Below are 57,457 nucleotides of genomic sequence, written 5' to 3'. Positions count from 1 at the left end.
GAGATCTTTGATGAAGCTGGACGATCTTGTAAAAGGCATTGCTGAGGGAAGCGATCTGAGTGCCGCGAAGGCTCGAGCGCTGATTGGCCGCGTGTTCGGCGATATCGGTGCTGCGGTCGCGCGGGGCGAGGACGTGTCGCTGCCCGGGTTCGGCAAGTTCTCCAGCAAGGCCAGAGCCGCCCGGGCTGGTCGCAATCCGCGGACCGGCGAGGCGATGGAGATCGCTGCGTCGACCAAGGTGGTGTTCACACCGGCCAAAATGCTTAAGGACAAGATTTCCTCGTGACGACAGAAACAGAGGCCAGCCCCAATGCGATCGAACTCGCAGCAGCGCTGACGATCGCGTGGCTAAGCAATCCCAACACGCGCGCCGCGGCTGGGGACGTGCCGGTATTTCTCAGCCGGATGCGCGACAGCGTCGCGGGATTGATCGACCAACCAAACACGTCGGCTGCGGAGGCTGCGCCCAAGCAGTTCACGCCTGCGGTGACAGTGCGTAAATCGCTGGCGTCGAAGGATCACATCATCTCCTTGATCGATGGCAAGCCTTATAAGATGCTGCGGCGCCATCTGAGCGGACATGAGCTCACACCCGAGCAATATCGGGACCGCTACAACCTCAAGGCCGATTACCCGATGGTGGCCGAGAGTTATTCAGAAACGCGGCGCGCCATGGCGAAAAGAATTGGGCTGGGCCGGAAGCCCGGGCCACGAGCGACGGCGCAGGAGCCGGGCCCGCCGCAGCGGCGCAAATTGAAGTTGCCGTCGATCACCGAATAAGCTGACATTGCCGTTACTCGTTCCGCGCGACTGACCCGGACAGAGCAATCTGGGCGGCGCGCAGGGCGAGCAGCTTTTCGGTATCGGTGGGTGCAAGACGACCCCAGCGGAACGCCGAACGGTCGGCAGCGCCATCCGACCAGATGCGCTGCGCGACACGAAACAGTTCCTGGACGCTCGGCTGCCGATCGGTCGCTACGCAATCGATCACCATTCTCGAACAAGGGATTTATCGAGCGCATCGGCTGATCCTCCTGACCCGTGTCTACGCCGTTTTCATGACGTGACAATGGCGGTTTTTATGGCCGGCCACTGGCACTGGTCACAGCCATGGGCATGATCTCCAATGTTCGATCTGCGTTGGGATGATTGAGCAGCCGGAGGAAGATTTGCGACACGAGGGGAGAGGACACCCCTTTATCCAGCATCATGGCCCCTGTACATTATGGGGACACAGATTCCGGTAGGCTTTCGTAAATCAGACACTTGCGTCTAAGCGTAAATCCATGTCCCCATAATGTACGGGAGCCTTGTTGCGTGTTGGCTATCGCCGTCACAAGGTGGCCTAGCCGCCCCTAGCTATCGAGAAAGAAAGTGAAGGTCAGTTGTCCATCAAGGCAGGCGTCGACCCCATCCAGCGATAGCGACGAACAACGCAGCGCCCCAGCGAGCGACAAAGGCAACGGGCCGTATCAGGAACTCCACGGCCATGAACCCCATCAGCCGGCCGAGGATCAGGCCGACGACGATCGCGACCAGAACGATCCAGATCATGCCCGTGGACCAACGTGATAGGGATTGGGGTCGAAGTGTCCGCGATATTCGGCGTCGGTGCGATAATCGATCCGGTCGAGCAGCCAAGCCGGTTCGCTGGCCACGAACACGATCGCGCGCTGCTCGCGCATGACCTCATCCGGCGTCAGCAGCTCGCGCCCGGCAAATTGCTGGCTGGCCCCGGTGGACTTACCCCGGTTCATGCTGTGGCTGCCGGTGCCGAGATTGGTGCCGCCACTCTTGCCACGGTTGGCCGTCTCGTACTCGATCGTCGCTTTGCCCAGCATGTCGGAAACGTACTTCGCCGTTTCCAGATCATTGGTGTTGAAAAACTGACCGGTGGCGTTTGCGAGGAAGCTGCCCTTTTTCGGGTAGATTTTGAGCTGGTCCATGTCCTGGAGGAACAGCCACAGCGCCACCCCGAACCCGCGTACCAAGCTGATCGCATCCTCAATCGCGGTCATGCGTCCGAGCTGGGCAAACTCGTCGAGCAGGAAGGCGACCTTGTGGAACGGCGTCACCGTGTCCGCCATAACCCCGGCGAGCGCGTCGTTGACCAGCCCGCGCACGAACCGGGCATTGCCGCCCCGTAGCTTGTCGGCCGGCAGCACGACGTAGACCGTCATCGGTGTGTGCTTGAGATCGCGCAGGGCAAAGTCCGAGCGCGCCAGCGTGCGGGCGATGCGAGGATCATCAAGGAAGGCGGTGTGGCGTCTGGCGCTCGACAGCACCGAACCGCGCTCGCGATCGGCCATGCCGGAGAAGGTGTTGGCGGCGCGCGCAACGATCCCGAACGCGGCATCGCTGACCATCATCGCGGCAAGCGTATCGTCCAACTCCTCGGCACCGGAGGCTAGCAGCCGGCGAACCTCGCCCATGTTCCGCTTATCTGCGTCCATGCCGGCGACGTGCAGCACGACGCCCCGGATCAGGTCACGGGCGGTATCGTCCCAATGATCGTCGCCGCCCTTGTCGGCCGGGATCACGCAAGCGTCCGCAATCGTCATCGCCTGCGCCAGGCAATCCTCGCTTTCGAGATCAATGCGATCGAGCCAGTTGAAGCCATGGGCACGATCGCCCGTTACCCCGTAGGGATCGAGCAGCCAGACCGCCTGACCCATGGCGCGGCGCGCGCGAGCAGTGACGGCGTAGTTTTCGCCTTTCACGTCCAGCACCAGCGCAGAGCCGGGGTATTCGAGCAGGGTGGGGATCACGAGCCCTGTGCCCTTGCCAGAGCCGGTGGGTGCGAACGTGATGACATGGCCGTTCTGGCGGAAACGGTTGTCGCCGGGCAGCCGATCTGTCGCCCGACCGAGCGCAAAGCCAGCAGGGGAGGGGGTATTGGCGGCGGGAAGGTGCCGCAGCGCTCGCATCTGGGCCGTGGAGCCCCAATAAGCGCTACCATGGGTGTCTTGACCATCGGAGGGACCTGTCAGCCCCACAGGGGCTCCCACGGCCGTCGGAGCAGTCTCCTGCGACCCAAACGGGGCCCTGCCGGTGTAGAGCACGCGAAAGCGTTCGGTGTAGCCCCACAGCGCCGCCAGCACGACAAGCGCGCCGACATCGAGTGCCCACCACGGTATGATGGGCAGGAAGCCGTGGATCAGGAGCATGGGCAGGAAGATTGCCGGTGTGAGGGCGACCAGCTTCCAGGCGATGCGACGGCGTTTCATCCGCAGGGCGATGATCGAGCCAACGATCGCGGCGATCAGCATCCATGAGAACAACGCCGGCCAGTGACCGAGACGCTGGCCGATACCGGTCCAATAGCCGGTCGCAGTGGTCGGGTTCTCGCGTTCGGCGTAGACGTCACTCAGCTTCGTATTGAGCTCTTCCTGCCGATGCCGTTCCTGCCGCGCCGCCTCATCCGAGAAGACCCCGGCGAGATCGTCAGCGTTGCCGGCCAGGTCCATGACGAGCACATAGGCCGTGGTCGCGAGCTGTCCGCTGCCGCGTGTCCGCAGTGCCCGTGACAGATCGGCAAGTCCGGCGTGGAGCGATGCTGGCGGGGGTAGGCCAGCCTGGACCAGCCGCGTGCGGTAGCCATCTGTTGCGAGGCGCAGAAAGCCTTCGAGGCGGGTTTCAACCGGCTCCTGGACGTTATGCGGTTGCGCAGTATCGGCCTTGGCCTGCGTCACCATCTGGTCGAGTAGGGGAGTGGCGCGATCGAGGCCATCAGCGACCCCGGTCCAATTCTTTGCATTGGCGGCAGCGATCATGCCCGTGGCGTTGAGATGGAGATCAGAAACGACGCGGCTCCAGCGATCCGTACTGGCATCCTGCGCGGCGCAAATGGCGCGGGCGTATTCGTCGTAGCGAGCCTTTACGTCCGGCTCGCTACCCTGAAACAGATGCGCTCGTGTCAGGGCAAGGTCGCAGCGAGGAACGTCGGCGTGAGCGGCCGACAGGGACGAGAGGGCGATCCCTCCCGCCAGCAGGAGAAATCGCGCCCGGATCATTGTTCGTCCGATCCAATATCGGCCGCGCACCACGCGGCGGCTTGGTCAGGCCATCAGGGCGGGGTGGCAGATCGAACAGTGACCGGTCGCGGGAGGCGAAAAGTTCGCGGTTGAGGATCGTCATGAGCTGCTCTTCGGAAAACTTACCCCGCTTGATCGAGGCATTGACCGCACCGCCGATAAGAATCTTGCGACGGGTATCTGTTTTACGTTCCGTCGATTTCTCGCGAGCGTTGAGGGCAGCGATCTTGGCAGCAAGCTGGCGTTGCTGTTCGAGAAGCTTTTCGCGCTGTGACGGTTTGGGATCGGCCATGACGTAGCTCCCGCAGACAGAAGAAAAAGAATAGGCAGAAGGCATAACAAGAAGCAAGGCAACAGCAAGAAAACAGGATATAAGGAAGTAGAAGAGAACCCATACCGCAATCAGTGCCCACATCCGGACCGAACCCCAAGCACCAGCCGGTATCGAAAGATAACGGCGCACTTATGCAAACTTGCAGTTTGCGTACGGCAGGGTCATACCCTGCACCCATGTCGCTGACGCGACAGCGGGGTGGACCACCACCCCACACCCCCGGCCTGCATCGTGCCGCTGGACCTCGTGTGAAGAAGGCAGTAAGCAGAAGGGACGGAAGAAGAAGTGCCGCTTGCCCCGTATCACATGAGCGTGAAAACGATCGGGCGCTCGCAGGGCCGCAGCGCAACAGCAGCGTGTGCGTACCGGTCGGGTGAACGCATCGAGGACCAGCGCACGGGACAGGTATTCGACTATTCGCGGCGTGGTGGCGTGGAACGGCCACAGTGCGCGATCTTCGCGCCGGCCGATGCACCGGCATGGGTGCAGGACCGTCCTGCCTTGTGGAATGCGGTGGAAGCCGCCGAGACGCGCAAGAACAGTACCGTCGCGCGAGAGTTCGAGATCGCGTTGCCGGCGGACCTCGACAGTGAAGCGCGGCAAGCACTGGTGGCGCAGTTCGCGACGGCGCTGGTTGAACGCCACGGAATGGTGGTGGATGCCTCGATTCACGGTCCCGACCCGGACGCTGCCCACGGACAGGGCAACCGCAATCATCACGCGCATGTGTTGTGTTCGACGCGGCGGATTGAGCCGGACGGCTTCGGGGCCAAGGTGCGCGAATTGGACGATCAGCGATCGGGCGAGGTCGAGCATTGGCGGACGGAGTTTGCAGCCATGTGCGGCGATGCATTGGAGCGAGCGGGATACCCTGAGCAGGCGGCGCGCTGGCGGGCAGGGCACATGCACAAGGCCGGCCAGATCGAGGCGGCCCGTGAGCGTGGCGACGTAGCGTTTGTCGCCGAGAACGAGAACCGGGTGCCGGGATGGCATTACGGTCCCAACGTTATCCAGATCGAGCGCAAGGGCCGTAGTACCGATCAGGGTGACAAGGTCCGGGCGCGCGAGGGTTTGAACGCCGAGGTGATCGATCTCGCGCAAGCCCGCGAGCGACTGGCGGCCGAGCGTGTAATGCCGGCACCGGCTGAGCCGGAGCGGCGATACGGGCTGCTCGAAGCGGCGCGGGAGATGCGCCGTGCCGACGTACAGCAGGGCCGCGACCGGTGGTTGCTGGACGTGCCGGTAGCGGCGCCCGTGGTACGTCCCCCCGAAATCGTTTTGCGCGAGTGGAAAGCGGAAACCGATCGTCAGTTTCAGGGCTTCCAGGACAAGGCTAGCCAAGTCGATGGCTATGCCCGCAAGCTACTCAGCGTGCATGAGCGGCGGCAGGAAGCCCACCGCCGGCAGCGCCCCCAGGCACCGGCCGGTTTGTTCGCGGCGGTGAAGCGTACCACCTACGAAGCGGCGGCTAAGGCATGGGAGCAGACCCGCGCCGCGATCCAGAAGCGGATCGAACGGCTGTCCGGCCAGATCGACAAACTGGCGGGATATATGCGGCGTGCGTTCTCGTGGGAGGCCGAGCCGTCAGCCGGCGAGAGGCTGGCGGAGCGCAAGGCGGGGCTGGCGCAACCTGCGTTGGCAGCCGAATATGAACGGGTAAAACAGGAGGCTGGTCCTATGGTCGATATCGCCAATCCGGGCGAGAGCGCGGCCCGGCGTCGTGCTGGCGCGCTGGTCGGGCATGAGCGTGCGGAGCGTGACGGCAAGCTCGCCGCGAAACTGGACGCCGGTATTGAGGCACTATCCGCGTCACCGGCGCTGGACGGCCGGGCGATGGCGGATCGCATGGCGGGCAAGGCCGGTGTCGATGGCAAGCCACCCCAGACCGAACAGGAGAAGCGCGTCGCCGAGGCGCGCGAGAAGATCAGGGCCAGCCGTGACAAGGAGCGTCAGGAGCGCGAGCAGGGCAAGGATCGTGGCCGAGGACGGTAGACGGGATCAACCGGCAGAGGGGATGGGACGATGGCCAACAGGCTTTGGAAGGTGACCGTGAGCAGCCTCTTTCCTAACGATAACAGGGTTGAGAGCATCTATGAGGGGCATCACGCCGACGATGCGTCGGCGCGCGATGCGGCGCTACACAAGGAGGCGATCAACAACGGCGGGTCTACGATCGCCCGTGTCGTGGCTGTCGAAGAGGTCGGATAACGTGCCGTTCGCGGTGCAGCGAACCGTGCGGGATCGTCGTCAGGTCAGTGTCGGGCGTCCGCTATGGCGTTCCGTTCCGTCTGCACTTCCAGCATGCGTTGGCTGACCACGGGCTTGAACCGGGTGTCGCAATGATCGCGCAGTGCCTTTTGCGCGCTATCCCGTTCCTCGACCGACGTGGCGGCATCGATGAGGACGCTTAGGCAGCCATATTCGATCGCCCATGGGTTCTTCTGGCGGCCGGCGAAATGATCGATCATGTTCCAGCTCCCTGGTATCTCCCTTTGGATCGTCAGGTTGGGCCTGTCAGATCAGCGTAACGCGACCCGTTTCTGTGCATTTCCCAATGATCGGGGGCGGGCATTGGCATCCGGCTGGCCGACCTGGAAGTAGACCCGGTCGGCATGGCTCAGATAGGCAGGAGCATCCGACCAGCATCGGTCGCAGCGAGATAAGGTAAAAGGTCTACCTTTCGGCGTGGCAGATCAAGCTGAGGCTCATCGATGTTAGCCGGTTCGGTTGGTGGTTGCGGCGGTCCTGTTAGAACCGCCGCAATCGTCTTAGTAGCGCGTTGCTGCGGTCGTGTAGGTCGACCGCTCGCGGGTCACCTCGTCAGGTGTATAGTCGGCCGCATCGGGGTCGAATGTGTTCCAGCCACTCTGGCGATAGGCAGCGCCACGGGTAGATGCATCGACCGACCGATTGGCATCAAGGATGGACTCGGCCTGAGCCGCTTCCATGTCGTCGGTGCGCACGCTGACCAGCGTTCCGCCACGACGGACGCCCTCGGAATAGACGTTTGCCTCTTCCTCAGTGTGACCGGACTCCTTTAGTGCCCCCACAATACCGCCGGTAGCAGCGCCACCTGCCGCACCAATACCGGCGCCAACGGCAGTCGCCGCCAGCCAGCCTGCTGCAACGATAGGGCCAAGACCCGGGATAGCGAGCAGGCCTAGACCGGCGAGCAGGCCGCCAGCGCCGCCCAGCACTGCGCCGGTCGAAGTGCCTCGGCTCACATCGCCATGGTCGTCCACGCCTTGATGATCGCCGACAGCATGTTCACCGTGAGTGTTGTTGGAGACGATACTGATGTCGGCATGCGGGATGCCATGTGCTTCTAAGGCGTCAACAGCGGCCTTGGCGTCGGCATAATCGTCGAACAGACGGGTAATGGTTTTGGTCATGTCATTCTCCAAAAAATGTCGGTGCGACGTAGCGATCAATGAACGGTGACGTTGCCTTTGTAGTCGAGCGCAACATTGACCTTGGAGCCGCCCTTCATGGCCGTGCCCTGCCAGACGCCATTCCCGTTCTTCGCCAGACCGCTCACGTTAGTGAAGCCGGCTTTGCCGATGCGGACCTGCGCCTGATGTTCGGTGAAGGAGTTGCGGCCCTTGGCCGCTGCTGCGGTCGTGCGCGGCGTGTTGTTTTTGATGGCCGGGTTGTGCGATCCGGTGGTGTCCGACTGGGCATTCGCAGCACCGGCGAAAGCAACACCCGCGAGCGCGGCAAACAACATCATCTTCATTCCTGAACCCTCTTCCTGGTTATCGGTAAAAAAGGCTGTCCACGGGCACGCCGCGGTCAGCCTTCAATCTCGTTGCTGGCTTAAATGTCGTCGCCGAGAGCGCCCTTGACGCTGCCCTTGACGTCTTGCCCGGTGCCCTTGAGCTGCTGAGCTTTGCCTTCGGCTTCCAGCTTGTCGTTTCCGGCCGCCTTACCAGCGGCTTCCTTGACGTTGCCGGCAATCTTGTTGCCTGCGGCGTCGAGCTTGTCGGTAAACTCACCCATGCGAAATCCTCGGCGATGAGGCTCCCAATCAAGCCACTGATATCGCAAACGATGCAACCGACGTTATAATTGAATGGTTCCTTCGACCCAATGGGCCGTAACGCAACGGAGGTTGCGCACCGCGCGTATCGTGGAGGGCGGATTGCCGAAGCGTTGCGTCAGGGATCGGCGCGATCACCGAGTGGAAGCGCTTAACCAATAGCCCCGCGTCGTCCGCTCGCACTGCCTTGGAGATTGGTGTCACAAACGCTTGAGACTGTTGAAAAACGGCGGCTTGCGATGGTGACGAGGGCGTGATTCACTCCTGCAAGGCGGTAGGGGGATCACGGACATGATGGGTCGGCAGGTGGCACAGGGCGCGCTGTTCTATGGTTTCCGGCTCGATGAGCATGTGCCGGTCCGAACGGCACTCCAACATCGACGTCAGCGCAACGCTTTTAGGGGAGCTCGTCGACGCCGATCGGGGGTTCCTGTTCAACGCCCATTTACAGTTGGGAAAACGCCATTCAGGTGGATACCAATGGGTAGGGAGCTTTGCTTATCGTTGCGATGAGGCTTGCAAAACTAGCGCGATTGAGGGGGCGGCTGATAAGATAGCCCTGGATCGTGTCGCAGCCAGCCGCGATCGAGAAGTTTAACTGTTCTGACGTCTCGACGCCTTCGACCGTCGTTGACATACCAAGGCACTTGGCCATCGTGATGATAGCCCGAACGATCGCCGCGCTCTCTGCGTCATGAGGCAATTGCCGCACAAAAGACTGGTCGATCTTGATCTTGTCGAAAGGGAATTTACGCAAGTAGCTCAGTGACGAATAACCAGTTCCAAAGTCGTCCATGGAGACGTGCACGCCTAGTGCTCTGAGCTCGTTCAACGTCTCGAGCGTCCCACCTTCGTCTGACAGCAAAACGCCTTCGGTAATCTCTAGCTCAAGGCGTCCAGGAGACAGCCCGGTAGAATGAAGGGTTGTCACGATTAAGGAAACTAGCGACCGATCGCGGAACTGAGCGGGTGACAAGTTAACCGCGACTCGCATTCCTTCCGGCCATGTCGCAGCCTCTGCACATGCCGTGTTCAAGACCCAAGCCCCAAGCGGCACGATGAGACCTGTCTCTTCGGCAATGCCAATGAAGTCCAACGGTGGCACCAAACCGCGGTCAGGGTGGTTCCAGCGCACGAGAGCCTCGACAGATGTAATGCGTCCGCTCATGGCGTCCGCCAACGGCTGATAATGCAGCTCCATCTGCCCTTCAGCAAGCGCAAGCCGCAACCCTGCTTCAATCGCGCGACGCTCACGCATCTTCTCGTCGAGCGAGACATCGTAGCGGCGGAATGTCCCTCTGCCATCTGCCTTGGCGGCATAAAGGGCGAGGTCTGCGTTGTGCATCAACTCCGCCGGATCCTCGCCGTCGTCCGGAGCAATTGCGATACCAATGCTGGCGCCAAGATGGATCGGTTGGCCATCAAGCAGGAAGGGGCTCCCAGCGATGATCTTGACGATGCGTGCTGCCAACGCTGCTGCTGCATCTGCTTCTTCGGCAGATGTCTGCAGAACCGCAAACTCGTCGCCACCCAGACGAGCGAGGACATCGTCCACGCGCAAGGTAGATCGCAAGCGATCAGCGACCATCCGAAGCACAATGTCCCCCGCGGCGTGGCCGAGCATATCGTTGACCGCTTTGAAGCGATCAAGATCGAGTATCAGTATCGCACTTGCCTGGTCACGCTCGCGGCGCGACGCTGTGTGAACGGCGAGAAGATCGAAAAACCGTGTTCTGTTGGCGAGGCCGGTTAAGGGATCGCTAAACGCGAGCAGCCGCATCTTCGCTTCCGTCTTTATACGCTCGCGTTGATCCCTAACCGCGATCACAGTCTGGATTTTGTGCCCAAGGGCTACCTCACGTCGCAGGACGCGAACCGGAACTTCAAGCCCGTCGGCGCCAATGAGATTCATCTCCCGCTCTTCGCGTTCTGGCAGGCTTGAGACATCGAGCCCGGGTAGGAGGGAACTAATAAAGTAGCCCGATAACGAGCCTGGCGCGTGGCCGGACAGAAGCTCGACACTGTCGTTGGCCGTCACAACGACATCGTCCTGGCAAATTAGCAGCCCTTCGAGTGCGACGTCGGCAAGCTCGCGAAGGCGCTGTCTGTCCTGTCGCAGGTTGGCCTTTGCCGCAAGATCGAACCTCCAACCGATTACGGCAAGTAGGATAAGGGCGAGTGACACCCCGGCAACAACCGGTGTAATCGCGTGCGGAGATATGGCGTTGTCCGGAAAGCGCTTCGCTGCATCAAAATGGAGGGTCATTGCGGCCATGCCGCAGAAGTGTAGCAATGCGATCGAGACGAACAGCCAAGGCGCTGCAGTTGCTCGGACTCGCCGGTTGCGGCTTGCTACAGCCACCATCGCTATCCCCGAAAGAGGCAGGCTGGCAATGATGGATGGCAGGACAAGCCTTAGGTTCCACGCGACGGTACCCTGTACGAGGTACGCCGCCTGACCGATATAGTGGAGACCGGTCACTCCCACACCGACAATCAGCCCTGCCACGAAGCGCTGCCAGCGCTGACGCGCCCAAATAGAGATTAAAACGCCGACGCCGATTCCTACGATAGCGCATGTCAGCGATATGGCGGTCAGTACCGGTTCGAAAGCGGCTGGCATGCCTGGCTTGAACGCGAGCAGGACGATGAAGTGGGTAGCCCAAGCCGTACTGGCGCTCGCGACGATGCTAACGATACCCCAGCGGGTCCGGGCGGATCCCTTAGCTCGAGCCGCGTGATTACCGATCGCGAAGGCGGCGTAGATCCCAATCGCGCAGACTACGCCGGCGAGGATCATCAGCCGGGCATCGTGCATGGCACGGATGCACTCGATTACAGATGAGAGTGAGGCGATCATCTATAACTTATAGGTTGCACTTGGAACCTAAGCTGACGGACTGCGATAAATAGTGATGAACATCCGGCAAATTTGGCGAGCGGCTAGGACTAGCTGTCGTCCACACGGCTTGACTCTTTTGGGTCCAATAAATTGTCTGATCCCACGATTTGATGGTGCGAATCCTTCCATTCTAACGAACTGATCGCACCATCAAATCGTGGGATCAAACACTAGTGCGTGGACCAATCCGCGGTTGAAAGCTTGATCAATCGTTGTCGATCAGGAGTCCGCGCCACACCTGCCAAGGCTCAAGCTGTCGCTGGCGTCGGCGCCAGCGGAGCGGTAAATTCGGCCAGCGTCTCAGATGGCAGTCATCAGACCGTACGTTCTCGAACATCCTCTTACCGATCCCTGACCGGCAAAAATTACCTACCGGCAAATTATTCCCTGCCCCTCGTCCTATAATGAAAGGAAGGGGCAGAACCCCGATTGCAATAGCGGGGCCGATCTTGAACGGATTGCGGAACTTTATCGTACAACTCGGCACGCGCCGGTTGATGATCATGGCCGGAGTGGCCCTGGCGCTGCTGGGTGTGCTTGCCGCCGTGGCGCTCCGCGGCACATCTAGCGAAATGGGGTTTCTCTACACCGATCTCGAGCCGTCGGTCGCGCAGTCGATCAGCGCCAAGCTTACTGCGCAGAACGTGCCGTTCCAGCTTTCCGCCGACGGCACGTCGATCATGGCGCCGCAGGAAAAATTGGCGCAACTGCGAATGGCTATGGCCGGAGACAAATTGAGCGGCAAGGTCGGCTATGACGTGCTCGATGCAGAGGAACCGTTTGGCGTCTCGTCGTCGCGCGCCCGGATGAACGAGACACGCGCGATTGAGGGCGAACTTGAAAAGTCGATCCAGAGCCTCGATTCCGTCGCCCGCGCCCGCGTCCATATCGTCATGCCAGAGCGCGCGATGTTCTCAGCAGAATCGCGCAAAGCGACTGCTGGCGTTACGATCAAGACCAAGGGTCGCCTCCCGGCGAGCGCGGTGCAGGCTATCCGCTATCTGGTCGCGTCATCGGTACCGGAATTGTCCCCCGAACAGGTATCGATCGTCGACCAGACCGGCGCGCTGCTCGCGCGCGCGGGCGAAGCGGATGACGCCAGCGCCGGGCAGGCGGACGACCGCGAAACCGGCATCGAAGGGCGACTGCGATCGCAGATCGAGGCAATGCTCGAGCCGATCGTGGGTGCTGGCAGGGTCCGCGCCGAAGTTTCGGCACAGGTTGGCCGCGACCAGACGCGCGAGGAAACCAGCGTGTTCGACCCCGACAAGCAGGTGATCGGCCATCAGACTACCGTAGAAAGCGGCGACCAGAGCAACGAGAATGCGGCGGCGGCCGTGGGCGCATCGGTCGGCGCGCAGCTGCCGGAAGCACAAGGGCTCGGCGCAAACGGCGCACCAAGTGGTGACACTCGCAAATCGGCGCGTAACGAAACGTCGGAGGACACGACGTACGAGAACAGTCAGACCCACACCGTCACGGTGCGAGCGCCCGGTAAGCTTGCGCGGTTGACCGTCGCTGTGATGGTCGATGGCGGGAAGAAGGGCGTGCCCGCGCCCGAAATCGCGCGGCTGACACGGCTGGTGCAGAATGCGGTCGGTTTCGACGCCTCGCGAGGCGATAGCGTAATCGTGGAAAGCATGGCATTCGCCACCGCCGACCCACTCGCCGACAACAAGCCGGGCTGGTTCGCCTGGGCGTCGGGCGATCAGTTGTTCGGCCTGCTCAAACTGATAGTGATCGCAGGCGTCGGACTGATAGCGTTGAAGTTGTTGCGCCCCAAGGTCACCTTTGCGCAACAGGCCGAAGAAGCGCGCTCGCTGATCGCGCAGACGAGCGAAGCTCAGACGCTGGCCGCGCGAGCCGCGAGCGGCGACCCCGAGGCGCTGCTGCAGATCGACGCGATGCGCGAAGCTGGCGACGATACGGCCTTGCTCGACCAGGAGATCGCACTCGCGCAGGTCGACGGTCGGATCAAGATGTCGTCGCTCAAAAAGATCGGTGAAGCGATTTCGGAAAGCCCGGCCGAATCCGCTTCGGTGATCCGGCAATGGATGAACTCATGATGGAAGACTCGCCCATGGATATCGTAGCGCGTGACCTAATTCAGGCAAGCGAAGCCCCGGTAACGGAACATTTTCCCGAACTCGAGGACTTCGACAGCATCGCTGAGCCGGTTACGACAGCCGAGGCGGTCTCGAGCCTGCAGGCGGTCCATGACGTTCCCGTCACGGTGCAGGCTGTGCTGGGTCGCGCGCGGATCGCGATCGGCGCGTTAATGCAGCTCAAAGCCAATGCCGTGATCGAGTTGGATCGCCGGGTGGGTGAGCCAGTCGACATTTTCGTCAACAACCGCCTGATCGCGCGCGGCGAGGTTGTCCTGATCGAGAATGCGCTCGGCGTGACCTTGACCGAAATCGTCCGGCAGGAGCGCTGACGCGATGTACCCGACCGGAACTGTTCATCTTCTGCTGGTCGGCGCGCCAAACGGTGCGTTCCAGCTTGCTGCCGCAATGGCGCGCGACCTGGGCGCGCATGTCGTGCTCGCCGACAGCGCTGGCGATGCGCTTGCGGTGCTGCGCAATATCGGTTGCGATATCGTGATGATCGATGTCAATCAGGACGTCGCCGGGTTCATCACGCGATTGCGCTCGGAACGGATCGCGTTGCCGGTGCTGGCATGCGGGATCGACGCCTCGGCCGACCGCGCGGTAGCGGCGATTCGCGCTGGCGCACGCGACTATGTGCCCCTGCCGCCGCAAGCCGAGCTGATTGCGGCGGCGATCTTATCGGTTGTCCATTATGGTACGCGCATGGTCGGCAGCGATCCGGCCTTCGCGCGCGCCACCGCGCTCGGGCTCGCGATGGCGCCGTCGAGTGCGCCGTTTCTGATCGTCGGGCCCCCCGGCTCTGGCAAGGAGATGTTGGCGCGCACCGTGCACGGCGCATCGGGCCGGCCGGGGCGCTGTCTCGTCGTCAATTGTGCCAGTGGTACCGACGACATGCTCGAATCTGAACTGTTCGGCCATGCGCCAGGCGCGTTTGTCGGCGCAATCGCGCGACGGCGCGGCCGTATCGAGGAGGCAAGCGCCGGCACAATCGTGTTGCGCGACGTCGAGGCACTGTCCACCGCGCTACAGGTGCGCTTGCTGAGCTTGTTGCAGCATACGAGTAACGCGAGCGGCACTTCGGACTGCGCGCCCCTTGGCGCGCGCATAGTTGCTGCAACGCATACCGATCTTGACCTTGCGGTCGCTACGGGACGCTTCAACCCGCATCTTCTCGCGCGAATTGGGCTGGTGCGCGTCGTTGTGCCGCCTCTGCATGCGCGGACCGGCGACATCGTGCCGCTCGCGCACTATTTCGGCGAGCGCTTCGCGCTGGCCAACGCCCTGCCAGTGCGCGCGTTCGATGCCGCTGCCAACGCCATGCTGCAGCGGCACGCCTGGCCCGGCAACGTGCGCGAGTTGGAGGATACGATCCACCGAGCCGTCCTGCTCAATCGCCAAGAGTCGATCGGCGCGGAGGCGATCGTCACGGCGGACGGGAGTAGCCTTGCGGGCGATGCAGCGGCCGGCGCGAGTGAGGGGGAGGGGGATGGCGGACCGTTCGTCGCGCGCACGGTTGAGGATGTCGAGCGCGACCTGATTCTCAATACGCTCCGGCATTGTCGCGGCAACCGCACCTCCGCCTCGACCATCCTCGGCATTTCGGTGCGGACGATGCGCAACAAACTGCGCATCTTCATCGAGGCGGGCATCCCCGTCTCGCCGGCCGCGTGATCGGGCAGCGGCGATGACATTCAGCCTCGATGATCTCATGAAGCGCTTCGGCTTCGGCCGTGATCTCGCGCTGGCAGGAAGTGTCATCGCGATCATCGCGATGCTGATCCTGCCCCTGCCGGCATGGATGCTTGACATGGGGCTTGCCCTGTCGATCACCTTGTCGGTGATGATCCTGATGACCTCGCTGTTCATCGAGAAGCCGCTCGAGCTCTCCGCCTTTCCGACCATTCTGTTGATTGCGACGATGCTGCGGCTAGGTCTCAACCTTGCCTCGACCCGGCTGATCCTGTCGCATGGCCATGAGGGCGCGCAGGCAGCGGGCGGCGTAATCGGCGCGTTCGGTGAATTCCTGATGGGCGGCGAGCCGGTGATCGGCCTGACGATCTTCGCGATCCTGGTAGTGATCAATTTCGTTGTGATCACCAAGGGCGCGGGCCGCATCGCCGAGGTAGCCGCGCGCTTCAGCCTCGACGCGATGCCCGGCAAGCAGATGGCGATCGACGCCGATCTGTCGGCGGGCATGATCACCGAAATACAGGCGCGCGAACGCCGCAGCGAAATCGAAGCGGAGAGCGGCTTTTACGGCGCGATGGACGGCGCTTCGAAATTCGTGAAGGGCGACGCGGTCGCCGGCTTGCTGATCACCGGCATCAACATCGTCGTCGGGCTGATCATCGGCGTGGTGATCCACGGCGTGCCGATCGGCCAGGCATTCCATACCTATACGATCCTGACGGTCGGCGATGGGCTGGTCAGCCAAATCCCGGCGCTGATCGTCTCTACCGCGGCCGGCCTGCTCGTTTCGAAGGGCGGCATTGCGGGCAAGACCGGCAATGCGCTGGGTGTACAGCTCGGACGCTATCCTAAGGCGTTCGGCATGGTCGCGATCCTGATGGGGGGGCTCGCCATCATGCCGGGCCTGCCGTTCGTCCCGTTCGCCGCTTTTTCGGGCCTGAGCGGGTGGCTCGCCTGGAAGATGAGCAAGCAGGCCGACACCGCCGCCATCGCCGAGCGGATCGCTGACGCCGCCGCCGAGCGCCTTGCGCAACCGACCGACGAGCCGGTGTCGCGCACGCTGGCGATCGACGCGGTGCGGCTCGAGATCGGTTACGCGTTGCTGCCGCTGATCAACGATTCCAACGCCGAGCCGCGACTTGACGACCAGGTCCGCGCTCTGCGCCGGCAGATGGCGCTCGACTTCGGTTTTGTGCTGCCGTCGGTGCGCATCATCGACAATATGGCGCTTAAGGCCAACGAATATATCGTCTATATAAAGGAGACAGAGGCTGCGCGCGGCGAGATCCGGCTCGACAAATTGCTGGTGGTCAATGCCGGGGGCGGCAATCTCGGCATCGTTGGCGAGGAAACGCGGGAGCCCGTTTTCAATCTGCCAGCTTTGTGGATCGATCGCGCGCTGCGCGACGAGGCTGGGGTGCGCGGGCTGACAGTGGTCGATTGCGGCACGATCATCACGACCCACCTGACTGAGCTAGTGAAGGACAATATCGCGGACCTGCTGTCGTTCACCGAAACGCACAAATTGATCACCGAAATCCACAAGGATTCGGAGAAGCTGGTGGCGGAGATCGTGCCGTCGAAGATCTCAATCTCCGGGGTGCAGCGCATCCTGCAGAATTTGTTGTCGGAGGGCATTTCGATCCGCGACATCCCGACCATCATGGAGGGAATCGCCGAGGCGGCGCCGCTGAGCAGCAACATCGTCCAAATGACCGAGCATGTCCGCAGCCGGCTGGCACGGCAGATCTCAGCTCAGCAGACTAATGCCGGCGCGATCCCGATTCTGACGCTGTCTCCGCATTGGGACGCCGAATTCGCGCAGAGCATCATCGGTGTAGGCGACGACCGTCACCTAGCGATGGCGCCGTCGAGCCTGCAGGCGTTCATTGCTGCGGTGCGCGAAACCTATGATCGCCTCGCGGCGGGCGGGGAGATTCCGTGCATGCTAACTAATCCGGCGATTCGCCCGTTCGTCCGCTCGATCATCGAGCGCGTGCGTCCCGCGACGGTCGTGCTGTCGCAGAACGAAATCCACGCGCGCGCGCGAATTCGTGCGCTGGGAACGATCGGATGACCACGGGCTGTCCGCAACTCTACTATAATGCAGGGGTCGGGCCACGTGTCCGACGGAAAGGCTCTGCATGAACTGCGCCGTTGCCACGGGATCGCAATTAATATCCTACCCGCAAAGCGTCTTTGACGCGCCGGGAGCTTCCGGGTCGGGCAACTTCGCTTTGGCTGTCGATGCGGAGATGTCGACGTTCGTCGCTGCGGTGCCAGCTAGGGCTGTTAGCGCTGGCGCCTCCGAGCGCCTCGCGACGGTTGCGACGACTGCATTAGCTGGAATTACGCTTGCGCTAGACGACGTTGCGGTGCGATTGCCTGGAGCGGCCCCGGTCGCAACCGTGCTGGCTAATGCTGCTCCGCAAGGCACGGGTCGGATCCGGACATTTCGCGATGCGTCGGGTGCAAGCCCGACGCCTGTTGCCGTCCGTCCAGCCTTTGTTGCGGAGGCGACAGACACAGCGCTTTCCAATGTGAATCAGGCAGTTTCAAACCCCGCTTCTGCCGCAGAGAGCGGCCTCAAACGCGACTCTGTGGATGCGCCCGCAACATCGCGGTGGGATGGCACCACACCGCGCGGCGACGCAGCGCAGGTAGATCGAGACATGACCATGGCGCGGCCAATGGCACATCCGACGAAGAACAAGGCTCCGTCGCCCGGCTCGCAAACGCTGGTCCTTAATCCGGATGCCGCACTTGCCGAGTCAAGTGTGCTACCTGGGGTCCTTGCCGTGCAAATGGTTGCAACACCGCAAACGCGCGGGCGCGGTGCTATCGACGCGCCGTCGCGCACACCGCCATCGCCGATGCCCCAGGACGAACCCTCGCGCATGGCCGATGCCGTCGCGGCCCCGCTGGCCAAAGCTGCCGCTCCAGCGCTTTTGCATCCATTGATGTTGCAGCTTACGCAATTGCCGTCGCAGCAGCCCGCAGCGATGCCGGTGCAAACTACTTTGGCTACGGAATCGACCCATCCGGCGCACGTAGCGACCAAAGCCGCCGATGATGGCGCGATCAACGAGCAGGACGGCGCGCCCGATCCGGTCTCGCGCGATGCCGAGGCCGAGACGGGGGCGCTCGAACTGCCCCTAGCGCCGGCGCTCGCCGCTGCGTCGACAGCGGCAATAAGCGCCGCCGACGCTACTACGCCTCCGCTCGAACGGGCACTCATTGCTACGCCGCAACAGGCCGAGCGCCCCGACGGCCGACGCGAAGTCGTTGGTGCCAAAACCCCGTCGCGCGCAAGTACTGCCTCACAGGATCGCAAGCCGAGGGCCGCCATCGATCGCGTGGCAGCCGACACGGTGACGGACGCCAAAACGTTTAAAGCTCTCCCGGCTGATAGTGCCGACATCGATCCCGCGCCTGCGTTGTCGATCTCGACTACCGCCCCTGCGCCCTCTGACACGTCATTGCCAAAGGCGATCATGCACGACGCGACGCCCGGTGCGAAACAGCTCGCGACCGGACCGGCGGCGGAGCCGCTGGTCGTGGCCCGTCCGGGACTGATCGGCCACCAGGTCGGCGTGGAGATCGCGCGGTGCGTTTCAGCCGGTGGCGACGAACTCGTCGTTCGTCTGATCCCCGCCGAACTTGGCCGGATCGAGGTTCGCATGTCGTTCGACGAACGCGGCGGCCTGCGCGCGGTGATAGCCGCCGATAGTCCGGCGGCGCTCGAAATACTGCGCCGCGACAGCGCCGATCTTAGCCGCTCGCTGAGCGATGCGGGGGTGCGCAGCGACTCGCAGAGCCTGCATTTTCAGACCGACGGCGGCAATGGCGGCACCAACCATCAGCGCAGTCCGTGGCTCAATGCTAACCTGCGGACCGCGCGTGGAGCGAGCATCGGCACCACGGACGATATAGATCTTACGCCTTACCAACAGCTGCGCACCAGCGGCCGTTACGACCTCTTGGCATAGGAGCCCCTCAGCATGTCGATCCTTCCTATCACCACGACCGCCGCGACCCAGCCAATCCTCACCACGAAGGCGGCAACCGCGACGACGGCGACCGGCGCCGACTTCAACATGTTCCTCAAGCTGCTGACCACGCAAATGCAGAACCAAGATCCGCTGAGCCCGATGGACAGCACACAATATACCCAGCAGCTCGCGCAATATTCGCAGGTCGAGCAGACTGTCCAGCAGACTGGTACACTCAAGGATATCCTCGCACGTCTGTCGACGCAGGATATGTCGCAAGCTGCCGGCTTCATCGGTAAGGATGCGGTGTTTGCCTCCGCGATCTCTGGGCTCGGCACCACGGCAGCCAGTTGGAGTTTCGTAACCGACCGCGCGATGACTTCGGGCACTGCTACGGTCGCCGACGCATCAGGCGCGACAGTGCTCACGCGCGCGCTCGATGCGTCGGGCGGGACGGGAAGTTTTAACTGGAACGGCACGCTGGCCGATGGCAGCAAGGCGGCGGCTGGGGCCTATACGCTGTCGATCAAAGGCGTCGACGCGGCCGGTGCGCCTATGGCCGCGACGATCAACAGCACCGGTACCGTCAGTGACGTCACTGCCAAGAACGGCGTCCTGTCGCTCGGCGTCAACGGCGTACCGATGTCTATCGACACGCTGGTCCGGCTCGCTGCCGGGGCTTGATGCGGCGCGAACGGGCTGAAACAACTTTTGTATCTGCACCGCTCGACGAAGAAACTTTCTATAATGAAATAGGCACGAAGCGCTCCCCTCGCTTCGTGCCGACCAGCCAATGGTTGTGTAGTGTCCGGACAGGAAGAGCAGGCGATGATCGTTTTCTCTTCCTGTTTCGTTTTCTGCCCCTGCGCCTCAGCTTAGCAGGCTGATGCAAAAGGCCACGGTTTGGCTATGAAGGAGGTGTACTAGCCATTGTCGTAGGCGGTTTCGCCTTCGAGCCAGACATCGTCGCGCAGGTCGGCCGAGCCGGGAATGGTCACCATATCGCCTTCATCCGTACCATTCCAGTCGAAGTCCACCCCGTTGGGGGTGAATCGGCCGTCGATCGATACGCAGAGCGTCCCGAACGCCATTTCGCCGGTGTCATGGGCGTCGATGCGCAGGAAAGCCGGCCCGTACAGACCCAGATGGTCACCCGACCATGTTCCGCTCGCCACGATCAGCCATGTGCCGGCGAGGACGGCGCTGGCGATCATCACCCTGTCTCCAGTTTGGGACGGCTTACCAGGTTGTAGGCAGCGATCGTCAACGTGAAGGTAAAGCGCACGCGGGCCAGATCGCGGAACCGTGTCTTGCCCTATCCGGCTGCGGATTTAACCTAACACTTCTTCGATCCGTTTGCGGATACAAATACTTGGGTATATTCTGGATGCCGTCGTGCGACCGTCGATCGCGCAGCGCCGACCGCTCACATTCTGGGCAACATGCGGGGTGACGCAACGCTGCTAAGTTTTGGCGATGAAGTTGCGGGTGTCGTACGTGCGGCCGGCCGCCAGCGTAATCCGGCTGGCATCCAGGCGATCGACGTCGTCGAGCATCGCCACCACGGTCAACCGCTAAGCAAAGCTGGCGCTCGCGTCGTCTTCGCATCGACTGCGAGCTTGTTAAGGTTCTCCATCAAAAGGTGCCCATGTAAGCAAAGCCTGTCGCCTGCCCCTGGGCTCTTGCGATACGCATGCGCGTCCGGATCGGTGGTCGAGGCATGGGTGTCGTTGCTGCGCCTGGTGCCGCGGAAGTCGACCTCGAAATTGTGTCCGCCTGGGTCGTCCACGCGTGGTTGATCGGCGCCAGCATATTTCTGGGGACGAAAGCTCTTCATGCTGCAGCATCCCTCGATCAGCGTGCCGTCGACCGAGAAATGCTTGGACGACAGCAGCCCTCACCTGCGGGCGTGCCAAGATCATCAATAGGAAGCAGGCTGGGATCTCGCCCTCCAGCAACCGTTCGCGGTTCTTCGATAAGGTCGACCCACCCTACACCGGTCTATCGATGCCGAACCCGACGAACCAGCGGAACGACAGGTCGAAATCCAGCCGCTCCATCATCTACCGCTTCGAGCGGATCCTGTGGAAAAGCTGCAACAGCAGCGTGCACCACAACTTATCGGGCGCGATCGATTGCCGACCAATCCGCGAATACACCGCCTTCAGATCCGACCTGACGTCGGCCAACGCTTCGTTCATCAGACCACTGATCGCGCGAAGCAGATGACTTGCTGGCATCCGTTGCTCAGATCGACGTGAGAAAACAGCTTGCCGGATCGTTCGTCCGTCCCGCAAATCCATTTGCCCCTTTGACCGCGTCCTGCAACGATAAGTTATCTCACGCTGAGATAGCCAAACCCTTTTTCTATGGCTTCCTAGCCCAGGGTTGCGCAACCGCTGGTCACTCAGACGCGCTTCACTTCGTCCGGGTAAGGTGGTCTTTGTCATCGTGCCGAGCGTCTTAAGATTTGACGCGAGTGTAAATGTTCCGCGTCGCCAGCTTCGGTAGCGGTCAAGGCGCTTTGTCACTATCGTAACCGGGGGGCATTATGCACAAAGAGAGATGCGGCGGCTTACCGCTTGTCAGTGCCGTGCGGCGCTGCCCTTTGCCTGTCTGCGCCAATCTGTAGCCTAGTACGGCCGTCGCAACCTCAATCTTAGGCGGTGGGCTACGGAGGCTGTCGATCCAGAAATCGTCCATGATGCAGCCGGGCAGCGCGATCGGCGCGGTCATCGTTGCGATGCACTCGGTAATCGACGGATCCTCGCGCGATCCGATCACGTCGAGCGCATCGTTAAGTGTCATACCGGGGGCCGACAGCAGCCTCGCTGCCGCCGCGGCCCAAAGCGCCTGTGGGTCGGCAACCGCGATTGTATGATTAACGCGGTATTCCGGCTGTGACTGGTCCGCCAAACCGAAGGCCCGGTACGCTTCAGGCTCGTTGCCTTGTTCGAAGTCCATGCCAATCTCCCTTTTTATACAGCGCCAGCAGACCGGCCGCTTGATACCGGGGGCAATGCACAGCTTTGGGGGGCGTCAACCAGTAAGGAAAACCCCTTATTCAAGGCCTTATCCGAAGGCGACATCTTATTGCAGCTGATATGTCGACCGGCGGCCAAGTTCACGGGAATGCGCGATCACGACGGATAATTCCGCGTAAAGGCGATCCCAAAACTGAGGTGGAATTTCGAAGCGGGCGCGCGCGCCGGTCTGCGTCAGGACGAGCGACACGACGTCCCTATGACTCAGGCTGAAACGCGACGCGAACGCGCCATCGACGATTTCGTCGGGAATCGGATTTGGTAATGCTAGGCGTGCCGCCATGATATATCCGCACAGCACTTCCGCGCCATATCCGTCTAGCGCCGCTTGCGGATAGCGCGCCCGATCGGGGCGGTCGAACAGCACAATTGCTCCCGATGGGTGCGGTTCGACGCTGATTCGCAGGCGACAGCCGCCGGCATCGATAATTTCGCGAATTCTAGGAAACACCGCGCACTCCTCGAGCGAAATCTAGCTGCGCTCCTGTCGAGAGACGGAAAAGGCCGGGATGAACCCATCCCGGCCTTCCCATTGACCGCCCCGATACGCTGGGGCTGTCGCCAGTCCTTAACGGAAGAGCGACGTGATCGTCTGCGGCGCCTGGTTGGCGATCGACAGGGCCTGCACGCCAAGCTGCTGCTTGACCTGGAGAGCCTGAAGCTTCGCCGATTCCTTGGCCAAATCGGCATCGACAAGATTGCCGATACCCGAATCGATCGCGTCCGACAGCTTGCTGACGAACGAGGTCTGACCATCGATCTGACGCGATGCCGAGCCCAACGTGCTCAGTTTGGTCGCAATCGAGTCGGAATAGGCGCCAAGGGCGGTAGCGAGCGTCGCAGCGGTAGCTGCGCCGGTCGCGCCGGACAGGTCGAGCTTGGTGTCGTCAGGGGTAGCGCCAGAGGCACCAAACGCAGTGGTAGCGCCGCTTTCCAAATCGATGTTGGCAACATCGAGGGTCTGCGTCGTGTCAGTCGACAGCAGCGCCGATACCTTGCCGGTCGAAGCAGCATCGGTCTTAAGCAGGTTCGTACCGTTGAAATCCGAAGATTGAACGATCGAATTGATCTGCTTCTTCAGCGCTACAAGGTCGCTTCCGATTGCCGTCCGGCTCTTTACATCGATACCGGTGTCAGAAGCTTCGGTGGCCTTCGCCTTCATTTGGTTGACGAGGTCAGAAACCTGCTCCGCGCCGGTAACTGCAACGTCCACCGTGCTCTTTGCGCGGCCCAGCGACGACGTAACCGCTGACAGGCTACCCAGATCGCCACGCAGCTTTTGAGCCGTCGTGTATTTTGCCGAATCGTCCTTGGTCGATGACACGTTCAAGCCGGTAGTGATCCGGTTCGAAGTTGTGCTGAGTGCCTTGGCCGTTGCGTTCAGGCTCTGGAGTGCAGCCATTGCGCCATTGTTGGTGTTTACCGAAAGGCTCATGATAATTTCCTTCTTGGATATGAGACCGCTTCTGCGACCTGAGCCAGAAGCGCTGGCCCGCGGCGTCCCGGACTTCGTTCCGGCCCACACTCCATTGTGGAAAGAAATATTGGAGTAGCAAAACGGTCAAAGCACTTTATTGATGGTTCACGCGCGTTAACTATTGAAAAGCATGATGATCCTCAGAACGGGAAGAGGGCATCGTAGATTTGCTGCCCCCAGCGCGCCTGCTGCGCATCGGTCAGCTGCCCGCGGCCGCCATAGCTGATCCGTGCCTCGGCGATCTGGCTGTGCCGGATGCTGTTGTCGCGCGCGATGTCCTCGGGGCGCACCATGCCCGACACGACTAGTTCCCGCAGTTCAAAATTGACGCGGACTTCCTGCTTGCCGCGGATCAGGAGATTGCCGTTGGGCATGACCCCGACCACGGTGGCCGCGATCGTCATGTTGATCGTCTCGCTGCGGCTGGTGTTACCGGCACCGTTCGCGGTGGATGTCGAGCTGGTGTCGACCAGTTTAGCGGGATCGACCGCGCCGGGCAGCAACTTAGCAAGCGGCGCTTGCAGTCCCAGCAATGCCGCGACTCCCGATTTTTCGGTCCCGGCGCGGCTTCGCGTGGTGGTGTTGTCGACCGCCGCCTTGTCGGCGATGTTGATCTTTACGGTCAGGATATCCCCCACGCGCCCAGCACGCTGGTCGCGAAAGAAGGCGCCGCTGCCGGTGCGGAACAGCGACGCGCTGGGCGGCGGCGGCGGGGCGACCACCCCGGCGGCTGGACCCGCGCGATAGGCGGCACCTTGCAGCCCGAGCGAGGACTCGACCGACGGCGCGGCGATCTCCTCGGCCGGGGACAGTTTCGGCGCCTTTCCGACCGCCTTTAAATGGCCGACCGCGCCGCAGCCGGACAGCGTGGCTGCGACGAGCGCGAGAGGAACGATGATCTTCATGGGAATTTCCTCGGATTGGCGCTCAATGCGGTGCGACGCGAACTGTGCCGGTGCTTTCGACCACACCGTCGAGCGTGCGGTTGGTCGACAGGCTGACGATACGGACGAAGTCGCCGGCAGCGCCGCTTCCGAGCGCGCGGCCGGCGGTGGTGATGGCAAGGCCGCCGTCGCGCAGCGCGATCGTGATGGGCTCGCCGCGACGGACTAATTGCGGGCGGATCAGGTCGGAACTGCGCACGAGCGTGCCGGCGGAAAGAGCGCGGGCGGCCTCCATGCCGACCATCTCCTTGAGGCGGGGCGCGGCACGCGCCTGCAAGAGCGGCAAGTCCTGCGTGACGAAGTCGTAGGTAGTGAGCAGGTCACCCTTAGCGACGGCGTGGTCGAGCACCGGTACAGCCAGCGAAGCGGGCGCCGGAACGACGGCTTGGGTCCAGGCCGGCGCCGGGACGAACGCCACGGCGATCAGCACATGCACGATCAGCGGGCGCACGTCAGCGCAACTGGCTGGTGGTAGCGAGCATCTCGTCTGCAGTCTTCACGACGCGGCTGTTCATCTCATACGCACGCTGCGCGGTGATCAACGCGGTGATCTCGCTGACCGGATTGACGTTCGACGTCTCGATGAACCCTTGCGTCAGTGTACCGAACCCGGGCTCGCCCGGCGAGGCGACCGTGGCCTGGCCCGACGCTGCGGTCTCAAGGAAGTTGTTGCCGCCGAGCGCCTCGAGCCCGGCTTCGTTGACGAAGGTGGCGAGCTGCAACTGACCAATCGTTTGGGGTGCCGGGGTGCCTGACAGCGTGACCTGTACCTCGCCGGTTTTGGACACCGTCACCGCGACTGCGCCTTGTGGCACGGTGATGCCGGGCTGGACCGGATAGCCATCGGCGGTGACCAGCTCTCCCTGGTCGGACAGCTGAAACGAGCCGTCGCGGGTGTAGCCGGTGACGCCGCCGGGCATGGTGATCTGAAAGAAGCCCTTGCCCTGCATCGCCAAGTCGTAGGGATTGCCGGTCTGCGATAAGGCGCCCTGCTCAGCGATGCGATAGACCCCGCCGGTCTTGACGCCCGCGCCGATCTGAATGCCGGTCGGGAGCTTGGAATCGCTGCCAGATGCGGCGCCGGCGCGCGACACCGACTGGTAGAGCAGGTCCTGGAATTCGGCGCGCTGTCGCTTGAACGCGGTGGTGCTCATATTGGCGATGTTGTTCGAGATGACGTCGACATTGGTCTGCTGGGCTAGCATGCCGGTCGAGGCGATGGAGAGAGAGCGCATGGGATACCTTTCAAAGGAATAACGACGTCGAAGGAATGACGAGGTGGAAGAAATGATGGGAGAATCAGGGATCAGGTGAAACGTCCGAGCCGATCGATTGCGTTCTTGCGCATGTCGTCCATCGCCTGCGACAAGCGCTGGCTCGATTGGTAGGAGCGCAGGATCTCGACCATTGCCGTTGTTTCGACGATCGGCTGGACGTTCGATCCCTCGACCCCGCCGGACGTCAGCTTGGTGTCGACGGCTGCGAGAATCGCGCCGCCGCTCGCGGCCATCAGGCCGTCGCCGCGCGGCGTGACACCGCCTTCATCGGCAAAGACTGTCAGCGCGAGCCGGCCGAGCACGCCCTGTGGTCCCGAAATCGAGCCGTCGCTGGCGATGCTGAGATTGGACAATTGATCGGGTGGAACGTTGATCGGCTTGCCGGTGGCATCGAGCAGGCGCTGGCCGCCTGCGGTGGCGAGATCACCCGAGGGCAACACCTTGACGAACCCGGCGCGCGTATAAGCGGTGCCCCCGCCCGGCGCCTCGACCGCGAGATAACCGGGGCCGTTGATCATCACGTCGAGCGGATTTCCGGTCGCCTGGAAGGCACCCATCCCGGTGTCGTGGATCGCGCCATAATCGAGCACGTACGACGTTGAACTGGCCGAGCGCACCGACGTGTCTCCGCTTTGCTCGACATATTCGTGGAATACCGGCTGTTCGCGCTTGAAGCCAACGGTGCTGGTATTGGCCATATTGTTGGCGGTTACGTCGAGCCTGCGCTGCAGCGCCTGCTCGTGGCTCAACAGGACATAGGAGGAGATATCCATCCGTGATCGCTTCCAAAATTAATCGTCGCTTCCTGCGCACTAGGCAGAAGTTGCCGCCTGCTTGTCCTATATTAGAGGGGAAACGCAGCGACGACGTACCGAGCGTGCAATTTGCCGCATCGTACCCGAGCGAAAGGGAAGCCAGTGTCCGAAGCCGAGTCTGCAAGCGAGATCGTCGAGGAAGGCGCGACGCCGCGGATGGTGAAGACGCCACGCTTCAGCAAACGCCTGCTGATCATCGTGGGCGGCGCGATCGTGCTGCTGCTGATCGTGGTAGGGGTAGCCTTCTTCCTGCTGCGGCCAGCCGGTGGCGCCACGGTGCCCGCCGCCGACGCCAAGGCCGAGAGCCATGACGAAGACGGCGCCACCTATATCGATGCGCCCGCGATGGTGGTCAATCTGCGCGGTGCCGATGGGACTGCGCGCTTCCTCAAAATCCGCTTCACCTTCGTGCCCGCCTCGGCTGCGAAGGGTGCTTTGATCAAGTCCAAGCTACCGCTGATCGTCGACGCGTTCGAGCCCTTCCTGCGCGAGTTGCGGCCCGAGGATCTGGCTGGTTCGGCCGCAGTGTTCCGTATCAAGGAAGAAATGCTGGTGCGGGCGACCGGGGCGATGGGGCCGGGGGTGGTCAAGGACATCCTTATCCAGGATCTGATTCAGCAATGAGCGACGATGATTTCATGGATTTCGAGGTCGCCGCGCCCAACATGACGCTCGGCGACGGGGATGCCTTCGATCAGGCGAGCATTGATGCGATGTTCGGCGGCAACGAGCCGGTCGCAAAGAAGAGCGGGCTGAAGGCGGTGATCGAATCGCGCGTCATCAGCCATGAACGGCTGCCGATGCTCGAGGTGGTATGCGAACATATGGTGCGCAGCTTCGCCACCAGCATGCGCAACCTGACCTCCGACGCGATCGACGTCAGCCTAGACGAAATCACCTCAATCCGTTTTGGCGAATTCATGGGACGGCTGGCGTTGCCCGCGATGATCGGCGTGTTCAACGTGGTCGAGTGGGACAATTACGGCGTTATCACAGTCGAGTCGAGCCTGATCTACGCGGTGGTCGATGCGCTACTCGGAGGGCGGCGCGGTGGCGGGCCGATGCGCATCGAGGGGCGCGCGTTCACCACGATCGAGACGACCCTGGTGTCGAAGATGCTCGAACTGGCGCTGGCCGATTTCGCCGCCGCATTCGAGCCGATCGACCAGATCGGTATCGCGCTCGAGCGTGTCGAGACCAACCCGCGGTTCGCCGCGATCGCCGGCCCGACCAATATCGCCGCGGTCGCGACGTTCCGCGTTGATATGGAGGGCAGGGGCGGCAAGTTCAGCATTCTGCTTCCCTATGCGACGATCGAGCCGGTGCGTGAAAAGCTGCTCCAGCGCTTCATGGGCCAGAAGGTCGGGCGCGGTAATATCTGGGAAGAGCATATGGCGACCGAATTACTCAAGACCGAGGTGTCGGTCGATGTCGTGCTCGGCGAGAAGGTGATGCGGCTCGAGGATGTTCGCGGCTTTGCCGTCGGACAGACCATCGCGCTCAACACTGCGCCCGACGATGCGCTCGCAATCCAGTCCGGCGGGGTGCCGATGGGGCGCGCCCAGATCGGGCAGCGCCGCCATAATGTCGCGGTCCGCTTGCTTTCCGACATGTTCAAGGACCTACCGCAATGACCTTCTCGACCCTTACAGATGTCGTCACCATCCTGTTTTGCAGCGCCGTACTGGTGCAGAGCGTTCGGCTGATCCGCTGTTTGCAGGCGGTGAAGGGCGCCGGGTTCGCCGATATGGTCGCCGCGCTCGACACGTCGACCATCCAGGCTAAGCGCGTGCTGGCCGACCTGCGCGATACACTTCACATCGATTGCGTGGCCAATGCCCGCGTCATCGCGAGCGGCGAGGCGATGCGCGAAGAACTCACCGTGATGGCGGGGATCGCTGACGCGGTTGCGGAACGGATCGTCGACGCGGTCGGCAAGAGCAACGCCCAATCCCACCCCGAGGTCGCGTCCGCGCCCGTTGCCCCGCCCCCGCCCCCGCCCAGGGCGGCGACCAAGCCGGCGGCAAAGCGTAAAGGCGGACCACGAGCGACCGCGCCGGAAGCTGTGGCATGAGCGGCAAGCCCTCGCTGCTGGCATTCACCGCGATCGCCGCGATGCTCTCCACGGTAGCGCACGCTATGACCGCGGCGTCACCCGACGTGCCGGCGACACGGCTGGGCACTGCGATCCAGCAGGACATGGCGACCCGCGACCAGTCGTCCGCGCGCCGCAACCGTGCGCTGGCGCTGCGCGAACAGGTCGCCAAAGCAGCCGAGGAGCGCATCAAGGCTGATCTGCGCGCGCGTCAGGAACAGGCCGATGTCGCGGCGACGGCGACGACAACGCCTGGCCGCACGGCGGAAGGCGCGCAATACGACAACCTCGCGCGGATCTATCAGGCGATGAAGCCGGCCAAGGCGGCGGTCGTGCTGGAACAGCTCGATATGGATGTGCAGATGAAGGTGGCGCAGCGCATGCGCGAGCGCTCTACCGCCATGATCCTCGCTGCGATGACGCCGAGCGGCGCGGCCGACCTTAGCATGTCGCTGGCGCGCAAGGCGCCGAAGAAGAAGGACGTGCCAGTGTTGCCGGCGCGGTCCGCCGCGGGAGCACTCGCGGCCAAGCCGACGTCGCGCTCTGCTCCTTAGTCTACCGCGGAAACCTCGACGATAAGAATTTCGGCAATTCCGGCATCCTCTGCACGCAGAGCCGTCGTCAGGGCGGCGCGCAGTCGAACGGCATCTACGGGGGTGCGCGTCGAGGCGTAGAGCCGCGAGAATTCGATCGCGCCCGCCACCGATACCGCACGCAATGCCGGAGCGCGCTTCGTCAGCCGCGCCAAAGCGGTCGCATCGGCGGCGGCGAGCACGAGCTTGAGGTGGAGCGCGCCATCGAGCCGATCCGAACCGACAATCGGCACGATGATCGGCGCCATCGCAACGAGTTGTGGCGTCCCTTGGGGCGAGAGAGTGCTATTGGCGGCGCTTGCGGTCCACGCCATCGCCGCAAGCGGCAGCAACGCGAGGCGCTTCGAGAGGATATGCGCGATGACGAAACTCCATACGTCCGCGCCGGCCAATCGCGCGGCGCTCATCCTATAATAGAGGGCAAGGCCCGATACTTCAGGAACTATGGATGAGCAGAGACCAAAAACCGCGCCGTTCCGTAATGGTCGAGTCCGCGCCCGACCTGCCCAACACGGGCGCCGGAGTCACCGGCGCCACCGGCGTTGAAGCCACCGGCGCGCTGGCGCCGCCCGACGAACCCAAGCTGCACGTGTTGCTTTTCTCTATCGTGTTCCTGCTGGCTTGCGTCGCAGGCGCGTTCGCAATCGCGCTGGTTCCGATCGGCGGGATGTTTTGACACGCGTACGCATTGTGCTGGCGGCGTTCGCGCTGCTGGCCACCGCCTCTGCGCCGAGCGCGCCGCCGGCCGGCGCCGAACCGGCGAGTGTGGACGATGCCGGCGATGCCACGGCCGACGCGGATGCGGCAGCAACCGACGTCGCCCCGCCGCGGGTGCGGGCGACGTCCGGACTGCCGCGTTTTGCCCCGCAACTTGCCAATTTGCCCACCATTACCGGCCTCAACGGATGGCGTTTTACCGGGCAGGTCGAGGGCTGGGCCGGCCTGATCGCCGCACGGCCAGTCACGCGGCAGGCGGCGCGCTGGGCCTATGCGACCCACCAGGTCGCGCTTGGCCGTGGAGCGGAGGCGGTCGGTGCGCTGGAGGTTATGCGGCAGGACGATCCTGACCTCGCTCTGGTGCCCTCCTATCAGCTTGCGCTTGGCGCCACGCTGACGCTGCTGAACCGGCCGGCGGCTGCGGTGGCAGCCCTGGCGGGCGAGGGCCTGCAATCTAACCCCGAGGCGTGCGCCTGGCGGATGCGTGCGCTGGAGCAAGCCGGTCTCGGCGGGCTGGCGCTCGCCCAGTTCCGCTGCGCGCTCCCGGCGCTGAACGGTCGTGCGGTCAAGGAACGCGCGCCGTTCCTGCTCGCCGCCGCGCGCGGCGCGATCGCTGTCGGGCACCCGGCCCTGGTCGGGCAATTGCTCGGCACCCTCCCCCAGGCCGACCCCGCCGCCACCGTGCTGCGAGGCCGCGCCTTCTTTTTGCTGGGACAACGCCCGCAAGGTCAGTTACTGCTCAAGCAAGCGCGCCAGACTGGCAATCGCGCGCAACGCCTCGACGCCGAACTCACTTTGATCGAGGACCGCGCGCAAAACGGCACCCTCGCTGCATCAGATACCGCGCGCTTGCGGCAGATCCGTTTCATTTGGCGAGGCGACGCTATCGAGATGCGCGCGCTGCAACTGAGCTATGCCGTAGCGCTACGCACCCATGATGTACTCGCGACGCTCGAAGCGGGCGCGACGATTTTCCGCTATTTCAACGGGGGCTCCGACCGCGCGGCGCTGACTGCGGCGCTGCAGCAAACGCTGACCGCCGCGCTCGCGCCGGACAATGTGATGCCGCTGGACCGCGTTGCCGGCATGTACTGGGAGTATCGCGACCTGTCGCCGGCCGGTGCTGCGGGTGACTTACTCGTGGTGCAGCTTGCCGACCGGTTACAATCCGCCGGCCTGTACGAACGCGGTGCCGAACTGCTCGACCATCAGTTGCGCGTGCGCACGCGCGACGTGGCGCAGGGGCCGTTATCGGCGCGGGTCGCGTCGTTGTTCATTCTGGCGGGCACGCCGGCGCGCGCGCTTGCGGCTATCCGCGATACTGAGGCGAACGCCTATCCCGACGACATGCTGTGGGCGCGTCATCGCGTCGAAGCGGTTGCGCTCGATCAGTTGGGTCGCACCAACGAGGCGCTCGCCGTGCTGCAGGACGTGCCCGATGGCGAGGCGATCCGCGGCGAGCTCAACTGGCGTCGGCACGACTGGAAGGCACTCGCCGCCGCCATGCCGCCCGCGCCGGGCGGCGCGCTGACCGATGTCGCGCAGGCGCGGATCCTGCGGCTCGCCGTCGCGCTTGCGATGCTGGGGCGCGAGGGCGACCTTGCACGCCTGCGCGTGCAATATGGGGCGGCCTTCGCCAAGCTACCCACTGCGCCCGCTTTTGCGGCGCTGACTGCCTCGGTCGGTTCGGTCGACCCGGCCACGGTCAGCGCGGCGATGGCGGCGATTCCGTCCGCCAGCCCGGCCGGCGGTATTGCCGACCTGATCGATACCGCGCCGCAGGTGGCGGAGACGGCAAGCAGTTCCTGAGGAATTGAGGACGTGTGGCACCGCGAACTTAAACCGGGTGATGATCGCCCGGCCCGCGCCTCAGTGCAGATAAGTTACTAGGCTCAGTCCGGAGAGCTGTGAAAACACAGAATAGCTCGCCTGTAGCATCGTCTTCTGCTGCGCCAGATCGATCGCGACCTGGCCGAGATCGGCATCCTCGTTGCCCGAGATGATGCCCTGCAACAGGACCGAACGATCGGTCGCGCGCGTGCCTAGCGTTTCAACCTCGGCTTGCTTGCGGCCGTTTTCGGCGTTGACGCTGCGCAGGCCGGTGAGGCCGGTGTCGATCTGTGCCGCGGCCTGTGACAGGATATCGAGCTGCGCCGGGGTGGGCGGATTGCCGATCGTCCCGGCGCCCGCGAGCGTTTGGAACGCGGCGTAGAGGCCGGAGCCAACGTCGCTTGCGGTCACGCCATATTGCACGTCGACATTGTCCGACAGCCGCGCCGAGGCCTTCACGTCGTCATTGGCAAAGGCTGCCGATGCGGGAACGCCGATCGTGCCGGCGAGCGTGTTCGGAAGAAACGGCGGTCCGTCGGTGCGCGATCCGCCGAACAGGGATCCATCGCCACCCGAGGCGTTGAGCGAGGCCCGAAACTGGTTGAACGCGGAGGTGATTGCCTCGTTGACGCCAACACCCGTGCCGGTTCCGATGGCGGTCAGCAGGCCTTGCTTCAGCGACATCGCGCTAGTGTCGATCGCGCCCATATTGGCATCGTTGAGCGTCAGCGTGGTGCCGATCCGCGAGGACACGTTGGCATAGGCGTCCTGGCGCGCCTGTAGCGAATGGGTCGACAGATTGCGCACCGCCTCGGTGCCGAGCGCGGCATAGTCATTAGCCTTCTTTTCGGTCGCGAGTTGCTGCTGCGTCTTCGCGAGCGCTTCCTGCGAACGCTGGATCGCGGCGGACATGGTGCGCTGAAGCGGAATGGTGGCGACGCGGGACATAGATGTTCCTTATTTGATCATCGCCAGCAGGGTGTCATACATCTGGCCGGCGGTGGTGATGACGCGTGCCGAAGCAGAATAGCTGTTCTGCAGCACGACCATGTTCGACAATTCCTCGTCGATATTGACGCCTGAAAAACTGTCGCGGCGGTTGACCGCATCGTCGCGACGCGCGGTGGCGTCGGCGAGCGCCGAGGCGGCTTGCGACGCTGCGGTGCCGGCGTTGCCTAGCAGTGAGGCGGTGCGCGCGGCGGTGGTTGTGACGCCGTCCTTGCCGAGATCGACGGTGGCGGTTAGCTGATCGACAAAGGCGGTAGCGCCGCGATTGTCGCCGACGCCTAACGCCTTTGCGCCGACCGCGACGCCTATCTGCAGCCGAGCGAGACCGAGTTTGCCGGGGCTGGCAAGGATGTCGGGGCGCACCCCGGCGGTGGAGACACCACTCGTCGCGCCGGTCAGTTGGACGATGCTAGAAAAGGACTGGCCCGTCCCCAGGCGATCGGTCGAATCTCCCGGGATTGACAACGTCGCGCCGGGCAGGTTGGCGTTGGCAGCGAACTGGATCCGTCCCTTGTCGTCCATCGCGAAACTGCCGAACTTGCCGATCGGACTGGCATTGAGCTCGGTGACCAGATCGCCGAAGGTCGGCCCGACCGAGCCGGTCATGGTGTAGCTGGTCAGAGCCCGGCCCGATGTGTCGCGCAGCACGATGTCAGTCGTCTGCCCGGCAGCAAAGCCGTGCGAATCCGACGCGATGAAGCCCGAGGGCACCAGAGGGCTGGTCGCACTGCGCACGATGTCGTTCATGCCAAAATATTGTGAGAAGCCTACCCCGCCGCGGTCGCTCGGATTGGTCGGGTCCTGCGCTATGACCAAACCGTTGCCGGTACCGTTTGCCTTTATCGAAAGCACGCCGCTGGTGAACGAAGCAGTCGCGCTGCTGCCCAGTCCCGCATTGATCGCCGCGACCGTATCGTCGACCGTGGCGGTCGCGCCTAGCGCGGAGAAATCGACCGTCGTCGAGGCTACTAGCTCGCCGGTCGATTTGGTGACCGCAAAGGTCGCCGAGCCGGTGAAGCCGGCGCGATCGCTGCTGGTCAACGCGCCTGGCCGGCCGACCAGCTGGGCCGGCGCGGGGACCGTCGTGCTCGCGTTTGACACCGCGTTGAGCGTTTGCGACAGGCCGGTGAACAGGACGCCCAGCTTCTCGGTAAAGGCGGGCAGCGCGCGATCACGCAGATCGATCAGGCCGCCGAGCTTTCCGCCGACCGACGCCGAATCGAGCTTGTCGCCCGTCGCGGTCCCAGTGCTGCCCTTGCTGTCGGCGAAGCGCATCGTAATGACCGGGTAGCTGGTCTGCGCCGTGCCCCCCGTGGATGCGGGCAGCGAGAGCTGGCGCAACCGATTGTCGAGCAACGGGATGCCCGAGGCGGTGTCGATCGACACGCGGCCATCGGGCTGTTCGCGGACGGTGACCTTCATCAAACCGCTCAGTTCCTCGATCGCGGACATGCGCTGGTCGGCGACGCCAGCCGAGCTCTTGCCACTGCCGTCGAGTCGTGCGACGCTGACATTGAGATCGTTGATCCTCACCAAGAGCGTGTTGACCCGGTCGACGCTTTCGCCGACCTCCGACTGGACGTCCGATTTCAGCGAGGAGACGTCTGCGCCCAGTTGGTTAATCGAGGAAATCGCGTCCTGCACATTGGCAGTGAAACCCGCGACGTTTTGCGGCGAGGCCTGGGTACCGGTCAGCGCCACCGCCGAGGAGTCGATCGCGTCGAGCCGCGCTGGAAGGCCATATTCCGCACCAGGGGCGCCCAGCAGCGATTGCAATCGATCAAGATAGGAAGATGTAACGTCGGCCGAGCCCATGTCGCCGGCGCGCCGGTAGACCGTCGCTTCCAGGAAACGATCGGCGATCCGCGCCGGCTCGCCGACGCTAACGCCGTTCACGAGGCCCGCCGTGACGCCGGTAGTCTGCGTGACGGCCTCGCGTGCATAACCGGGCGTGCCTACATTGGCGATATTGTTCGAGACCGAGCGTAGGCCCGCCTGCGAAGCCGCCAGGCCGGACATTGCCGATGCCATGATTTCGTTGAGCGACACGCCGGCAATCCTCATTCTTCGGAGTGTAGCCGGGCGGGACCGTTTCCCGCGCCGGCTCAAATTACGGCATCATCGCTTCAGGTTGCTGACTTCCTGCAGCATCTCGTCGACCGTCGTGATGATCTTCGACGATGCACTATAGGCGCGCTGGAAGCGGATCATGTTGGTGAATTCCGATGCGAGATCGACAGTCGAGGCCTCGAGCGAACTCGCCGCGATACTGCCGGCGCCAAGCGAACCCGGCGCGTTGATCGCGACGCTGCCCGACTGATCCGAGACGCTATAGGCATTGCCAGGCAGGCGCGTCAGGCCATCGGGATTCTGGAAGCTGGCGAGTGGCAATTGATACACTGCCCGCGACGTCCCGTCGTCGAACACAGCGCTCACGAGCCCCGCGTCGGAGATCCGCACCGACGCGACGCTGCCGAGCAGCCCACCATCGACAGTAGAGGAAATCTTCGCGGAGGCGCCGCCGAACTGCGTCAGCCCATCGAGCCCGCCATCACTGCCGAGGCCGAGAGTGATCGGCCCGGTGCCGGCGCCGTTTGTCCATGCGGGCGTGAGCGTGGCGAACATGCCCGGATCGGAGCCCGCGCGGTTGAGACTGCCATCTGCGTTGAACGCGATCTTGCCGCTGGCGAGCAGGCCGCCCGTTGCGGTCACGTCGCTTGCCGGCTGCGCGTAAATCTCCCCGACCCAGGCATTGGAGCCGGTCTTGAGGAAGGCCAGCGTCACCGCGTGACTGCCGCCCTGCGCATCAGTGAGATCGAACGAGCGCTTGAACTGTTCAGGCGTCGTGCCGGCGGCGAGGTCGCCTGCCGTGTAGGCCCCGGTAAAGGCAGCTGCGGTCGAATCGAGGTTCGCGCGCATCTGCAGCTTGGTGGTTGCGGCGGCGGTGCCGGTCAGTTGGCTGACGCGGACCGGAGCCAGGGCACCGAGGTTGCCGTTATTAACGTAGCTGCCCTGCGCGTTGAGCGGCCAGCCCTGTAAGTAATAGCCGCCCGAATTTGTCAGATAGCCAGCTTTGTCGGGGGTGAACGAGCCCGCCCGCGTATAGGCGACGTTGGCGTCGGTGCCGACGCCGTCGCGCGTCACGAAGAAGCCCGCGCCATCGATCGAGATGTCGGTCGGGCTGGCCGATGCCAGTGGCGCGCCCTGCTTGGTCACCAGCGAACGGGTCACTGCCGCGACGCCACCGGCCGAATAGGACGAGCCACCGCGCCCGTCCGACACCATCGTGCGGAACTGCGTATCGGCATTCTTGTAGCCGACCGTATTAATGTTGGTGATGTTGTCGGCGACGCTGGCCATGGCACTGGATTGCGCGGTCAGGCCGGAAACGCCGGCATACAGGGCTGAGTACAGACTCAAGGGTAATCTCCACAAATCGCACCAATGGCGAGGCGTACCTTTGATTGTAGGATAACAATCGCCGTGCGTGTCAAAACGGGGGTATTTTGTTGTTTCCGACACGAACTAGGCAATTTCTTCCTATAAGAATGAAAACGAATAGGAGCCCCACGATGACGCTTCGAATTTCCCTCCGCGACGGCGAGCAGATGATCGTCAACGGCGCACTGTTGCGCTCTGTCGGCCGAACCGACCTGTGTGTCGAAAATAGCGTGACGGTGCTTCGTGGGCGCGAAGTGATGACCCCCGAGGACGCCACGACGCCGGCACGAAGGCTTTATTACGCCTGCATGCTCGCTTATATCGATCCTGCCGGGGCCGGTGCGCACCATGACGAGATCATCTGCTATCTTAGCGGTTTGATCGGTGCGCTGGAATCTCACGAGGCGAAGGCTGCCTGCGCTGCCTTTGCGCGCAAAGTTGCCGCCGGCGACTTCTATCGGGCGCTCGCCGATTGTAGAATGTTGATCACCTATGAGACGGTGGCGTTTGCCCGCGCCGAATGCGATGCCGCCTGAGCGCGGCGCATGAAGACGCTCGCCGCCGCGGCGCGGGCGGTGCGCGAGCTGTCCCTCGACCAGCGTTATGGTCGGGTTATCGGCGTGCGCGGCACGCTGATCGAGGTCGAGGGGCTTGACGGCGCGGCGCGGATCGGCTCGCACATCACGGTCAACGCGGCGGAAGGTGAAGTCGCCGCCGAAGTGACCGGGCTCGACCGAAGCGTCGCGCATTGCCTGCCGTTCAGTGACCCGCAGGGGATCGCCTCGGGCTCGCGCGCGACGCTTGTGGCTGGACGCTTCGTCGTCCGCCCGTGCGATGCGTGGCTTGGGCGGATGGTCGATGGCCTCGGTGTCGCGATCGACGGCAAAGGGCCGCTGCCGCTCGGTATCGATCCGCGCCCGATCAAGGCACCGCCACCGCCCGCCGCCGAGCGCACGCGCGTCGGCGCGCGAATCGGCACGGGCGTGCGAGCGCTCGACATCTTCGCACCGCTCTGCACCGGGCAACGGCTCGGCCTGTTCGCCGGCTCGGGCGTCGGCAAATCCGTACTGCTGTCGATGCTAGCGCGCTGGACCGCGTGCGATGTCGCGGTGATCGGGCTGATCGGCGAGCGCGGCCGCGAAGTGCAGGAATTCGTCGAGGATGATCTCGGCCCCGACGGCCTCGCCCGCAGCGTGGTGGTCGTTGCGACTTCGGACGAGCCCGCGCTGATGCGCCGTCAAGCGGCTTGGACCACGCTCGCCATAGCCGAACATTTTCGTGACCAAGGGCTCAACGTGCTGTGTCTGATGGATTCAGTGACGCGCTTCGCCATGGCGCAGCGCGAGATCGGCCTCGCCAGCGGCGAGCCGGCGGCGACCAAGGGCTATACGCCCACAGTGTTCGCCGAGTTGCCACGGCTGCTCGAACGCGCCGGCCCAGGGCGGCCGGGGCAGGGGACGATCACCGGGCTGTTCACCGTGCTAGTCGATGGCGACGACCATAATGAGCCGGTCGCCGATGCGGTGCGCGGTATCCTTGACGGCCATGTCGTGATCACGCGGCGGATCGCCGAGCGCGGCCGCTATCCGGCGATCGACATCCTTAAATCGGTGTCACGCACGCTTCCGGGCGCGCTAAATGACGATCAGAACGCACTGCGCCTCGCGGCGCGGTCGGTGTTGTCAACCTATGGCGATATGGAGGAAATCGTCCGGCTCGGTGCCTACAAGGCCGGCTCCAATCCCGAAGTCGATCGCGCGATCCGGCTTGCGCCGCAGATCGAGGCGCTGCTGAAGCAGACCAAGCTGGACCGAGGAGACCTTGCCGACAGCTTCGCCGCGCTAGGCGCTATCCTCGAGGATGCGGCATGAACACGCCCTATGACGCGGCCCTGCGGCTGCGGCAGCGCGAGATCGACGATATGCGTGTGTTGATCACGGTCGAGGTGAACCAGATGGCACTGCTCGACGGGCACCGCGCGGCGATCGACACTTCGGTGCGTGCCGAGGTCGAGATCGCCGGCAGCCAGCACACCTTTTCGGCCGATGCCTATGTTGCGCGGATGCGCGCCGAACGGGAGGTTGTGTGCCATGAGCGCTCGGTCAGCGACGCGCGGCTGACAGCGCTCCGCGCGCAAGCGGTCGAGGCCTATGGCTCGCTCAGCGCGATCGGCGCGGCGGCGGATCGGTACAGCGCCGAGACGCTGCGTATGGCGGCAATCGCCGAACAGGGGCAGGTCGACGACTTCTCGGCAGCGCGCTTCACGCGCGCGCTCACCGCGGCGCAGCGGTTGCGTGAAGAACACTGCCCGTGATCGTCTCGAGCGACCTAAGCCGGCTCGTGCCGAGCGAAAAGGCCGCGCTAATCTACGCGCAGGCGCATGGCGATGTCACGACGCGCTTGTGGCGCGCGGCGTTGGGCAGCAGCGACACCGCCGACGACCAGCATGGCGCGGCACAAAGAGCCGAAAATGCTGAATTCAATCTTGATTCGCTGCTCGCGCTGTTTACCCCGAAAGGCGACGCGGCCACTGCCGCAGGGACCCCGATTCCGATCCAGGCCGCAGGGCGATTGCCCGCCGCCTCGCCGGTTAGCGCACTGACTAGCGTCGCTGGTTCCGTGACGAGCCTCCTCACCGGGCTCGGCGCAAATGCGCGGTTCGGACAAGCGTTCGTCGCTGCCGCCGCGCGGACCGGGGTGCCGGCGGCGGCGCTCGCCGCGATCGTCGATGCCGAAGCCGCCAAGACTGGCGACGGGGGGTGGAAAACGACCTCGCGTAACCCGCGCTCAAGTGCCGCTGGGCTTGGCCAGTTTCTCGGTGGCACGTGGCAAAGTGAGGCCGAGCGCGCGGGCACTTGGCTGCACGCGACCGCGGTGACCAATGGCTGGCTTGGCGACGACGGTCGGGTGCATCCCAACGCGCGTTCGGCCTTGCTGGCGTTGCGTTATGATGCCACCGCCTCGATCAACGCGACCGCCGATTATGCCAGCCGAAGCGTCGCGCAACTAAAGCGGGCGGGGGTCGCGGTCGGCGAGGACCTGACGACGATCGCGCGCGCGGCTTATCTCGGGCACCATCTTGGCACCGCCGACGCGGTTCGGTTTCTCACAGGCAGCCTGGACAGCGGGCGGGCGCGGCGCCTGCTCGATGCGCAGGTCGGCAGGGCAGCTGCCAGTCATCGTATCACGCAGGCCAGAAGCGCCGCGAGCGCGCATCGCTCGTGGCTGCTCGATTTCGTCAGTCGCCACGTCATGCCGGCGCGCTTCAGCGACGCGGTGAAGGCCATCGCAACCCAGATCGAGCCGCTCCAAACAATCAACGGCTAGGTCGTCCAATATATTGGAAGGTAAGAATCCATTATAGATTTGAACCCTAAGAGAGTGGTGAGGGACGGCTGACGAAGGCCGGTCGGGCTACTTTCAGGGGAATGGAAATGTCGAAGACCACGATCGCTTTGGAAGCCGCCGTTGCCGCCGTCATCGCGCAGATGCCTAAAGCAGAATGCGTGTCTACCGCGCGGCAGCGCCGCAATGTAGACGTTGCGTTCGGCGCGATCCTTAAGCTGATCGCCCCGCGCATTCGCCACTTCATCCGACAATACGGTCTCGGATCGCACTGGGAGGATGCGGAGCAGTGCTGTGCGATCGCCGTCCATCGCGCGATCATAGGATATGACCCGACTAAGGCGCAATTCACCACTTTCATCAGTTGGCAAATCCGCGGCGAACTGCAAAGCTTGCGCTTCCGCCTGATGACTGACCAGCGCCCTTCGGCCAAAAAGGTCGATGCGATCACCGTGTCGCTGCATGCGCTAACCTCTAACAGCGACGGCGATGAAGCGACGCTGGAATCGGTGATCGAGGATGAATGCGCTTTGGCGCGTACCGAGGCGGGCGCCTCGAACTATCTGGCGCTGGCTGCGACCGCGTCGTTAATAGATGGATATGTTGATCAGCAGCGCGCCGCCGGGATCGAACAGTTGCGCAAGCGTCCGCGGTCCAAGCGTGCCCTGCACGCCGGACCGGTCGACCAAGCCGGAACGATGCCGCGGCAGTCGCGCACCCGTGGCCTGTGCCCGGTGGAATTGGAGAAGCTCGAACAGAAGCTCGCGCGTGACAAGGAAATCGTCGAGCGCCGCGTATTCGACGTCGCCACGCTCGATGAACTCGGTACCGACACTGGTGTAACCAAGGAGCGTGTGCGGCAGATCACCAAGCGCGCAACGCGCAGCATTGTAGAGCTGGCCGCCGCGCATCCGCGCTTCGCCATGATGGCGGAATATCGCGAGACCGAGGCACCCACCGTGCGCGCTCGCACGGCGACTACGGTAACGACAACGTCGATCCTGCCGGCGCTCGGCCAGCCGCACAACTTACTGTCGCAGGTCGTAGCGATCGTTCCGCTCGTGGGTCTGCCGGCCATCTCGCTGCGTCAGGACGCATTCCCGCAGGACGTTCTTCCCAATTCGATGTCGGCATACACCGGGCGTACCAAAGGCAATGCGTCGGGCAATCGGACGCGGTAACAAGCGCGACGCCCGAGTGAACAGACTGTGCTAGTTCAACCGGCCGCCCGGGCGGCCGGTTGAAAAATCGCGTTAAAGAAAAATTGTGTCATTGTCCGCCATCCTATATAGCTGAAGGCGGGTAACAGAACCACGTCGCCCGCGGATGACGAAAGTTCCTATGGTGCGCATGCCATCGCTCACGACTATGCCTAAGCGCATAGCCGATCTTCCAGCCCGGGCAGAGGTGATCCCGGATCTCTACCGTACGTTCGTATTTCCCAATCGCATACGCGAGCAGCGCCGGCATCGCGGGTTGCAGAAACTGATGGCACTGAGCGTGCGCTTGCCCGACATCCCCTATATTCGCCTGTCCAAAATCGAACGCGGCGAAGTTGTCGCACGAGCGGACGAGATAAAGCGGATCGCGCGCGAGCTCGATTTAGCACCGGCCGACTTGCTGACCGACGTCACTGACCCGGAGTTCGACATAGCGCGCTGGGCACAACCTTTTCAGGACGGGCGCCCTGTATCCGCGGAAGAGGAGCGTTTCGCGATTCTGCTGGCGGCCGCACTGCGGGTGCTTCGCAACGGCGATGCCACGCTGACAATTGCGGCGCTCGACCAAGAATATGCGCTGCCGCCCGTGATTCTGTCGCGCTTGGAGAATGCCCACAAGACATTCGATCGCTGGAATGATGCAACGGCGGCGGCCGTGTGCCGGCTGTTCGGCGTCGCGGATGAAAGCGCGCTACGCAAGATCGTGCAGGATCGCTATCGAAGCGGCGAGCTCGACGCCGTTGTTTGGCGAGTCGCCGATCCGGACACGCGTGCGCTGCGATCACGGGAGCGCATTGCCGCTTTGTCCGCGGAACTGGCCCTTTCGACGCGGCCAGCGCGACGGGCAAGTGGCCCTCCCACTGGGACTAAGCGCGGAGCTCAGCCGGAATTGGTCTCGCTCGAGGCCGCTCCGTCGCTTCAGGCTTCTTCTGGACAGGCTGCGTTACGTGAGCTTACCGTTTTTGGCACGCCGTTTACGGGCGGCATTATCGCCTTCACGCCGACTGAGGACGTGGTCGAGGCGCCACGTCGCGCTGGAGCACGCGCGTTTGCTTTGCGCGTGTGCCGCGCGACGCTGGGTGCCGGCTTGCCCGCCAGTGCGATCGTCATCGCCGATCCCGATCACCGAGTGACCGTAGGAGGGCTCGCCGCGGTCCGTACCGCAGAGGGGTATCGCCTTGTTTCGGTGACCTTCGACCGCACCGGCGCGACCAAGGGCTACAGCGTCGCCCCAGATCTCGAACTAGATTTGGACGCACTCGACCCCGCCGACGTTGTTGCCGTTATTGAGGCAGTTTACCCTTGAAATAGGCTTTGTTGCAAAACTGACGCTGGGGATTCCCCAAGGGAATCGAGCGAGATAGATGGGCGCGATGCCCAAACCTGCCGCACCGAAATATCGCACGACGAACTGGCCGGAGTATAATGCAGCGCTAAAGCGGCGCGGGTCACTGGAAATATGGTTTGATCCGCAGATGCACTGGTTGTCGAAGCCGTGCGGTCGTCCTGGTCGGCCGATGCGGTTTTCGGACAGCGCGATTGAGCTCTGCCTGACGCTGAAATCGCTATTCAATCTGCCATTGCGGCAAGTGACAGGGTTGGTAGCGAGCCTGATCAAACTTGCCGGGCTGGACTGGCCGGTGCCGGATTATACGACGCTATGCCGACGGCAGAAGACGTTGGTCGTCGAGCTTGGCGGGCGGCCCAGCTCAGGCGGCCTGCGCCTTCTGGTCGACAGCACGGGCATTAAGATGACGGGTGAAGGTGAGTGGAAGACACGCAAGCATGGCGCCTCCTACCGCCGCCAGTGGCGCAAGGTGCATCTGGGGATCGACGCGGCAACGCTGGATATCCGGGCCATCGAAGTCACGACGAATGCCATCGGCGATGCGCCGACCTTGCCCGATCTGCTGGCGCAGATCCCGCAGGACGAGCAGATACTCAGCGTCGGCGGAGACGGCGCTTACGATACCAGGGCGTGCCATGCTGCCATTGCCGAACGTGGTGCAGAGGCGGTCATCCCGGTCCGTCGCAACGGCCAACCATGGACGAAAGACGGTCCCGGCGTCGATGCTGGCAATGAAGCGCTACGCGCTACAAAGCGCCTTGGCCGCGCGATCTGGAAGAAGTGGAGCGGCTATCATCGCCGCAGTCTGGTCGAGACCAAAATGCACTGCTTCAAGCTTCTGAGCCAACGCGTTGTGGCTCGTACCTTCGATCGTCAGATCACCGAGCTCAAAGTCCGTGCTGCAATCCTCAATCGCTTCTCCAAAATGGGAACGCCGATCACTGTCCGCATCGCATAATATCTTTAAGTAAAAGGGCGGTTATGCTCTCGAGGCGTTATGCAACAAAGCCCTTGAAATAGCATCCTTCTCCTTTCGGGCTAATAACCCGAATGCGGTCAGGGTTAGTGATCGACAAAGTTGAGTTTGCGGCCGGGCAGATATTGATCACAGGGAGATCTCGATCGTTGGTCACGATCTGCCCGAACTGCTGCCGTCCATCGACATGTGTTCATAGCCGCTATATCGTACACTCGCTGATTTGCCCTTTCATGGCCGCCCGGTTCGGATCACTCGCGCAGCCCGGCGGTTTCGCTGCGCCACCTCCTGCTGCGCCACGCGTATTTGCGTTGAACGTTTCCCTCCGGAAGTGACTGCGGCCTTTGCCCGGCGGACGACCCGCCTGGATTCGATCGTGCATCATCTTGGGCTCGCACTGGGTGGACGGCCGGCGGCCAGCCTGCTGCGCCGCCTCCTGATGCCGGTCAGTACGGATACGTTGCTTCGAACGGTGCGGCGTCGCTTCGGTCATGTTCAGGTATTCGGTGCATGAACGACCGCTTTGTCCTGAAAATGCTGAGTTTCGGACGTGCGTACGTCGCCGCTCTGGCGAAACCGCCATTTCCGAACCTGGTGGATATGACTAGCTTTTCACATTCGCCAGTCGATCCATTCGCCATAAGCGTGACAAGTTGCTAACAGGCAGGTCTGGCCTCCGGGCCAGCAAGTCAGGCATAACTGCACTTCGTCGCGTATTGCCGTCCATTCGAAGCTGATCCACGCCAGTGGCCTGCCGGCGGTGGCACGCGCACCGGCTTGGCGGATCGTACTGGTGATGGTATGCCGGTTGTGCTCGGTGAGATATTGCAGCACCATCGAGTGGAAAATCACACGACACTGCCCCGCGGCTTGAACGTCTTTAAGTCTTGCCGAAAGCCAGGTGACGGCATCCGCATGGTCGATATGCGGCGGATGGCGAAGCGCCAACGCTAAGGCGGATTCCAGTCGCCGCGCACGATGCGGTTGATCGGCCCACACATAGGACAACAACCGATCCCGCGTGCGCGGGTCGTCAGCGTTGAGCGGATTGAGGTCGGTTCCCCGGGCAGCGACGACTTCGATCGGTGCCCGAGGCGGGCTCCCGCCCGACCATGTCGGCGCAATCTGTACGGATGAGCCGATGACTCCGGCAGAAACGCCGCCCAGTTCATACTCATAATGGCCAAGATTGAGGTTTAGCCCACAGCTTGATCCGATCTCGAGCAGCTCGAACGGTAAGCCGAACTGGTGCCGTGCAACCATCAGGGCAGCGGCGATCGCCGCTGATCGGCCGACTTCGTTGGTCTGTGGCGCATCGCGCATCGACAGCGCGATGACGTCGTCCTGCTCCGACATCGCGCCGCCAATCGCGCCGTCAAAATCTTCATGCCGGTTGGCGTAAAGTGCGCTGAGCGCCGGCAGTCGCCCGTGCCGGGCAAGCGAATGGAGCGCAGCGTTGAAGCGCATCGCAACCGCGTCCTGACTAGTATCGCCGGGCCAGTTGCGGATGAGCGCCGCTGTGCGCGGTGCGCGCGCCAACTGGCGCTCGCCGGCTTCAAGCACTGCCGCCACGAACGGCGATCCCAAAGCACGCGCCACTTTGGCATGGCGCCACAGTTCTCCGCGTTCCGGCGCGCACGTAACCATGTTCACATCGTTTTCCCAGCGCTGCTGCAGTCCAGTCGAAACAAAGGCATCCTGCTGCGGCTAGAAGGACTGCCAGTCATCCGCATCAGCCGCCGGACGGACCAGCCTGGCTACCGCCGCAGCCGGAAGCTGCTTCACCGGCCCGGAGAAGCGCGCCTGGCTCGAGCGGGGGGCAGCACCCGCCGGACCACCGACGTTGAACTTGGCAGCGTGTTCGGACAAGCCATTGACTTCGGTAGCGAGGTTGCGCGCCGCGGCCGACGTCTCCTCGACCATCGCCGCATTTTGCTGGGTGGCTTGGTCCATCGTCGAGATCGCCGCGCTGATTTGCGTGATCGCACTCGACTGCGCTTGGTTGTCCGTCGCGATCGCGCCAAGCAACTGGTTCACGTCGCTGACGCCAGTCGTGATATCGGCCAACGCGGCATCGACCTTGTGCACCGCCTCGACGGCGGTGACGATGTCGGTCTGGGTCGCGCTCAACTGATCGCGCGCGCGACCCGCTTCCTCCTCGGCGCGCATCGCGAGCGCCGAAACGAGATCGGCGACGACCGCGAAACCCCGACCGGCATCACCCGCACGCCCGGCCTCGACCGCCGCGTTCATCGCCAGCACGCGGGTCTGGAACGCGATCTTGTCGAGTCCTTCGATCACACTGTCGATCCCCTTGGCGCTATCGGAAACCCGGCTCATCGCCTGTACCGCCTGGTCCGCCGTGGAGCGTCCGTCGGCCACAGTGGCCATCGTGCCGTTGGCGCGCTCGGCAGTGCGGTTGGCAGCTTCGGCGGTATTCTTCAGGCGGCCGTCCATCTGGATGACGGCGGCCGACGTTTCTTCGAGATTCGACGCGTTGCTTTCGGTCCGGCGTGCCAGATCCTCCGATGCCTGGGCGATCTCGACCGACCCGGTACGGATCGATACGGTCGACTCTCGCACCGAAGAGATCAGCTCCCGCAAGGAGATCACCGCCGCGTTAAAATTGGTCTTTACCGCGGCATAGGTGCTGGGGAAGTCACGGGTGATCTCGGCGGTGAGATTACCCTCGGCTACCTTCGACAGATGCAGCGAGACGGTATCGACCACCATCTGCTGCTCGGCCTCGGCCCGTGCCGCACCCCGGTCCGCTGCTTCCTTGGCGACGGCGGCATCGCGAAATATCAGAACCGCACGTGCCATGTTGCCGATTTCGTCGCCGCGATCGAGATCGGGGACCGTGAGATGGTTCTTGCCCGCGGCGAGATCGCCCATTGTCTTAGTCAGGCGCGACACCGGCTGGGCGATCAATCGACTGAGCACGAAAGCGAGCGCAACGGCGATCGCGATCAACGCGATCCCGCCAATGATCAACACCGTGACCGCAGCCGCGATCGCAGCCTGCTGGCTGGCGGAGTTCTTGTCGATGAGCGCGACTTCGGCGTCGCGGATATCGCGCAGCGGCAGGACGGCGGCACTAGTAAGCACTGCCTTGCCAGCTGCGCGGACCTCGGCCTCCGCGCTCTCGCGTTGGCCTGCCTTGACGCGCTCGATCAGGCGGTCGCCCCAGGCCTTGCGCCAATCGAGCGTCGCCGCGCGCGATTTGAGCAGCGCGGCACGCAGCGACGGTTCGGTCAGCAACGTTTCAAGCTCGCCCGACGCAGCGTCATAATCGCTTTGGGCTTCGGTATAAGATTTAAGATAGGTCGGATCAGCTGTAACGAGAAAACCGCGCATCTGACTGTTCTGGCGCAGCAGCGAGGTTTCCAGCGTTAGCGTCTTGGCATGAATATCCTGGCTAAGATTGTTGCCGTCGGATGCGTTGCGGATTGCCGTGATGTTCGTGAAGAACACCCCCATCATCGCCGCCGCCGAGACGCAAATGATCAAAAACGAGAGCGCCAGCTTTCTCGGGATCTTCATGGATTTGAACATCACGCTTCTTTCAATCGACATTCATGGGCGGAGACGCGCTGGCCGGACACTTCAGAACGAGTAGCGTGCTGTCGCAGAGACGGTGCGGCCGGTGTAGGCGCGCCCTAGCACGATGCCACTGGCGGGGATCGTGCCTTGCGTGATTTCGGCAAGGGCAAGCTTGTCGAACAGGTTGTTGACGTTCACCATCAGCTGAACGTGAGCGATTGGCCGGACTTGCAGAAAGGCGTTGACCAAGGTGTATGCGGGCAGCTTGAGCTGGTTGACGTCCTGAGCAAAGCTGCTCGTCGTGCCGATGAAATTGGCGCCGACGGTGACATGTTCGGTGTCGATCTGCGGCGTGGCTTCGAAGAGGAAGCGTGCCTGGTGTCGCGGTTTATTGCCTATAAGCTCGGGATGGCTGGCGTCGCTGGCGATCTTGGCGCTGGTATAGGTTCCGCCCGCCGTGACGCTGAAGACGCCCCGCCGCACGCCGGCCTCGATCTCGACACCCTTGGCGCTGTAGCCGCGAACGATGTCCTCGATCTGGGTCGAACCATCGGACCTGGTGTTGATCTGGGCGTTGCGGTCACTTGTCGTCGCCGAGAATCCGGTGATGTTGAGCGTCACGCCCGACTGGCGGAATTTGAGGCCGAGTTCGCTCTGCTTGACCGTATCGAAGCCGCTGGTGGGATCGACCAGCAGGCCGCTCGCCGCGCTGATCGCTGGCGTGAACAATATCCGGTCGGCAGCGGCGCGGGCACCGCGGCTATGGCGGACGAACACCGCCAGCGGCTCGGCGATGCGAAAATTCACACCGCCCGAATAGCTCAGATAATGATAGTTGTAGTCGACCTTGCCCGGATTGCCGAGCGGAAGGACGGCGGTCTTGCTCTCCGCGATAGAAATCTTGCCATCGCCATTGATATCCACCGCTGCGACACCGACGCGCCCGCCGCCAAGCTCGGAGCCGGACACGGTGCCGTTAACATGCCCGCTATCATACCGCAGACTCCCGCCGACCGCCAATTTGCCGATATGGTAGTTGATCGACCCATAAGGCGCATCGATTGCGTAGTTCACTTGATACTGCCGGTGAAGGCGACCGCCCAGATACCCGAAGCTTATGTAACCATCCTGCGTCGCCTTGACGCCGGAACCCGTCGTGACGTCAATCAGCGCGGCATCACCGCCGCCGCGGACATCGGACAGGATATTGAGGATCGACACGTCGATATCGTAGTTCTGCGATGATTTATAGAAGCCCGCCGTCGTCGTCAGATCGCCCTTGCCGATCTTCCAGACCCGGCTGACACGCATGTCGTTGCTGACGTTTTGCAAGCTGTTGGCCACGCTGTCGAAGAACAGCGACGATGCCAGCAAGCCATTGCCGTTGAGGGTCGACGGGCTGGAAATTGCCTGCCCGGTGAGCGGTCCGGTCGCATAGATCAGGGTTGCCCCGGCACCGCCGATAGCGCCGCGAAGCGCCGTTGCCGGCGCAATACCGAGCGGCACGTTCTGCATATTGCGGCCGGTAATATCGGAGAAGCGGAACTTCTCACTGAACGACCAACCACCGAAATCGAACTGGGCATCGAATCCGGCCGACTTGACGACGGCGTGCTGGCCATCGCGAGCGCTGTCGCGCTTGATCGCGTTGGAGCCATCCAGCGTCAAGACGGTGTCGACGTGGGGCGAAAGCAGCGAGCCAGTTTTGATGTCGATGCCCGGGACATCGGTAAAGACCGGGCTGGCATTCGTCCCGCTGACCTTCAGCGGTATCGGCTGATAGGACGGGGTTCGATCGTCGAGATACTTGCCATAGACCCGGATTAGGCCGTTGGGGAACGTCTTGGTGACGTTGAATTTGATCTGTCCGCCCTTGTAGGCGTCATAGCCGACATCGCGCGGGCCTTCGCCCTGCCGATAGAAACCGCCGACATGGAAGCGTAGCGTGTCGCTGAGCTTGTGGCCATAATCAGCGTCGATGCGATGCTCGCCATAGTTGAGGCCAAGCGTCGTCTGAACCGCCCCGCCCTCGACATCGCCGGTCCTGGACAAAAGATTGATGACGCCACCCGGCGAATTCGACGCGAAAGTCGATGCCGAACCGCCGCGAATGGCCTCGACCTGCGCCACGTTAAGGTCGAAGCGCATGAACATGTCGCTCGTAAATAGCTGCATGTCCCCAAATTCGAGGACGGGCATGCCGTCTTCCTGGAGCTGCATGAATTTTGACCCCGTCGAGGCAAGCGGCAGGCCGCGGATCGAGTAGCTCGCATTGCCTTCGCCGCCGGCATATTCGGCGCGGATACCAGGAATGTTGCGCAACACTTCGCCGAGCGAGCGAGCGCCGTACTTCTCGATCTCGTCAGCCTTGAGCGCGCTTGTCGAAGTCGCGCTGTCGAGCCGATCCCGACCCTTGGCTACGCCGGTTGAGAAGACCTCCTCGGCGGCAACCTTTTTGGCCGGTGCCTCCTCGACGGGGGCGACAAGCGCACCCGGCTTGGCAACCGCAGCTTCCGGACCGGAAGGCGCTGCATGGGCGAACGCAGGAAGCATCAACGCCAGGGGCGCGACGGTAAACAGCAGGCGATTGTTCTTCAAACTAATATCCATTTCGATGGCAAGCGCCCGCTCAGCCCGCCCGCGATGGCAGATTAAGACGCGTTTGTGATGTGACTGACCGATATTCGAAGACTTGCGGAGTAGAACTGGAGTGCCCGTCAATTAATTATAGAGAGAAGTGATAGCCTGAGGTTGTTTTGCCCAGAACTTTTTCAGGTGTTTCTGCACTGCACTGCACTGCACTGAATTGCACGGCACTGTCGGCTTGGCGTACCGCGACAACGGGCGCACGCAGCGCAGATTGGTTCGCGGGGCTGTCGGTAAGCGTCTGACTCTGGATCGGCGCGATGCGTCATCGTGGCGCAAGACAGATCGCGACCGCGTGCGAACGTGTTTCCGCTTTCAAAACTGGTGCTTGCGCGGCTGGCTGTCTAGTGTTGTCGATCCGGCAGTTGCCTGAGCATCATGAAGGACCGCCTCTATGTCCTCGTCAGAAGCGCGACCGCAAGGTTACGCCATAGGTTCGCGGCTCGGCCAAGAACGACGAGAAGAGCGTGTTGGCCGTCGCAAAGCTCGGTGAACCGAATGTCTGGACCTGCGCCTGGCTACCTGCGCCCTGGAACGGGGCGGAGAACGCCACCTGCTGGTAGTTGGTGTCGAACAGATTCTGTCCCCAGAACTCGATCGCCCAACGCTGGTCGCGGCCCCGCATGCCGACCCGCGCGTTGACCAGCACGAAGCCGTCCTGCGCCTTTTCCACGAACAGGTCCGACCCCGTATTATAGTCGCTGGTCATACGGTCATCGATATAGAACAGACCGGTCAGCCCCGACGAGCCGATCGGTGGCGACCATGTCAGCGAACTGGTGACGGTGTGACGCGGCGCGTTGGACATCTGGCTGCCCGGCAGAAGGAAAAGCGCGGCATTAAGCGGTTCGCCGGCGTCGCTGCCGACCAAGTCCCTGGCGTATTTCGCCACGGCGAGCGTATAGCCCATGTTCACGGTCACATCGCGCGCCGGATACATGCCGACCTCGATTTCGACGCCCTGGGTAACCACGCCCTTCTTGACCGTGCCGGTGCATGCGCCCGTCGTCGATGAATTGTCGCTATCCGCACCGTTCAGCCCGACGCCGCATGCTCCGATATTCTGAACGATGTAGTTGGTGCCGTTGAAGGTATTGAGCTGGAAGTTCTTGAACTCCGAACGATAGACAGCGGCGTTCGCGGTGAACTCGCGGGAGGTGTATTTAACGCCGACTTCATATGCGTTCACCGTTTCGGCGTCGAACCGCAGGTTGCTCGCAGCGGCAGCGGTCGGCGTCGCGAACACCGTCGCGCTCAGGTCGGATCGATCGAGGTTGAACCCGCCCGCCTTGTAGCCGCGCGCATAGGATGCATACACCAAGGTGCTACGGAACGGCTTCCACGAGATGACGCCGGTGCCGGTCAACTGACCTTCCTTGATCTTGTCGCTGATCGGCACACCGGTCAGCGCCGAGGTCGAATTACCGGTGCAGGTCAGCGTGATGATTCCGCCCGCGAGTGGCGCGAGCGCGGCATTGGCCAGCAGGGGGCGCAACGCGGCCTGCTGCGCCGGACACACTGTGTTGTTGTTATGGATGCGGGCATTCAGCGTCTTGCTTTCATGCGTATAGCGCAAGCCCGCGGTGAGACTCAGCGTGTCGGTCATCTTCCATATGTTGTGCGTGAATAGCGCGAAGTTCCGGCTTGCATGATCATATTCATCGCGGATACTGCCGACATTGTTAACGGTGCTGAGGCGGTCGAGTCCGGCAATGATCTGCGGCCCCACAGCGCGGGCAAGCGTGGCGCGCCCTGCCGCACTCAGGCATCCCGGGTCGGCGGGAGCGCGGAGCGCCGCGGCAGGATTGATCGTCGCGACCATGCGGCAAGCGGCGAACGCGCCATATTGCGTGCCGAACTTCAGATTGTCCACGACCGTGAGGTCTTCGTGCGCGTAATAGCCGCCCACCAGCCAGTCGACGCGATTGTCGAACAGCGAACCGCTCGCCCGGGTTTCGTTGCTGAACGTGTGAAACTGGCGATAGGCGTTGCCGTCATCGGGACGATAGGCGATGTCGACATTGCCGTAATCGACGTCCGCCGCACCGAACGCCTTATATTCGCGGTACGCGCTGACCGAAATGAGCTGCGTGCTGCCGATATTCCACCCGACCCGCGCCGACACGCCGTAATCGGTCGTGCGGTTCCCATAGGCGCGGGCGGCGGTATTCGCGATCCGACGGTTGTAGGGGTCGCTGGCGCTCGGCAGCACCCCGCCTATGCTCTGCAGGATCGATACGACCCGATTGCCCGCCGGGTTGATTGCGAAGTCGCCTGGCACGCTCGGTGTGGGATCGGTCTTTTCGCGCGTCTCGATATATACCGCGCCGCAGCACTTCTCGGTACGCGTGGTATAGTCCCCGATCAGCCGGACCGATAAATCCGCAGTGGGTTTGAACAACAGCTGGCCGCGAACGAAATAGCGATCACGGTCATTATAGTCGATTTTGTTGACAACGTCGTAATAGAAGCCGTCGCGCTTGCCGAATACACCGTCAATACGGAATGCGAGCTTGTCGGCGACGATCGGCCCGGTCAGCGCGCCAGCCAGGCGAACGGCGTTGTAATTGCCGTAAGACGCTTCGCCATAGCCACTGAATTTGAATTCGGGATATTTTGTGTAAATGCTGATTGCGCCCGCCGAGGAATTGCGTCCCGACAGCGTACCCTGGGGTCCGCGCAACACCTCGATCCGTTCGACCTCACCCAGGTCGTTGAGGCCCGATCCGGTACGGCTGCGATAGACCCCGTCTATGAACACCGCAACCGAGCTTTCCAGACCCGGATTATCGCCGACTGTGCCGACGCCGCGAATGCGCGCCGTTGCATTGGCCTCGGACCCGGTCGACGACACCAGCAGCGAGGGTGCGATCTGCGTCATCTGGCGGATGTCGGTCGCACCCGAATTCCGAAGCGCGGCGGCACCAAACGCGGATACCGCGATCGGCACGCTGGAAAGCCGCTCAGACCGGCGGGTTGCCGTGACGACGATGTCGGCGGTGTTTTCGGTGGCGGCGCCGACGGCGGGGTTCTGGACGGGGGGCGTACTGGCTTCGGCACTCCGCAAGCCCTGTGCGCCTGCGGAAGTTGCGATCGTGGCGGCCGCGGCGGACAGCAAGTAAAAGCCTTTAGGCATTTTAGACGTATCCCGACTTTGTATTCTTTAGTTGATATAGTTCCTTATAGGAGGTTCTAATGCGGCGCGGTTGCGTGCGGCGGAGAATTACATCGCGGGCGGATGACGGGCTGCCGGACCGTCGCATCCACACTCCGAAGCCGTCAGAAAATCAGTAGCCTTGCCGAGAGCTGAGAGCCGTACGGCGAGCGCATTATTAGCGGATGTGAGGTTGCAGGCTTGGTGAAGGGTCTGTGCCGCAAACGCGCCGACGATCGTCAACAGGTTCTTTATGCGATGGCCAAGTTCGCCATTGAGGAGCCGCATCCATTGGTCCTGCTCAAACAGCGAAGCAATCGTTCTGGTTTGCTCGTTTGCTTGGAAAGCCAACCGTTGGAAAGCGGTGTGAAGCTCCACCGCGATCGTCACTATGTCGAAGGACACAGCCATGAATGCGGCACTGGCACCGGTAAGCCAAAAGTAATCTCCAGGTTTCCAATCCTCAATGCGGCGAGCGAAGCCGATAGGAACGTTGCATGGATGCCGGGTCCCTTGCCCAGGACCTGAGACTCGCGGGTTGATTCAAGGCTGCCTTTTGGAGGCGGCTTTGGGTGAGCGGATCGGGGTATCGGACGACGAGTGGGCGCTGATCGGGGCGTTGCTTCCGCCCGAACACGGCCGCGGATGTCGGCCTGCAGGCGACAACCGGCGCTATTTCGAAGGCATGATGTGGATGGCGCGGTCGGGGGCGCAGTGGCGACTGCTACCTGACGATTATGGCAAGTGGAACAGCGTCTTTCGGCGCTACCGGCGCTGGGTAGAGATGGGTGTGTTTGACGCCCTGCTGGAGACGCTGGCCGAGATGGTGGCGCGCGATACCAGCGCCGACATGATCGACAGCACGGTGGTCCGGGCGCATCATTGCGCCGTCGGACTAAAAAAGGGGATCAAGAGGCCCAGGGGCTTGGCCGGTCGCGCGGGGGCTTCACCACCAAGCTCCACGCCCGCTGCGATGGACACGGGCGACCGCTTGGCTTCGTCCTGACGCCGGGCCAGACGCGCGATGTGAAAGGCTTCGGTCCGCTGTTCCGAATGCTCGATGAACGCATCGACGCGCTGCTCGCTGACAAGGGTTACGACGCAGATACCATCCGCGCAGAGCTGTCCGCAGCCGGTGTTGAAGCCGTCATCCCCACCAAGAGCAATCGCCGCGTCCCCATCCCGCATGATCGCGAGAAATACCGCTGGCGGAATCTCGTCGAGCGCCTGTTCAGCAAGCTCAAGAACTGGCGGCGGGTTGCCACACGATACGACAAAACCAAAGAATCCTACCTCGGCTTCGTCGCAATCGCTTCAATCAAACTGTGGATACCCTTTGTCCACGACACCTAGCACTACTTTGGCAGAAATGCGGGATGCGGGGCTGATAGCGTTTCACCGCAATGAGGACAATGGCGCTGGGGCGGGCGCAACAGGCGATCAATGATGGCCTGACGAACAGCCGGCAGGCTCGGTTGAGGCGGTGGTCCCAAGCCGCTTTTTTTTCCGGCCCGCCTGAGCGAGCCTTCGCGTTTGCAGGAAGGCGTAGGCGATCATCGTCATGAGCACGTGACGATGCAGCCCGGTCCAAGATCGGCCTTCAAAGTGGTCGAGGCCGAGTTCTTCCTTGAGCTGCTGATGCGCCTGTTCACAGATCCAGCGGGCCTTGATAGCTCCAGCGACGTCCTTGATCGGGGTGTCGGCGGGAATATTGGAGAGATAGTACTTCCGCTCGCCGTTGGAGCGATGCTCGCCCACCAGCCAGGCTTCTTCGCCCGGCATATGCTGTGCGCCGGCCGCCCCGATCCGCTGTGGCGCGCCATCGGCGATGCGTACGCGCATGGCGGCGAAGCGGGCCGTCAAGCGGCCCTTGGTTCCCCGGCGCCAACTGACCTGCCGCCATTTCGCCTCACCGGCGATGATCTTGGTGAAGTCTATCGTTTCAGGACTTCCCCAAGCTTCTCGAGTTGCTCTTTGAATTTCTGAGGTTGTTCCGCTCGAAGGCGTTCAAGGTTCTGAAGCTTCCATTGTGCCGCTGGCAGTCTGGCGACATCGCTCGGTAGGTTCAGGACGGACCAGTCTGGCTCGAGGGCAAAGAAGGAGCGCAGGAATGCGGATGGCCCAGCTTTCCGAACACGCACCTGGATGTCGCCCAAGAGCCGGTCTCGGGCTTCGCGCAGCGCTTCGAGAGGAACCGGTTCAACTGTCATCCCGGTGAACTCGCCGGAATATTGAGGAGCCAAGTCGAGCATATGCGGCGCCAGCAGCTCATTTGGCGGACGGTTATGGCTGATCAGGTAGATCAGGAAGGCCGAGAAGATGTCGTCGGTTATACCTTCGTTCGCATAGAGATGGAGGATGTCGAACAGGTCGCGAGGGTGCTGGCGGTCCAATGCAGCCGCGATCTTCCCCGCATAGAGGTCGGGCAGGGCGACCACCTTCATTTCGGCATATCCGAACCGATCTTCGACCGAGGGGCTTACGGAGCGCAGCTCCGGCTCGAACACCGTGCCTCGAAGGACCGGGCTGATTTCGATCTTGATCTGGGTGTTGGCGGACCGCACGATGAGCTTTGCGCCGTCGCCGGAATTTTGTTCGGCGACCTTTGCGCTCAGGCGTTTACGAAGGCTTGTAGCGATTCGCGAAAAGGCTTCGCGGATCGCGGCAAGGGACTCATCTCTATCCGCGATTGGCAGATAGACCAGGTCGATATCGACGGAGAGCCGAGGCAGATCGCGGACGAACAGATTGATCGCGGTGCCGCCCTTCAGCGCAAACGCCTCTTCATGTGCGATTTCAGGGATGGCCCGGACGAGCAGTTCTGCCTGTCGGGTGTAGAGTTCGGTCGACATTAGCTGGCTCTGGTTGTTCTCTTTGGCCGCTTGGTTCTCGGTACGGTGATTTGGAATACGGGGTCATATTCCCCGCCAGGCACGATCTGGCGCTTGCCTGAGCCAAGGTCGAAATCCTCGGCTCGCAGCTTTCGTGACCAGGCATGGCGGTGCTGGCTCGCGAAATATAGAAAGAGCCGCTTTGCCTTCACGCTTTTGCAGGCGGCAAGGAGCGGCGCCATCAGCCGAGGCCGCAGGGTGGTGAGGCCCTCAAACAGTTCAGCCCCATGTTCGAAGCTGAAAGTGCGCGGAACCTCTTCGAGCACTTCAAGGATGGCGCGCTCAAGGCTGGAGACGCGGATCTGCTGCTTGCGGACCAGACCGGCCTCTCCGTGGAGGACGGCTGATCCCAGGGTGGAGGTCACCAGGTCAATCGTTCTGGTTTCGATACCCAGATCCGGATCGTCATCGTCGAAGAGTTTGCGTGACTTGAGCTCGATAACGGCATCCAGCTCGAGCCGGCGTAGATAAGAGCGAGCGGCGGCTGCGTCGCTGTAGAGCCACACACGCCTGCGACCCATGGATGCATATTGCCAATAGCCGGCGAGTTCGAGCGCGGTCATCCCTCCAACATGCGCGGGCACGCGCAGGAGCGCTTGCAAGGAGAGCGTGGCGATCTCCCAGCGGATCGTTCCGGCTCCATCTTGGATGGGGCGCCGATAGAGGCGCGTGCCCACTCGTTCCAGCCAGCCTCGTTCGACATAGTCGCGCACGGAGGATGCGGAGAGCCCTATCGAGGTCAACCAAGCGGTATCAACTACGTAAAGCTCAGGGAGCTCATGGACTAATCGGTTTAAGAGAGATGCTCTTTTTGCGCGCATGACGCATTATATATCGAATTAGTAAACCCAATACCAGGCCTGGTTTAAGTTCCAATGCTTTTAGGGGCCATAGGCGCGGGAAGAGTCGCTATCTTAAACCCGGGTAAGAGCGACGCACCAATTTCATGCATTAGGCAGGGCATAGCGAAATCGGGTTGGGGCGTTAGCGGTCATCCGCGCTAGCCGGTTCTGCAACCGCAGCTATTGCCGCTTCATTCCCCAAGAGCGGACGGTCGGCTTACGGCCCAATCTCCGTCGGTCTGCGGTGCAGGTCGGGTAAGCGCCCGACGTCGGCTTCTGGCCACACCTGCCGTCCAACACGTGGCCACGGAACGACCGAAAAGTCCCAACCTTCCCCATCCCCGCGGCGCTGGGGTTGCTCGCGGACCGATGAATAAATGTCCGAAGTTGGGAAGGCGAAAACGCGCCGTGAACGTCGGGCATTGGGTCTTGACGATAGCAAACCGACTACAGGCGGCTAGGCGGGCTTCTGTCGAACCCAACTAGCTCGCTCGACGAACATCGCCTGCGTTTCCGCCCGACGCGGCGCTTGCAGCGGCCAATCCTTCCATCATGCGCAGTAAGACGCTCGTATCGGTTAACGCTTCAAACCATTTCTCAAGGTCTTGAGCGGCAATTTTCAATGTTCGCTGCGCGTTAGCTTACCGCCCTTTCCCCTCCAGGCCAGCGACTGCGCGTTAAGGGCAATTAAGTCAGCCGTTCCGGCTAGCAGCGCCTCGCCGGTGGCGATCGCACGGGCCAGCACCGCGTCGGGCGCGTTTGCGTAAGCGGGTCTACCTACAATGTGGTCGTACCAACATCCGCCACAGGCGTCGTCGAGCAGTATACGCTGGAAACAGTGATCAAGCCGCAACGACCATCGCGCTTCGATTGCGCGCTTGGGAAGGCGTATGCGGGTGAGATCCAACCATTGTTGCTCGATTACTGATCGCGCGATTTCCGTCACTGATAACCTCCGTGGCCCACCCAACATGCCTGCATCAGTGAGTACTACTAGTCCGCAGTGGCTAGATCTCGTGGATGCGCCGGTGACAAAGCAGGCCATCGGAACGCCGGCGCGGTGCTGAGCGTGGCGGAGTAAAATCCGGCCGTTGGTAAGGTTGCTTCTTTTGGGAGCGGCCGGGGATGTTTGCCGTGGAGAGCTATGCCG

At 62.7% G+C, this 57,457-nt stretch carries 52 protein-coding genes and 3 pseudogenes; 24 read left to right on the top strand and 31 right to left on the bottom strand.

Features of this window, described 5'->3' with window-relative positions:
* Positions 1-10 precede the first annotated feature (10 nt).
* The gene (locus RI03_RS21345) at positions 11-286 is read left to right on the top strand and encodes an HU family DNA-binding protein (protein WP_010219835.1); all 276 of its coding nucleotides are present in this window, start codon (positions 11-13) and stop codon (positions 284-286) included.
* On the top strand, positions 283-780 hold the full coding sequence (locus tag RI03_RS21340; protein WP_010219834.1) for a MucR family transcriptional regulator: 498 nt from the start codon (positions 283-285) through the stop codon (positions 778-780). Before RI03_RS21345 ends, RI03_RS21340 begins: the two co-directional genes overlap by 4 nt.
* Positions 781-793: 13 nt before the next feature.
* Here RI03_RS21340 and RI03_RS21335 read toward each other — a convergent pair whose 3' ends face one another.
* From RI03_RS21335 to RI03_RS23900, 4 genes are all read right to left on the bottom strand, one after another.
* Complete coding sequence (locus RI03_RS21335; RefSeq protein ID WP_010219397.1) at positions 794-994, bottom strand: hypothetical protein; 201 nt, start codon at positions 992-994, stop codon at positions 794-796.
* Positions 995-1,392: 398 nt separating this feature from the next.
* Positions 1,393-1,554: a hypothetical protein gene (locus RI03_RS24245; protein ID WP_170318445.1), complete on the bottom strand. Its 162-nt coding sequence runs from the start codon at positions 1,552-1,554 to the stop codon at positions 1,393-1,395.
* Positions 1,551-4,010, bottom strand: coding sequence for a type IV secretory system conjugative DNA transfer family protein (locus RI03_RS24960; RefSeq protein ID WP_238542496.1), 2,460 nt, complete (start codon positions 4,008-4,010; stop codon positions 1,551-1,553). The genes RI03_RS24245 and RI03_RS24960 overlap by 4 nt, the downstream gene beginning before the upstream one ends.
* The gene (locus RI03_RS23900) at positions 3,892-4,449 is read right to left on the bottom strand and encodes a hypothetical protein (protein ID WP_138995798.1); all 558 of its coding nucleotides are present in this window, start codon (positions 4,447-4,449) and stop codon (positions 3,892-3,894) included. The genes RI03_RS24960 and RI03_RS23900 overlap by 119 nt, the downstream gene beginning before the upstream one ends.
* A gap of 204 nt (positions 4,450-4,653) precedes the next feature.
* Between RI03_RS23900 and mobQ the strand changes: the two genes are divergently transcribed.
* Both mobQ and RI03_RS21320 read left to right on the top strand, forming a co-directional pair.
* Positions 4,654-6,360, top strand: coding sequence for a MobQ family relaxase (gene mobQ / locus RI03_RS22460; protein WP_238542494.1), 1,707 nt, complete (start codon positions 4,654-4,656; stop codon positions 6,358-6,360).
* A 30-nt stretch (positions 6,361-6,390) separates the two neighbouring features.
* Complete coding sequence (locus tag RI03_RS21320; RefSeq protein ID WP_010219828.1) at positions 6,391-6,576, top strand: hypothetical protein; 186 nt, start codon at positions 6,391-6,393, stop codon at positions 6,574-6,576.
* 44 nt (positions 6,577-6,620) lie between these two features.
* Here the strand turns inward: RI03_RS21320 and RI03_RS21315 are convergent, their stop codons facing one another.
* The 5 genes from RI03_RS21315 to RI03_RS21295 form a co-directional block, all read right to left on the bottom strand.
* Entirely contained in the window at positions 6,621-6,836 is a 216-nt protein-coding gene (locus tag RI03_RS21315; protein ID WP_010219826.1) for a hypothetical protein, read from the bottom strand.
* Between the two features lie 300 nt (positions 6,837-7,136).
* Positions 7,137-7,760 carry a general stress protein gene (locus RI03_RS21310; RefSeq protein ID WP_026046958.1) on the bottom strand — a complete coding sequence of 208 codons (624 nt, stop codon included), beginning with the start codon at positions 7,758-7,760 and terminating at the stop codon, positions 7,137-7,139.
* Positions 7,761-7,795: 35 nt separating this feature from the next.
* Positions 7,796-8,104 carry a hypothetical protein gene (locus RI03_RS21305; RefSeq protein ID WP_010219824.1) on the bottom strand — a complete coding sequence of 103 codons (309 nt, stop codon included), beginning with the start codon at positions 8,102-8,104 and terminating at the stop codon, positions 7,796-7,798.
* 80 nt (positions 8,105-8,184) lie between these two features.
* A complete protein-coding gene (locus RI03_RS21300) occupies positions 8,185-8,367 on the bottom strand; it encodes a CsbD family protein (protein WP_010219823.1) in 183 nt (60 codons plus the stop codon).
* A gap of 506 nt (positions 8,368-8,873) precedes the next feature.
* Complete coding sequence (locus RI03_RS21295) at positions 8,874-11,267, bottom strand: bifunctional diguanylate cyclase/phosphodiesterase (protein ID WP_202949393.1); 2,394 nt, start codon at positions 11,265-11,267, stop codon at positions 8,874-8,876.
* 539 nt (positions 11,268-11,806) lie between these two features.
* On the opposite strand from RI03_RS21295, the gene fliF reads away from it, so the two are divergent.
* The 6 genes from fliF (at position 11,807) to RI03_RS21265 (ending at position 19,785) form a co-directional block, all read left to right on the top strand.
* Positions 11,807-13,375 (top strand): flagellar basal-body MS-ring/collar protein FliF, encoded by a 1,569-nt coding sequence (gene fliF, locus RI03_RS21290; protein WP_010219821.1) that lies wholly within the window; start codon positions 11,807-11,809, stop codon positions 13,373-13,375.
* Positions 13,375-13,746, top strand: a complete 372-nt coding sequence (gene fliN / locus RI03_RS21285) for a flagellar motor switch protein FliN (RefSeq protein WP_443208570.1) — start codon at positions 13,375-13,377, stop codon at positions 13,744-13,746. Before fliF ends, fliN begins: the two co-directional genes overlap by 1 nt.
* A gap of 4 nt (positions 13,747-13,750) precedes the next feature.
* A complete protein-coding gene (locus tag RI03_RS21280; RefSeq protein WP_010219819.1) occupies positions 13,751-15,091 on the top strand; it encodes a sigma-54-dependent transcriptional regulator in 1,341 nt (446 codons plus the stop codon).
* A gap of 13 nt (positions 15,092-15,104) precedes the next feature.
* A complete protein-coding gene (flhA, locus tag RI03_RS21275) occupies positions 15,105-17,186 on the top strand; it encodes a flagellar biosynthesis protein FlhA (RefSeq protein WP_010219817.1) in 2,082 nt (693 codons plus the stop codon).
* Between the two features lie 67 nt (positions 17,187-17,253).
* The gene (locus tag RI03_RS23190) at positions 17,254-19,098 is read left to right on the top strand and encodes a flagellar hook-length control protein FliK (RefSeq protein WP_081504322.1); all 1,845 of its coding nucleotides are present in this window, start codon (positions 17,254-17,256) and stop codon (positions 19,096-19,098) included.
* A 12-nt stretch (positions 19,099-19,110) separates the two neighbouring features.
* Entirely contained in the window at positions 19,111-19,785 is a 675-nt protein-coding gene (locus RI03_RS21265; RefSeq protein WP_010219815.1) for a flagellar hook assembly protein FlgD, read from the top strand.
* Positions 19,786-20,024: 239 nt separating this feature from the next.
* Here RI03_RS21265 and RI03_RS21260 read toward each other — a convergent pair whose 3' ends face one another.
* The 9 genes and pseudogenes from RI03_RS21260 to RI03_RS21220 form a co-directional block, all read right to left on the bottom strand.
* On the bottom strand, positions 20,025-20,315 hold the full coding sequence (locus RI03_RS21260; protein WP_010219814.1) for a hypothetical protein: 291 nt from the start codon (positions 20,313-20,315) through the stop codon (positions 20,025-20,027).
* Positions 20,315-21,400, bottom strand: a pseudogene (locus RI03_RS21255) (transposase). Before RI03_RS21255 ends, RI03_RS21260 begins: the two are co-directional and overlap by 1 nt.
* Before the next feature lie 215 nt (positions 21,401-21,615).
* A complete protein-coding gene (locus RI03_RS21250) occupies positions 21,616-22,065 on the bottom strand; it encodes a hypothetical protein (RefSeq protein WP_010219810.1) in 450 nt (149 codons plus the stop codon).
* 126 nt (positions 22,066-22,191) lie between these two features.
* Positions 22,192-22,512: a hypothetical protein gene (locus RI03_RS21245; RefSeq protein WP_010219809.1), complete on the bottom strand. Its 321-nt coding sequence runs from the start codon at positions 22,510-22,512 to the stop codon at positions 22,192-22,194.
* Positions 22,513-22,713: 201 nt separating this feature from the next.
* A complete protein-coding gene (locus RI03_RS21240) occupies positions 22,714-23,580 on the bottom strand; it encodes a flagellin N-terminal helical domain-containing protein (RefSeq protein WP_026046954.1) in 867 nt (288 codons plus the stop codon).
* A gap of 182 nt (positions 23,581-23,762) precedes the next feature.
* Positions 23,763-24,527, bottom strand: a complete 765-nt coding sequence (flgH, locus tag RI03_RS21235) for a flagellar basal body L-ring protein FlgH (protein ID WP_010219804.1) — start codon at positions 24,525-24,527, stop codon at positions 23,763-23,765.
* A gap of 22 nt (positions 24,528-24,549) precedes the next feature.
* Positions 24,550-25,017 carry a flagellar basal body P-ring formation chaperone FlgA gene (gene flgA, locus RI03_RS21230; protein ID WP_010219802.1) on the bottom strand — a complete coding sequence of 156 codons (468 nt, stop codon included), beginning with the start codon at positions 25,015-25,017 and terminating at the stop codon, positions 24,550-24,552.
* Position 25,018: 1 nt separating this feature from the next.
* Positions 25,019-25,801 (bottom strand): flagellar basal-body rod protein FlgG, encoded by a 783-nt coding sequence (flgG, locus tag RI03_RS21225; RefSeq protein WP_010219799.1) that lies wholly within the window; start codon positions 25,799-25,801, stop codon positions 25,019-25,021.
* A gap of 71 nt (positions 25,802-25,872) precedes the next feature.
* The gene (locus tag RI03_RS21220; RefSeq protein ID WP_010219798.1) at positions 25,873-26,616 is read right to left on the bottom strand and encodes a flagellar hook-basal body complex protein; all 744 of its coding nucleotides are present in this window, start codon (positions 26,614-26,616) and stop codon (positions 25,873-25,875) included.
* A gap of 144 nt (positions 26,617-26,760) precedes the next feature.
* Between RI03_RS21220 and RI03_RS21215 the strand changes: the two genes are divergently transcribed.
* From RI03_RS21215 to RI03_RS21200, 4 genes are read left to right on the top strand one after another with little or no spacing between them, the layout of a single operon-like run.
* Positions 26,761-27,282 (top strand): flagellar basal body-associated FliL family protein, encoded by a 522-nt coding sequence (locus RI03_RS21215; RefSeq protein ID WP_010219797.1) that lies wholly within the window; start codon positions 26,761-26,763, stop codon positions 27,280-27,282.
* Entirely contained in the window at positions 27,279-28,292 is a 1,014-nt protein-coding gene (fliM, locus tag RI03_RS21210) for a flagellar motor switch protein FliM (RefSeq protein ID WP_010219796.1), read from the top strand. The genes RI03_RS21215 and fliM overlap by 4 nt, the downstream gene beginning before the upstream one ends.
* On the top strand, positions 28,289-28,732 hold the full coding sequence (locus RI03_RS21205) for a hypothetical protein (RefSeq protein ID WP_010219794.1): 444 nt from the start codon (positions 28,289-28,291) through the stop codon (positions 28,730-28,732). The genes fliM and RI03_RS21205 overlap by 4 nt, the downstream gene beginning before the upstream one ends.
* The gene (locus tag RI03_RS21200) at positions 28,729-29,307 is read left to right on the top strand and encodes a MotE family protein (RefSeq protein WP_010219792.1); all 579 of its coding nucleotides are present in this window, start codon (positions 28,729-28,731) and stop codon (positions 29,305-29,307) included. The genes RI03_RS21205 and RI03_RS21200 overlap by 4 nt, the downstream gene beginning before the upstream one ends.
* On the opposite strand, the gene RI03_RS21195 is transcribed toward RI03_RS21200, so the two are convergent.
* Positions 29,304-29,753: a hypothetical protein gene (locus RI03_RS21195; protein WP_010219790.1), complete on the bottom strand. Its 450-nt coding sequence runs from the start codon at positions 29,751-29,753 to the stop codon at positions 29,304-29,306. The genes RI03_RS21200 and RI03_RS21195 overlap by 4 nt on opposite strands.
* A gap of 74 nt (positions 29,754-29,827) precedes the next feature.
* Between RI03_RS21195 and RI03_RS21190 the strand changes: the two genes are divergently transcribed.
* Entirely contained in the window at positions 29,828-30,022 is a 195-nt protein-coding gene (locus RI03_RS21190) for a hypothetical protein (RefSeq protein WP_010219789.1), read from the top strand.
* Positions 30,019-31,872 carry a hypothetical protein gene (locus RI03_RS21185; RefSeq protein WP_138995797.1) on the top strand — a complete coding sequence of 618 codons (1,854 nt, stop codon included), beginning with the start codon at positions 30,019-30,021 and terminating at the stop codon, positions 31,870-31,872. The genes RI03_RS21190 and RI03_RS21185 overlap by 4 nt, the downstream gene beginning before the upstream one ends.
* A 60-nt stretch (positions 31,873-31,932) precedes the next feature.
* Here the strand turns inward: RI03_RS21185 and RI03_RS21180 are convergent, their stop codons facing one another.
* The 3 genes from RI03_RS21180 to RI03_RS21170 form a co-directional block, all read right to left on the bottom strand.
* Complete coding sequence (locus RI03_RS21180; RefSeq protein WP_010219787.1) at positions 31,933-32,841, bottom strand: flagellin; 909 nt, start codon at positions 32,839-32,841, stop codon at positions 31,933-31,935.
* A gap of 9 nt (positions 32,842-32,850) precedes the next feature.
* A complete protein-coding gene (gene flgK, locus RI03_RS21175) occupies positions 32,851-34,950 on the bottom strand; it encodes a flagellar hook-associated protein FlgK (RefSeq protein ID WP_026046952.1) in 2,100 nt (699 codons plus the stop codon).
* Positions 34,951-35,019: 69 nt separating this feature from the next.
* The gene (locus tag RI03_RS21170; protein WP_010219785.1) at positions 35,020-36,261 is read right to left on the bottom strand and encodes a flagellar hook protein FlgE; all 1,242 of its coding nucleotides are present in this window, start codon (positions 36,259-36,261) and stop codon (positions 35,020-35,022) included.
* Positions 36,262-36,473: 212 nt separating this feature from the next.
* Between RI03_RS21170 and RI03_RS21165 the strand changes: the two genes are divergently transcribed.
* The 7 genes from RI03_RS21165 to RI03_RS21135 all read left to right on the top strand — a co-directional run bounded on the left by RI03_RS21165 (position 36,474) and on the right by RI03_RS21135 (position 43,213).
* Positions 36,474-36,878, top strand: coding sequence for a flagellar biosynthesis repressor FlbT (locus RI03_RS21165; RefSeq protein ID WP_010219784.1), 405 nt, complete (start codon positions 36,474-36,476; stop codon positions 36,876-36,878).
* 9 nt (positions 36,879-36,887) lie between these two features.
* Entirely contained in the window at positions 36,888-38,213 is a 1,326-nt protein-coding gene (gene fliI, locus RI03_RS21160; protein ID WP_010219783.1) for a flagellar protein export ATPase FliI, read from the top strand.
* The gene (locus RI03_RS21155; RefSeq protein WP_010219782.1) at positions 38,210-38,656 is read left to right on the top strand and encodes a hypothetical protein; all 447 of its coding nucleotides are present in this window, start codon (positions 38,210-38,212) and stop codon (positions 38,654-38,656) included. The genes fliI and RI03_RS21155 overlap by 4 nt, the downstream gene beginning before the upstream one ends.
* On the top strand, positions 38,653-39,669 hold the full coding sequence (locus tag RI03_RS21150) for a hypothetical protein (RefSeq protein WP_010219780.1): 1,017 nt from the start codon (positions 38,653-38,655) through the stop codon (positions 39,667-39,669). Before RI03_RS21155 ends, RI03_RS21150 begins: the two co-directional genes overlap by 4 nt.
* Before the next feature lie 107 nt (positions 39,670-39,776).
* A complete protein-coding gene (locus tag RI03_RS21145; protein ID WP_051007328.1) occupies positions 39,777-40,868 on the top strand; it encodes a sigma factor-like helix-turn-helix DNA-binding protein in 1,092 nt (363 codons plus the stop codon).
* 160 nt (positions 40,869-41,028) lie between these two features.
* Positions 41,029-42,213, top strand: a complete 1,185-nt coding sequence (locus RI03_RS21140) for a helix-turn-helix domain-containing protein (protein ID WP_238542492.1) — start codon at positions 41,029-41,031, stop codon at positions 42,211-42,213.
* Positions 42,214-42,280: 67 nt separating this feature from the next.
* The gene (locus RI03_RS21135) at positions 42,281-43,213 is read left to right on the top strand and encodes an IS5 family transposase (protein ID WP_026046951.1); all 933 of its coding nucleotides are present in this window, start codon (positions 42,281-42,283) and stop codon (positions 43,211-43,213) included.
* A 630-nt stretch (positions 43,214-43,843) separates the two neighbouring features.
* Here the strand turns inward: RI03_RS21135 and RI03_RS21130 are convergent.
* The 5 genes from RI03_RS21130 to RI03_RS21110 all read right to left on the bottom strand — a co-directional run bounded on the left by RI03_RS21130 (position 43,844) and on the right by RI03_RS21110 (position 52,985).
* On the bottom strand, positions 43,844-44,878 hold the full coding sequence (locus tag RI03_RS21130; RefSeq protein WP_051007327.1) for a DUF2332 domain-containing protein: 1,035 nt from the start codon (positions 44,876-44,878) through the stop codon (positions 43,844-43,846).
* 60 nt (positions 44,879-44,938) lie between these two features.
* Complete coding sequence (locus RI03_RS21125; protein WP_010219770.1) at positions 44,939-46,786, bottom strand: methyl-accepting chemotaxis protein; 1,848 nt, start codon at positions 46,784-46,786, stop codon at positions 44,939-44,941.
* Between the two features lie 51 nt (positions 46,787-46,837).
* Positions 46,838-49,327, bottom strand: a complete 2,490-nt coding sequence (locus RI03_RS21120; protein WP_138995799.1) for a TonB-dependent receptor domain-containing protein — start codon at positions 49,325-49,327, stop codon at positions 46,838-46,840.
* A gap of 496 nt (positions 49,328-49,823) precedes the next feature.
* Positions 49,824-52,556, bottom strand: coding sequence for a TonB-dependent receptor (locus RI03_RS21115; protein ID WP_026046949.1), 2,733 nt, complete (start codon positions 52,554-52,556; stop codon positions 49,824-49,826).
* A gap of 87 nt (positions 52,557-52,643) precedes the next feature.
* Positions 52,644-52,985: an HWE histidine kinase domain-containing protein gene (locus RI03_RS21110; RefSeq protein WP_010219764.1), complete on the bottom strand. Its 342-nt coding sequence runs from the start codon at positions 52,983-52,985 to the stop codon at positions 52,644-52,646.
* A 55-nt stretch (positions 52,986-53,040) separates the two neighbouring features.
* Between RI03_RS21110 and RI03_RS25475 the strand changes: the two are divergent.
* A pseudogene (locus tag RI03_RS25475) lies at positions 53,041-53,927 on the top strand (IS5 family transposase).
* Positions 53,928-54,014: 87 nt separating this feature from the next.
* Here the strand turns inward: RI03_RS25475 and RI03_RS21095 are convergent.
* The 4 genes and pseudogenes from RI03_RS21095 to RI03_RS23180 form a co-directional block, all read right to left on the bottom strand.
* A pseudogene (locus RI03_RS21095) lies at positions 54,015-54,482 on the bottom strand (IS701 family transposase); the annotation flags it as partial.
* A 26-nt stretch (positions 54,483-54,508) separates the two neighbouring features.
* On the bottom strand, positions 54,509-55,426 hold the full coding sequence (locus RI03_RS21090; protein WP_010219760.1) for a nucleotidyl transferase AbiEii/AbiGii toxin family protein: 918 nt from the start codon (positions 55,424-55,426) through the stop codon (positions 54,509-54,511).
* Complete coding sequence (locus tag RI03_RS21085; protein ID WP_081504319.1) at positions 55,426-56,286, bottom strand: type IV toxin-antitoxin system AbiEi family antitoxin; 861 nt, start codon at positions 56,284-56,286, stop codon at positions 55,426-55,428. The genes RI03_RS21090 and RI03_RS21085 overlap by 1 nt, the downstream gene beginning before the upstream one ends.
* 640 nt (positions 56,287-56,926) lie before the next feature.
* Positions 56,927-57,253 (bottom strand): GCN5-related N-acetyltransferase, encoded by a 327-nt coding sequence (locus tag RI03_RS23180; protein WP_238542490.1) that lies wholly within the window; start codon positions 57,251-57,253, stop codon positions 56,927-56,929.
* Positions 57,254-57,457 lie beyond the last annotated feature (204 nt).

This window comes from Sphingomonas sp. PAMC 26621 (assembly GCF_000251145.1).
GTDB lineage: Bacteria > Pseudomonadota > Alphaproteobacteria > Sphingomonadales > Sphingomonadaceae > Sphingomonas.
The sequence above is the reverse complement of the archived record's forward strand: the minus strand, read 5'-3'. Positions and strand labels throughout refer to the sequence as shown.

Coding starts and splice junctions, on each gene's coding strand:
- RI03_RS21190 (WP_010219789.1), top strand. CDS start 29,828: ATGGTCGAGTCCGCGCCCGACCTGCCCAACACGGGCGCCGGAGTCACC.
- RI03_RS21335 (WP_010219397.1), bottom strand. CDS start 994: ATGGTGATCGATTGCGTAGCGACCGATCGGCAGCCGAGCGTCCAGGAA.
- RI03_RS21220 (WP_010219798.1), bottom strand. CDS start 26,616: ATGGATATCTCCTCCTATGTCCTGTTGAGCCACGAGCAGGCGCTGCAG.
- RI03_RS21295 (WP_202949393.1), bottom strand. CDS start 11,267: ATGATCGCCTCACTCTCATCTGTAATCGAGTGCATCCGTGCCATGCAC.
- fliM (WP_010219796.1), top strand. CDS start 27,279: ATGAGCGACGATGATTTCATGGATTTCGAGGTCGCCGCGCCCAACATG.
- RI03_RS21170 (WP_010219785.1), bottom strand. CDS start 36,261: ATGGCCAGCGTCGCCGACAACATCACCAACATTAATACGGTCGGCTAC.
- RI03_RS21090 (WP_010219760.1), bottom strand. CDS start 55,426: ATGTCGACCGAACTCTACACCCGACAGGCAGAACTGCTCGTCCGGGCC.
- RI03_RS21305 (WP_010219824.1), bottom strand. CDS start 8,104: ATGAAGATGATGTTGTTTGCCGCGCTCGCGGGTGTTGCTTTCGCCGGT.
- RI03_RS21315 (WP_010219826.1), bottom strand. CDS start 6,836: ATGATCGATCATTTCGCCGGCCGCCAGAAGAACCCATGGGCGATCGAA.
- fliI (WP_010219783.1), top strand. CDS start 36,888: ATGAAGACGCTCGCCGCCGCGGCGCGGGCGGTGCGCGAGCTGTCCCTC.
- flhA (WP_010219817.1), top strand. CDS start 15,105: ATGACATTCAGCCTCGATGATCTCATGAAGCGCTTCGGCTTCGGCCGT.
- fliF (WP_010219821.1), top strand. CDS start 11,807: ATGATCATGGCCGGAGTGGCCCTGGCGCTGCTGGGTGTGCTTGCCGCC.
- flgG (WP_010219799.1), bottom strand. CDS start 25,801: ATGCGCTCTCTCTCCATCGCCTCGACCGGCATGCTAGCCCAGCAGACC.
- RI03_RS21250 (WP_010219810.1), bottom strand. CDS start 22,065: ATGGACTTCGAACAAGGCAACGAGCCTGAAGCGTACCGGGCCTTCGGT.
- RI03_RS21140 (WP_238542492.1), top strand. CDS start 41,029: ATGGTGCGCATGCCATCGCTCACGACTATGCCTAAGCGCATAGCCGAT.
- RI03_RS21300 (WP_010219823.1), bottom strand. CDS start 8,367: ATGGGTGAGTTTACCGACAAGCTCGACGCCGCAGGCAACAAGATTGCC.
- RI03_RS21260 (WP_010219814.1), bottom strand. CDS start 20,315: ATGATCGCCAGCGCCGTCCTCGCCGGCACATGGCTGATCGTGGCGAGC.
- RI03_RS21120 (WP_138995799.1), bottom strand. CDS start 49,327: ATGCTTCCTGCGTTCGCCCATGCAGCGCCTTCCGGTCCGGAAGCTGCG.
- RI03_RS21240 (WP_026046954.1), bottom strand. CDS start 23,580: ATGAGCCTTTCGGTAAACACCAACAATGGCGCAATGGCTGCACTCCAG.
- RI03_RS21130 (WP_051007327.1), bottom strand. CDS start 44,878: ATGGTTACGTGCGCGCCGGAACGCGGAGAACTGTGGCGCCATGCCAAA.
- RI03_RS21320 (WP_010219828.1), top strand. CDS start 6,391: ATGGCCAACAGGCTTTGGAAGGTGACCGTGAGCAGCCTCTTTCCTAAC.
- RI03_RS21195 (WP_010219790.1), bottom strand. CDS start 29,753: ATGAGCGCCGCGCGATTGGCCGGCGCGGACGTATGGAGTTTCGTCATC.
- RI03_RS21200 (WP_010219792.1), top strand. CDS start 28,729: ATGAGCGGCAAGCCCTCGCTGCTGGCATTCACCGCGATCGCCGCGATG.
- RI03_RS21155 (WP_010219782.1), top strand. CDS start 38,210: ATGAACACGCCCTATGACGCGGCCCTGCGGCTGCGGCAGCGCGAGATC.
- RI03_RS21310 (WP_026046958.1), bottom strand. CDS start 7,760: ATGACCAAAACCATTACCCGTCTGTTCGACGATTATGCCGACGCCAAG.
- RI03_RS21280 (WP_010219819.1), top strand. CDS start 13,751: ATGTACCCGACCGGAACTGTTCATCTTCTGCTGGTCGGCGCGCCAAAC.
- RI03_RS23900 (WP_138995798.1), bottom strand. CDS start 4,449: ATGTGGGCACTGATTGCGGTATGGGTTCTCTTCTACTTCCTTATATCC.
- RI03_RS21205 (WP_010219794.1), top strand. CDS start 28,289: ATGACCTTCTCGACCCTTACAGATGTCGTCACCATCCTGTTTTGCAGC.
- RI03_RS21125 (WP_010219770.1), bottom strand. CDS start 46,786: ATGTTCAAATCCATGAAGATCCCGAGAAAGCTGGCGCTCTCGTTTTTG.
- RI03_RS21110 (WP_010219764.1), bottom strand. CDS start 52,985: ATGGCTGTGTCCTTCGACATAGTGACGATCGCGGTGGAGCTTCACACC.
- RI03_RS21085 (WP_081504319.1), bottom strand. CDS start 56,286: ATGCGCGCAAAAAGAGCATCTCTCTTAAACCGATTAGTCCATGAGCTC.
- RI03_RS21180 (WP_010219787.1), bottom strand. CDS start 32,841: ATGTCCCGCGTCGCCACCATTCCGCTTCAGCGCACCATGTCCGCCGCG.
- RI03_RS21135 (WP_026046951.1), top strand. CDS start 42,281: ATGCCCAAACCTGCCGCACCGAAATATCGCACGACGAACTGGCCGGAG.
- RI03_RS21115 (WP_026046949.1), bottom strand. CDS start 52,556: ATGCCTAAAGGCTTTTACTTGCTGTCCGCCGCGGCCGCCACGATCGCA.
- RI03_RS21145 (WP_051007328.1), top strand. CDS start 39,777: ATGTCGAAGACCACGATCGCTTTGGAAGCCGCCGTTGCCGCCGTCATC.
- RI03_RS21345 (WP_010219835.1), top strand. CDS start 11: ATGAAGCTGGACGATCTTGTAAAAGGCATTGCTGAGGGAAGCGATCTG.
- flgH (WP_010219804.1), bottom strand. CDS start 24,527: ATGAAGATCATCGTTCCTCTCGCGCTCGTCGCAGCCACGCTGTCCGGC.
- fliN (WP_443208570.1), top strand. CDS start 13,375: ATGGAAGACTCGCCCATGGATATCGTAGCGCGTGACCTAATTCAGGCA.
- RI03_RS21265 (WP_010219815.1), top strand. CDS start 19,111: ATGTCGATCCTTCCTATCACCACGACCGCCGCGACCCAGCCAATCCTC.
- RI03_RS21165 (WP_010219784.1), top strand. CDS start 36,474: ATGACGCTTCGAATTTCCCTCCGCGACGGCGAGCAGATGATCGTCAAC.
- RI03_RS23190 (WP_081504322.1), top strand. CDS start 17,254: ATGAACTGCGCCGTTGCCACGGGATCGCAATTAATATCCTACCCGCAA.
- RI03_RS24245 (WP_170318445.1), bottom strand. CDS start 1,554: ATGATCTGGATCGTTCTGGTCGCGATCGTCGTCGGCCTGATCCTCGGC.